Origin of the sequence: Sphingobium sp. UBA5915 (genome assembly GCF_002431195.1) — a bacterium.
GTDB classification, from domain to species: Bacteria; Pseudomonadota; Alphaproteobacteria; order Sphingomonadales; family Sphingomonadaceae; genus Sphingobium; species Sphingobium soli.
In genome coordinates this window covers 1-57,671 of the sequence record NZ_DJDV01000121.1, presented here as the reverse complement: position 1 = coordinate 57,671, position 57,671 = coordinate 1, and the positions used below count along the sequence as shown (strand labels likewise).

36 protein-coding genes (1 of these 36 running past the window's edge) are annotated in these 57,671 nt (G+C 62.7%); 16 read left to right on the top strand and 20 right to left on the bottom strand.

The genetic code is table 11. The features are described 5' to 3' along the window. The 3 genes from ligD to B2V90_RS21420 all read left to right on the top strand — a co-directional run. Positions 1-2,466, top strand: partial view of a DNA ligase D gene (ligD, locus tag B2V90_RS21430; RefSeq protein WP_228222856.1) — the 3' portion only. 42 nt of this gene lie to the left of the window's left edge; the window shows 2,466 of its 2,508 coding nt (coding positions 43-2,508); its start codon lies off the left edge, out of view; its stop codon occupies positions 2,464-2,466. A gap of 108 nt (positions 2,467-2,574) precedes the next feature. Next, complete coding sequence (locus B2V90_RS21425; RefSeq protein WP_228222857.1) at positions 2,575-3,663, top strand: glycosyltransferase family 4 protein; 1,089 nt, start codon at positions 2,575-2,577, stop codon at positions 3,661-3,663. Positions 3,664-3,673: 10 nt separating this feature from the next. Further along, positions 3,674-5,890 carry an amylo-alpha-1,6-glucosidase gene (locus tag B2V90_RS21420; RefSeq protein ID WP_037543837.1) on the top strand — a complete coding sequence of 739 codons (2,217 nt, stop codon included), beginning with the start codon at positions 3,674-3,676 and terminating at the stop codon, positions 5,888-5,890. A 24-nt stretch (positions 5,891-5,914) separates the two neighbouring features. Here B2V90_RS21420 and B2V90_RS21415 read toward each other — a convergent pair whose 3' ends face one another. The 6 genes from B2V90_RS21415 to B2V90_RS21390 form a co-directional block, all read right to left on the bottom strand. Next, the gene (locus tag B2V90_RS21415; protein WP_348656844.1) at positions 5,915-6,298 is read right to left on the bottom strand and encodes a VOC family protein; all 384 of its coding nucleotides are present in this window, start codon (positions 6,296-6,298) and stop codon (positions 5,915-5,917) included. A 4-nt stretch (positions 6,299-6,302) separates the two neighbouring features. Further along, complete coding sequence (gene ilvD, locus B2V90_RS21410; RefSeq protein WP_228222858.1) at positions 6,303-8,153, bottom strand: dihydroxy-acid dehydratase; 1,851 nt, start codon at positions 8,151-8,153, stop codon at positions 6,303-6,305. Between the two features lie 196 nt (positions 8,154-8,349). After that, positions 8,350-10,404, bottom strand: coding sequence for a glycoside hydrolase family 97 protein (locus B2V90_RS21405; RefSeq protein ID WP_414711632.1), 2,055 nt, complete (start codon positions 10,402-10,404; stop codon positions 8,350-8,352). Between the two features lie 11 nt (positions 10,405-10,415). Beyond that, the gene (locus B2V90_RS21400; RefSeq protein WP_228222859.1) at positions 10,416-12,023 is read right to left on the bottom strand and encodes an alpha-glucosidase; all 1,608 of its coding nucleotides are present in this window, start codon (positions 12,021-12,023) and stop codon (positions 10,416-10,418) included. Positions 12,024-12,039: 16 nt separating this feature from the next. Further along, positions 12,040-13,866 (bottom strand): alpha-amylase family glycosyl hydrolase, encoded by a 1,827-nt coding sequence (locus B2V90_RS21395; protein ID WP_414711631.1) that lies wholly within the window; start codon positions 13,864-13,866, stop codon positions 12,040-12,042. A 72-nt stretch (positions 13,867-13,938) separates the two neighbouring features. Continuing rightward, on the bottom strand, positions 13,939-16,647 hold the full coding sequence (locus tag B2V90_RS21390; RefSeq protein ID WP_228222860.1) for a TonB-dependent receptor: 2,709 nt from the start codon (positions 16,645-16,647) through the stop codon (positions 13,939-13,941). Positions 16,648-16,916: 269 nt separating this feature from the next. Here B2V90_RS21390 and B2V90_RS21385 point away from each other — a divergent pair, with 269 nt between their 5' ends. After that, complete coding sequence (locus B2V90_RS21385) at positions 16,917-17,951, top strand: LacI family DNA-binding transcriptional regulator (RefSeq protein ID WP_228222861.1); 1,035 nt, start codon at positions 16,917-16,919, stop codon at positions 17,949-17,951. Between the two features lie 32 nt (positions 17,952-17,983). Here B2V90_RS21385 and B2V90_RS21380 read toward each other — a convergent pair whose 3' ends face one another. The 3 genes from B2V90_RS21380 to cysD all read right to left on the bottom strand — a co-directional run bounded on the left by B2V90_RS21380 (position 17,984) and on the right by cysD (position 21,720). Then, a complete protein-coding gene (locus tag B2V90_RS21380) occupies positions 17,984-18,727 on the bottom strand; it encodes a 3'(2'),5'-bisphosphate nucleotidase CysQ (protein WP_414711634.1) in 744 nt (247 codons plus the stop codon). Between the two features lie 23 nt (positions 18,728-18,750). Then, entirely contained in the window at positions 18,751-20,664 is a 1,914-nt protein-coding gene (gene cysN / locus B2V90_RS21375; RefSeq protein ID WP_228222863.1) for a sulfate adenylyltransferase subunit CysN, read from the bottom strand. 144 nt (positions 20,665-20,808) lie between these two features. Beyond that, positions 20,809-21,720 (bottom strand): sulfate adenylyltransferase subunit CysD, encoded by a 912-nt coding sequence (cysD, locus tag B2V90_RS21370; protein WP_228222864.1) that lies wholly within the window; start codon positions 21,718-21,720, stop codon positions 20,809-20,811. A gap of 94 nt (positions 21,721-21,814) precedes the next feature. Between cysD and B2V90_RS21365 the strand changes: the two genes are divergently transcribed. Together B2V90_RS21365 and B2V90_RS21360 are read left to right on the top strand one after the other, a co-directional pair. Beyond that, positions 21,815-22,879 carry a helix-turn-helix transcriptional regulator gene (locus tag B2V90_RS21365; RefSeq protein ID WP_414711633.1) on the top strand — a complete coding sequence of 355 codons (1,065 nt, stop codon included), beginning with the start codon at positions 21,815-21,817 and terminating at the stop codon, positions 22,877-22,879. 37 nt (positions 22,880-22,916) lie between these two features. After that, entirely contained in the window at positions 22,917-23,786 is an 870-nt protein-coding gene (locus B2V90_RS21360; RefSeq protein WP_228222866.1) for a Rossmann-like and DUF2520 domain-containing protein, read from the top strand. Between the two features lie 20 nt (positions 23,787-23,806). Here the strand turns inward: B2V90_RS21360 and B2V90_RS21355 are convergent, their stop codons facing one another. From B2V90_RS21355 to B2V90_RS21340, 4 genes are all read right to left on the bottom strand, one after another. After that, positions 23,807-25,270 carry a GH1 family beta-glucosidase gene (locus tag B2V90_RS21355; protein ID WP_228222867.1) on the bottom strand — a complete coding sequence of 488 codons (1,464 nt, stop codon included), beginning with the start codon at positions 25,268-25,270 and terminating at the stop codon, positions 23,807-23,809. Between the two features lie 14 nt (positions 25,271-25,284). Further along, on the bottom strand, positions 25,285-27,621 hold the full coding sequence (locus B2V90_RS21350) for a TIM-barrel domain-containing protein (RefSeq protein ID WP_228222868.1): 2,337 nt from the start codon (positions 27,619-27,621) through the stop codon (positions 25,285-25,287). A 551-nt stretch (positions 27,622-28,172) separates the two neighbouring features. After that, the gene (locus B2V90_RS21345) at positions 28,173-29,498 is read right to left on the bottom strand and encodes a sigma-54-dependent transcriptional regulator (protein WP_228222869.1); all 1,326 of its coding nucleotides are present in this window, start codon (positions 29,496-29,498) and stop codon (positions 28,173-28,175) included. After that, positions 29,495-31,144: a sensor histidine kinase gene (locus tag B2V90_RS21340; protein WP_293923072.1), complete on the bottom strand. Its 1,650-nt coding sequence runs from the start codon at positions 31,142-31,144 to the stop codon at positions 29,495-29,497. The genes B2V90_RS21345 and B2V90_RS21340 overlap by 4 nt, the downstream gene beginning before the upstream one ends. Positions 31,145-31,452: 308 nt before the next feature. Between B2V90_RS21340 and B2V90_RS21335 the strand changes: the two genes are divergently transcribed. The 10 genes from B2V90_RS21335 to B2V90_RS21290 all read left to right on the top strand — a co-directional run bounded on the left by B2V90_RS21335 (position 31,453) and on the right by B2V90_RS21290 (position 40,938). After that, positions 31,453-31,845: a hypothetical protein gene (locus B2V90_RS21335; protein WP_228222871.1), complete on the top strand. Its 393-nt coding sequence runs from the start codon at positions 31,453-31,455 to the stop codon at positions 31,843-31,845. Between the two features lie 32 nt (positions 31,846-31,877). Further along, complete coding sequence (locus B2V90_RS21330; protein ID WP_293923070.1) at positions 31,878-32,195, top strand: TonB-dependent receptor; 318 nt, start codon at positions 31,878-31,880, stop codon at positions 32,193-32,195. A gap of 14 nt (positions 32,196-32,209) precedes the next feature. After that, positions 32,210-32,410, top strand: coding sequence for a hypothetical protein (locus B2V90_RS21325; RefSeq protein ID WP_228222872.1), 201 nt, complete (start codon positions 32,210-32,212; stop codon positions 32,408-32,410). A gap of 98 nt (positions 32,411-32,508) precedes the next feature. Next, positions 32,509-33,822 carry a dicarboxylate/amino acid:cation symporter gene (locus B2V90_RS21320; protein ID WP_228222887.1) on the top strand — a complete coding sequence of 438 codons (1,314 nt, stop codon included), beginning with the start codon at positions 32,509-32,511 and terminating at the stop codon, positions 33,820-33,822. Positions 33,823-33,831: 9 nt separating this feature from the next. Continuing rightward, positions 33,832-35,328 carry an alginate export family protein gene (locus tag B2V90_RS21315; protein WP_228222873.1) on the top strand — a complete coding sequence of 499 codons (1,497 nt, stop codon included), beginning with the start codon at positions 33,832-33,834 and terminating at the stop codon, positions 35,326-35,328. A 512-nt stretch (positions 35,329-35,840) separates the two neighbouring features. Further along, complete coding sequence (locus B2V90_RS21310) at positions 35,841-36,272, top strand: MarR family winged helix-turn-helix transcriptional regulator (protein WP_228222874.1); 432 nt, start codon at positions 35,841-35,843, stop codon at positions 36,270-36,272. 72 nt (positions 36,273-36,344) lie between these two features. Further along, positions 36,345-36,854 carry a 2Fe-2S iron-sulfur cluster-binding protein gene (locus B2V90_RS21305; RefSeq protein ID WP_228222875.1) on the top strand — a complete coding sequence of 170 codons (510 nt, stop codon included), beginning with the start codon at positions 36,345-36,347 and terminating at the stop codon, positions 36,852-36,854. Then, entirely contained in the window at positions 36,851-37,837 is a 987-nt protein-coding gene (locus B2V90_RS21300; RefSeq protein ID WP_228222876.1) for an FAD binding domain-containing protein, read from the top strand. Before B2V90_RS21305 ends, B2V90_RS21300 begins: the two co-directional genes overlap by 4 nt. Next, positions 37,834-40,146, top strand: coding sequence for a xanthine dehydrogenase family protein molybdopterin-binding subunit (locus tag B2V90_RS21295; protein WP_228222877.1), 2,313 nt, complete (start codon positions 37,834-37,836; stop codon positions 40,144-40,146). The genes B2V90_RS21300 and B2V90_RS21295 overlap by 4 nt, the downstream gene beginning before the upstream one ends. 216 nt (positions 40,147-40,362) lie before the next feature. Then, positions 40,363-40,938: a hypothetical protein gene (locus tag B2V90_RS21290; RefSeq protein ID WP_228222878.1), complete on the top strand. Its 576-nt coding sequence runs from the start codon at positions 40,363-40,365 to the stop codon at positions 40,936-40,938. 55 nt (positions 40,939-40,993) lie between these two features. Here the strand turns inward: B2V90_RS21290 and B2V90_RS21285 are convergent, their stop codons facing one another. The 7 genes from B2V90_RS21285 to B2V90_RS21255 all read right to left on the bottom strand — a co-directional run. After that, entirely contained in the window at positions 40,994-41,473 is a 480-nt protein-coding gene (locus B2V90_RS21285) for a MarR family transcriptional regulator (RefSeq protein WP_009823615.1), read from the bottom strand. A gap of 90 nt (positions 41,474-41,563) precedes the next feature. Further along, positions 41,564-44,641 carry a UDP-N-acetylmuramoyl-tripeptide--D-alanyl-D-alanine ligase gene (locus B2V90_RS21280; RefSeq protein WP_293923069.1) on the bottom strand — a complete coding sequence of 1,026 codons (3,078 nt, stop codon included), beginning with the start codon at positions 44,639-44,641 and terminating at the stop codon, positions 41,564-41,566. Beyond that, positions 44,638-45,825 (bottom strand): HlyD family efflux transporter periplasmic adaptor subunit, encoded by a 1,188-nt coding sequence (locus B2V90_RS21275; protein WP_228222880.1) that lies wholly within the window; start codon positions 45,823-45,825, stop codon positions 44,638-44,640. The genes B2V90_RS21280 and B2V90_RS21275 overlap by 4 nt, the downstream gene beginning before the upstream one ends. Beyond that, entirely contained in the window at positions 45,822-47,969 is a 2,148-nt protein-coding gene (locus tag B2V90_RS21270) for a type I secretion system permease/ATPase (protein ID WP_228222888.1), read from the bottom strand. The genes B2V90_RS21275 and B2V90_RS21270 overlap by 4 nt, the downstream gene beginning before the upstream one ends. A 2-nt stretch (positions 47,970-47,971) precedes the next feature. Then, the gene (locus B2V90_RS21265; protein WP_228222889.1) at positions 47,972-49,294 is read right to left on the bottom strand and encodes a TolC family protein; all 1,323 of its coding nucleotides are present in this window, start codon (positions 49,292-49,294) and stop codon (positions 47,972-47,974) included. Between the two features lie 113 nt (positions 49,295-49,407). Then, complete coding sequence (locus B2V90_RS21260) at positions 49,408-57,192, bottom strand: BapA/Bap/LapF family large adhesin (protein ID WP_293923068.1); 7,785 nt, start codon at positions 57,190-57,192, stop codon at positions 49,408-49,410. A 26-nt stretch (positions 57,193-57,218) separates the two neighbouring features. Next, positions 57,219-57,671: hypothetical protein (locus B2V90_RS21255; protein WP_293923066.1), on the bottom strand; the 453-nt coding region annotated here is incomplete at its 5' end.

The following is a 57,671-nucleotide window of genomic DNA, read 5'->3' as shown; positions in this document are numbered from 1 at the left end:
CGCGATTTCAGGCGCACGCGCGAGCCCAAAGGTGCTGTCGGTAAAAAATCCGGAAACAGCTTCGTGGTTCAGAAGCATGCCGCTACACGGCTTCATTGGGACTTCCGGCTGGAAATAGACGGTGTCCTGAAAAGCTGGGCTGTCACCAAGGGGCCGAGCCTCGACCCTGCCGACAAACGGCTTGCCGTGCGGACCGAGGATCATCCGCTGGACTATGGCGATTTTGAAGGCGTCATTCCCAAGGGTGAATATGGCGGCGGAACAGTGATGCTTTGGGACCGGGGAAATTGGGAAGCCGTCCCGGGCAAGAGTGCGAAAGATCTGGACGAGGGGCATCTGCATTTCATCCTTCATGGCGAACGGATGAAAGGGGAATGGCTGCTCGTTCGGATGAAGGGGCGTCCCGGCGAAAAGCGCGAAAACTGGCTGCTGCGCAAGATTGATGATGACGCGGCCGATCCGTCCGGCTCGCTGGTGGACCAGGCGCTGACAAGCGTCCTCACGGGCCGGTCCATGGCCCAAATCGCGGCGGACAGGCAGGCCAGCCACTCACTGTCCGGCGCAAAGAGCGATGACTTTGCAAAGTCGATGCAGTCGGCGCGGGATCATAACGCCGATGTCCGGCGCAAGAACAGGCGAAAGAGCGCGCAACCCCCGGCCTTTGTCGACCCGCAACTTGCTACGCTGGTCGATGACGTGCCGACCGGCAATGACTGGCTGCACGAAATCAAGTTTGACGGCTATCGCGCGATGATCTCTGTCGCGGAGGACAAGGTGCGTGTCTTCACGCGCAATGGGCTCGACTGGACGGAAAAATTCCCTGCGCTGGTGGGCAGCCTTGCTGCGCTGGACTTGCCACCGGCGCTGATAGACGGCGAAATCGTCGCCTTTGGCCCGGACGGCAATCCCAGCTTTTCCGCGCTGCAAACGGTGCTCAAGCGTGGCCATGGCGCGGAGCGGGAAGATGCCCCGCTCAACCTCTTCGCCTTCGACCTGCTGTCGCTCGATGGTATGGATCTGCGGCCATTGTCGACGATCGAGCGGAAGGAAAGGCTTGAAGCCTTGCTGCGCGACGCCGCGCCACCTGTCCATGTTGCTGACCACGTCATCGGCGCCGGCGAAAAACTCTATCGTTCCATGTGCGATGCCCACCAGGAAGGCATCATCGCCAAACGGGCGGATGCCCCCTACCGATCGGGGCGCACACGCGCTTGGGTCAAGGTCAAGTGCACGCGCCGGCAGGAATTCGTCGTCGTCGGCTGGGTCAAGAGTAGTGCAAAGGGCCGGCCGTTCCGTTCGCTTCTGCTGGCCCAGAAGGAAGGGCGCACCCTCATTTACAAGGGCAAGGTCGGCACCGGTTTCGACGCCGACACGATGGGCGATTTGGCTGAAACCATGGCGCCTCTCGCCGTGGATAAGCCGCCACTCGACGTGCCGAAGGGCGATGCGCGCGGCGCATGCTGGATCAAACCGACGCTGGTTGCGGAAATTGCCTTTGCTCAATTCACCGGGGAAGGGCGCGTCCGCCATGCCAGCTTCCTCGGGCTGCGGGCGGACAAGAAGGCGAAGGACGTGACGCCGGAAAAACCCGCGCGCCCCCCAAAGGCGCATATCGATGTGAAGATCAGCAACGCTGATCGCGTCATTTTCCCGGACAGCGGACAGACCAAGGGAGAATTGGCCGATTATTACGCACGCGTTGCACCCCTGATGCTGCCCTTTGCCGCCAATCGCCCCATCAGTCTGGTCCGCTGCCCCCAGGGCCGGGCACGCAAATGCTTTTTCCAGAAACATGACAGCGGCGCATTCGGCAAGGCGGTGCATCAGGTCCCCATCGCTGAAAAAGACGGCGGTACGGAGGATTATCTCTTTGTCGAAGATGCTGAAGGCCTGCTGACCTGCGTGCAGATGGGGACGATTGAATTTCATGCCTGGGGGAGCCGCGCTGATGCCGTGGAGCAGCCCGATCGCATGATCTTCGACCTTGATCCTGATGAAGGGATGGATTTTGGCCGGGTTCGCGACGCCGCACAGCATATTCGCGGCGCGCTCGAGGATCTTGGGCTCGTGTCCTTTGCCATGCTGTCGGGGGGAAAGGGGGTTCATGTCGTTGTGCCCCTTACGCCCGGGCATGACTGGACAGTGCACAAGGATTTTTCCTCCCGCTTTGCTCAGGCGCTCAGCACGGCCAACCCCGATACATTTGTAGCGACCATGAGCAAGGCCAAGCGGAAGAACCGCATCTTCATCGACTGGCTGCGCAACCAGCGGGGTAGCACGGCCGTACTGCCATTTTCCGCCCGCGCGCGCGCAGGAGCGCCTATTGCGGTGCCAATCGCATGGGATGAACTGGATCGGTTCAAGGACGCGCACCCATTTGACATTGGTGATGCCGACCAACTGCTGAAGCGTGCCACGCACCTTAAGGGCTGGGGGTTTGCAGCGCAATCACTGCCGGACATTTAAGGCTTTTTGCGACCAGCCGCTGGACGCTCATGCAACTTCCCGATCCGGTAGGATTTTTACCCCCGCAGGCGCGTCGGGGGCGGCGCTTCGTCGAAAAAGGATCATCGCATGAAGATTGCCCAAATCGCGCCTTTGGCCGAAAGCGTCCCTCCCAAACTTTATGGCGGGACGGAGCGTATCGTATCCTACCTTACCGAAGAGCTTGTGCAGCAGGGGCATGACGTCACGCTCTTCGCTAGCGGGGATTCCATCACTTCGGCCAAGCTCGTCCCCGTCACGAAAATGGCCCTGCGTCTTAACCCGCATGTCCGGGACACGATACCGCATCATATGATTTTGCTAGATGAGGTGCGCCGCCGGGCCGACGAATTCGATATCCTGCATTTCCATATCGACGTGCTGCACATGCCCATGGTGCGGAATATGCTGGACCGTGCGGTGACGACGCTGCACGGTCGGCTTGACCTTCCCGACCTTGTACCCCTGTACCGCGCCTTTTCCGACAGCTGCCTTGTCTCGATTTCGGATCACCAACGATTGCCGATGCCGCCAGTGAACTGGGGCGGCACCATCTATCATGGCCTACCTGCCGACCTATTGCCGCCAAGGACATCAACGAAGGATGGCTATCTCGCCTTCATCGGTAGAATATCGCCGGAAAAGCGCCCCGACCGCGCGATCCGGATCGCGGTGGAGGCCGGAATGCCGCTCAAGATGGCGGCAAAGATCGACGCGGTCGATCGCGCCTATTGGGAGCAGGAGATTGAGCCGCTGGTTCGGGCGCACGACAATGTCGATTATATCGGGGAAATCAACGAGCAGCAGAAGGCTGAATTTCTGGGTAATGCCACCGCACTTCTGTTCCCGATCGATTGGCCTGAGCCATTTGGCCTGGTTATGATCGAAGCCATGGCCTGCGCCACGCCGGTCATCGCCTTCCGCTGCGGGTCGGTTCCCGAAGTGATCGATCATGGCGTATCCGGCTTCATCGTCGACAGCGAAGCGGACGCCATCGCCGCCGTACACGCAGTGCGTTCACTCGACCGCGCGGGCGTACGCGCCGTGTTCGACGCACGCTTCACGGCGGCCCGGATGGCGCAAGACTATGTCAGTCTTTACGAGGATGTCATTACCGGCCGGGCATCGCCAGGTCTTGCCGCCATGGCGGGCGAAGGGCCGGACCTGACGATAGCTTGAGGGATCCCGCATGACGCCAGTCCAGCCCAATTCCCCTATGGCAGAACTCGATCCGGGGCAGATGCTTTCACAGGGCCAAACGCAATTCTTCATCCCGGCCACCGCATCGCTGGCCGAACGACGTCCCCGCACGCTCAAACATGGTGAAAGTTTCGCTGTCTTTGACCATAGCGGCGACGCGATCGCCGGGCCCGGCAGTCCCGAAGGCCTTTATTATCGTGATACCCGGCACCTGTCGCACCTGTATCTGACCATCAACGGTCTTCGTCCGATCTTGCTCAGCTCCGCTGTGCGCGATGACAATACCATGCTGACGTGCGACCTGACCAATCCGGATTTTTTCGATGAAGACGGTCGTCTCGCGGTTGAGCATGACCTGATCCATTTGCGGCGCACCCGCTTCTTGTGGCGAGGCGCCGTCTATGAGCGGGTAACAGTGCGCAATTTCGACGCAAAGGACCGCGCCATTCAGATCGACGTCGGCTTTGCGGCGGATTTTGCCGACCTTTTCGAAATTCGCGGTATGACCCGCAAGCATAAGGGGACAGTGCGCGCACCGGAAATTTCGCAAGCGCAGGTGCGACTATCCTATGTGGGGCTGGATGACGTGGAGCGCTTCACGCATATCCAATTCGACCCGGTCCCGGATAAGCTGACCGAAGGCAGCGCCCATTTTGATATGACCGTTCCGGCGGGCAAGCGGTGCACCCTGTTCATGCGCATATGCAGCAACGCGGCTGAACCGGCCCAAAGCCTGCCGTTCGAATATCTCGCAACCTTGCGGGAAGCGATGCAGGGCGCCAAACAGGCACGAAAGCGCGGCGGGACCCTGCGCTCGTCCAACGCCTTGTTCAACGAAGTTGCGGGCCGCTCTGTTTCCGACATCGCCATGCTATCGACGGACACGGACTATGGTCCCTATCCCTATGCCGGTATCCCCTGGTTCAGCACGGTGTTCGGCCGCGACGCGATCATCACAGCGCTGCAAATGCTGTGGCTCGACCCAACGCTGTCGCGTGGCGTGCTGGGGTATCTTGCCGCGCATCAGGCCACCAGTTTCGACCCGGCGGCCGATGCCGAGCCAGGCAAGATCCTGCACGAAGTGCGTCGAGGTGAAATGGCTGAACTGGGCGAAGTGCCGTTCCGCCATTATTATGGCAGCATCGATTCAACCCCGCTCTTCGTCATGCTGGCCGGTGCCTATCTGGACCGTACGGGCGACATCGGCTTTTTGCGGGGTATTCTGCCGCAGATCGAAGCGGCGTTGGCGTGGATCGATGACCATGGCGACAGGGACGGGGACGGCTTCGTCGAATATGGCCGGCTGACAGATCAGGGTCTGCAAAATCAAGGCTGGAAGGACAGCCACGATTCTGTCTTCCATGCCGATGGTGAGATCGCGCGCGGGCCAATCGCGCTCGCTGAGGTTCAGGCCTATGTCTATGGCGCTTGGCGGGCAGCAGCCGATCTGTTCGAAGCGACCGGCGACATGGTCCGCGCCACGGGCTATCGCGCCCGCGCAGAGGATCTTCGCCATCGGTTCGACGCCGCCTTTTTCGACGCGAAGCTTAACAGCTATGTGCTGGCGCTGGACGGGGACAAGCGGCCCTGCCGCGTCCGTGCGTCCAATGCGGGCCATGTTCTCTATACCGGCCTGGCGCTTGACGCGCGCGCGGCAAGCGTCGTTTCGACCCTGATGGCGCCGGCGTCCTTCTCCGGCTGGGGCGTTCGAACGATCGCGTCCACCGAGGCACGATATAATCCCATGAGCTATCATAACGGGTCGATCTGGCCGCATGACAATGCACTGATCGCGGCCGGATTTTCGCGTTACGGTTTTCGCCGCGAGGCGGCGCGCATTTTCGAAGGGTTGTTCAGCGCGGCGACCTATGTCGATCTCATGCGGCTGCCGGAACTCTTTTGCGGTTTCCCCCGTCGTCGTTCGCAGGGGCCGACCTTTTATCCGGTCGCATGCAGCCCGCAAGCCTGGTCGGCGGCGACGCCGCTGTCGCTGGTTCAGTCCTGCCTCGGCCTGGGGTTCGACGTCCAGAAGGAGGAAATTTGCCTACGCGAACCGATCATGCCTGCTTTCCTGCAAAATCTGACAGTAAGCGATTTGCAAATCGGAGCGGGCGCGGTCGATATCGGTTTCGACCGAATGGACGACAAGGTCGTCGTTCGTCCGCTGGGACGTTCGGGTAGCGCGCGGATCGTGACGATCGCCTGACGGTAGCTAGTCGCCAACCGGCGCTCAATTCTCGTAAAGCTCCAACGGCAATCCGTCCGGATCGCGGAAGAAGGTGAAGCGCTGCCCGGTATATTCGTCCACACGAACCGGTTCGCACGCAACGCCTCGTTCGAGAAGCCGAGCAATTTCGGCGTTCAGATCATCGACGGAAAAGGACAGATGGCGCAATCCGCACGCTTCGGGCCGCGTCGGCCTTTCAGGCGGCGAGGGGAAGGAAAACAACTCGATCTGCGCGTTGCCCGCGTCAAGATCACATTTCCAGCTGTCGCGCGCCTCCCGATAGACTTCGCGCAGGATCGGCAAACCCAGCACCTCGTGGTAGAAGGCGCGGGAGCGCGCATAGTCCGACGCGATGATCGCGATATGATGGACGCCGCGCAGAGACATTGGTTCAGTGCTCGATCTGGCTGACGTCCCGCACAGCACCCTTTGCCGCATTGGTGGTCATCGCGGCATAGGCGCGCAGCGCTGGTGACACGTCGCGCTTGCGGCCGAACGGCTTCCAAGCCTTCGCGCCGCGCGCTTCCATCTCGGCGCGTCGCTCTGCCAGGACGGCGTCGTCCAGATCCACCTTGATGACGCGTGCGGGGATGTCGATGACGATAGGATCGCCCGTCTGCACCAGCGCGATGAGGCCGCCTTCGGCCGCCTCCGGTGAGACATGGCCGATCGACAGGCCCGATGTGCCGCCCGAAAAACGCCCGTCGGTGATGAGCGCGCAGGCCTTACCCAGGCCTTTCGACTTCAGATAGCTGGTGGGATAGAGCATTTCCTGCATGCCCGGTCCGCCCTTTGGCCCTTCATAGCGAATGACGACCACATCGCCTTCCTTGACTTCATTGCCCAGGATGCCGGCGACCGCCGCGTCCTGGCTTTCATAGACCCGTGCGGTGCCGTGAAAGACCAGGATGCTCTCGTCCACGCCCGCCGTTTTGACGATACAGCCTTCGGGCGCGAGGTTGCCGAACAGCACGGCAAGGCCGCCATCCTTCGAAAAGGCGTGCTCGGCGGATCGGATCACCCCCTGTTCACGGTCGGTGTCCAGCTCTTCCCAGCGTTCCGATTGGCTGAAGGCCACTTGCGTCGGCACGCCGCCGGGCGCGGCGCGATAGAAGTTGCGCACTTCTTCGCTGTTGGTGCGGCCAACGTCCCATCGGGCGAGCGCATCGGCCATCGTGCGGCTATGGACCGTGGGAAGCGATGCGTCGATCAGGCCGGCACGTTCCAGTTCGCCCAGGATCGCCATGATCCCGCCGGCGCGATGGACATCTTCCATATGGACGTCATTCTTGGCAGGCGCGACCTTGCACAGGCACGGCACGCGGCGCGACAATCGGTCGATATCCGCCATGGTGAAATCCACGCCGCCTTCGAAGGCGGCCGCAAGCAGATGCAGCACCGTGTTGGACGATCCCCCCATGGCGATGTCCAGGCTCATGGCATTTTCGAATGCGGCGTAGCTGGCGATGCTGCGGGGCAGGACGCTTTCGTCGTCCTGCTCATAATAGCGTTTGGTGATGTCTACGATCAGATGCCCTGCCTCGCGAAACAGCCGCTCCCGGTCGGCATGCGTGGCGAGCGTCGATCCATTGCCGGGCAGCGAAAGGCCCAGCGCCTCGGTCAGGCAGTTCATCGAATTGGCGGTGAACATGCCCGAACAGCTGCCGCATGTGGGACAGGCGGAGCGCTCGATGGTCTGCACTTCTTCGTCGGTGTAGCTTTCATCGGCAGCGACGACCATGGCGTCGACCAGATCCAGCGCGACCTTCTTGCCGCGCATGACCGTCTTACCGGCTTCCATCGGCCCACCCGATACGAACACGACGGGTATATTGAGCCGCATCGCGGCCATCAGCATGCCCGGCGTGATCTTGTCGCAATTGGAAATGCACACGATCGCGTCCGCACAATGGGCGTTGACCATATATTCGACGCTGTCGGCGATCAGATCACGGCTGGGCAGCGAATAGAGCATGCCGCCATGACCCATGGCGATGCCGTCATCCACCGCGATCGTGTTGAATTCCTTGGCGACGCCACCGGCGGCCTCGATCTCGCGCGCGACCAGCTGCCCCAGGTCCTTCAGGTGCACATGGCCTGGCACAAATTGCGTAAAACTGTTGGCGATCGCGATGATAGGCTTGCCGAAATCCCCATCCTTCATGCCCGTCGCGCGCCAAAGGCCACGCGCGCCCGCCATGTTGCGGCCATGGGTGGTGGTGCGGGAACGATAGGCAGGCATGACTCTGGGTCCTTCAAAGGGGAGAGGCGGCTCCTCTACCGGCTGAACCCGGATATTGAAACAAATTATTCCTTTTCGCGCGCGCAGGCGTCATTTTCTTACGCTTGCCCTGCCACTTTGCGAGAGAGGGTGCCGCCGGGCCAGCGTGCAGTCCAGCCCGGCGGCGGGGGAACCGACCTTCAAGGCCGGAAGCCGTTTATCGTTGTGGGGTCAGGCGGATTGCCGCGCCGCCGCCGGGAGCCAGCCACAGGTCATAGCGGTCGCCCTTGCGGATCGTCCTCGTTTCATAGGCGATGCGATGGCGCGTCTCCGTCAGATAGGTTGCGCCGTCTCCGTCCTTGTAGATGGTGGCGGTATAGGCTCTGCCCGGTTCGAGTTGATCGAAGGTCAGCGGCACGGTTCGCGCGGTCGCGTCGTTGACGCCGCCGACATACCAGTCGTCACTGTTGCGGTCCTTGCGGGCGAAGATCGCATAATCGCCGACTTCGCCTGCGACCAGATGGCTTTCCGACCAGTCCGCCGGAACAAGGCGGATGAAAGCCAGCTCCCTGGGATATTTCGCCAATGTCTCGATGAAGTCGGCCGCCATCTGGATTGGCGAATAAAGAGCGAGGTACAGGCCCAGTTGCTTGGCCAAAGTGGAGGCGAGCGGCGCCTTCTGCGCGCCCTCCAGGCTCAGAACGCCCGGCGTGAAGTCCATCGGTCCCGACAGCATCCGGGTATAGACCAGGGTGGGTTCATGGTCCGGCCCGTTGGCGAAGGCGCCCCAGGCATTATATTCCATCCCGCGCGCGCCTTCGCGTCCGACCCAATTGGGATAGGTGCGACGCAGGCCTGTATCCTTGATGGGTTCATGCGCATTGACCGCGACATGATTGCGCGCGGCGGTTTCGACGACTTTTAAGTGATGCTGCGCCATGCGCTGGCCGTCATGCCATTCCATGCGTGTTTCGCCCGGAGCATTGCCCGGCGCAATGATGCCGCCTGCGTCCGCGACATAGCCGGTCTTGACGACATCGACGCCCAATCGTCCATATAGCGCCATCGCATTATCCAACTGCGCCTCGTAATTGGTGATATTGCCCCCGGTTTCATGATGCCCGATCAACCGGACGCCTTTCTGCTTGGCATAGGCGGCGAGGGCGGGGAGGTCGAAATCGGGCGTCGCCTGCGTATAGCTGAAATCATCGCCATGGCCGAACCAGTCGCCATTCCAGCCCTTGTCCCATCCTTCGACCAGTACGCCGCGGAACCCGTTCTTTGCGGCGAAGTCTATATACTGCTTCGTCCTCTCATTGGTCGCCCCGTGCTTGGGACCTTCCGCCCATGACCAGTCGCCCCGGATCATTCCCCACCAGATGCCGATATATTTGGCCGGGGTGAACCAGCTGACATCGCCCAGCTTGTTGGGTTCGTTGAGGTTGAGTTCCAGGTCATTCTCGACCAGCCCCGCTGCATCGTCGGCAATCCGGATGGTTCGCCAGGGCGTGTTGAAGGGCAGGTCGCGCGTCACGCGCGCCGCCAGGGAAGACGGCGCGAGCGTGGTGCGGAATTTTCGGCCGTCCGCGCGTTTCAGCCAATAGCCCGCATAATCGACCAGAGCCGCCTCATGAAAACTCAGATGCGTGCCGTCGGCCAACCGCATGGTGATCGGCGTATGCGCCGTGGAAACCGCATCAATCGGGGTCTTTTGATACACCTGTTCGTAGCGGTTCCATTCGCCGCCGGGTATCCACCAAGCCGTGCCTTCCGGCGCGATGTCGAACTCCGTCGTCTCGTCGGTGATGCGCATCGTCTTGAGGCCGGGCTGCTCGGGCAATTCGTAGCGAAAGCCCACGCCGTCATCGAACAGGCGAAACCGCACATTCATCAGCCGTGCGCCCTGCACGTCGGACTGCTTGAAGCGGACCAGCAGTTCATTGTGATTGTCGGTGACGAAGCGCCGCTCGCCCCAGGGCTGTTCCCAGCGATCCTTGCCGCTGCCTTTTTCAGACCCTGCAATGGCAAAGCCGCGCACCATGTTGAGGCCGTCGGTCAGGATGAAACCCAGCTTGGAGGGCGCGATCAGCAGCTTGCCCTTGCGCGACAGCGACCAGACGGGCCTGCTGTCATTGTCGGTGGACACTGTCAGCGCAATGCTGCCATCGGGCGAGGTTGCCGTCACCGCAGGTCGGCTGTCCTGGGCCGCTACCGGAAATGCGACCACCATAGGCAGGGAAAGCGCGCAGGCGCGCAAAGTCACGTTCAGCATGGGGGTCCTTTTCATTCCTCGATCAGCAAGGCGCCATAGGCGGGCAGGGCGCCGGGCGCGGCGTCGTTGATGGTGCACAGCACATGATTGGAAGCAGCGATCTCATCCGGCCACTGCACTGGCTGGTTCGACAGGTTGAACAAACACAGCATAGATTGTCCATCTGCCGTTCGACGAAACGCCAGAGTGCGCTCATCGGCGATGAGGATGTCCAGCGCGCCATGATGCAGCGCCGGATTGGCCTTGCGCAGCGCCAGTAAGTGGCGGGTTAGGTTCATCAGCGACGCAGGATCGGCATCCTGCGCATCCACGGCCAGCGCCAGATGATCGTCGCCATGGGGGAGCCAGGGCTCGGCGCTTGAAAAGCCAGCCTGCGCGGCCTCTGCGGTCCACGGCAGCGGTGTGCGCGCGCCATCGCGGGACAGGGTCAGCGGCCAGTTGGCGATCGCTTCAGGATCTTGCAGCCGCTCGAACGGAATATCGACCTGGGTGAGGCCCAATTCCTCGCCCTGATAGAGGATCGGATTGCCACGCAGCGCGATCAGCAGCGCCATCTTCACCCGGGCGAAGGCGGTGCGATCCTCCGGCGCGCACCAGCGCGACAGGGCGCGGGGCGCATCATGATTTTCGAACGCCCAACTCGGCCAGCCCATGCCGGCCGCATCGGGCCAGCGTTCGATCGTGTCCTTGACAAGGGCAGGCGTCAGCCGGTCAGCATAAAGGAAATTAAACCCATAGGCGCTGTTCAGGCGATTGTCGCCTGCGGTATAGGCCTTCATTTCCTTTTCCGCGAGATCGCCGCCGACCTCCGCCATGGTGAAGACCGCCCCATAGTCATCGCACAGGGCACGGATGCGCTCGACAAAGCCTACGACGTCGGGATGCGACTGGTTATACCGCCGGATCTGGAAATCGAATGGCCGGGTGCGGGGTTTGCCATCCTCTGGTGCCGGCGGATTGTCGCGCAACTGCGGATCGTGCATCGAATGGTTGAGCGCATCGAGGCGGAAGCCGTCGACGCCCCGGTCGAGCCAGAAGCGCATGGCGTCCAGCAGCGCATCCTGCACGGCCCGGTGGTGCACGTTGAGCTGGGGCTGGCTGGCGAGGAACTGGTGCATATAATATTGCCCGCGCCGCGCGTCCCATGTCCATGCGGGACCGCCAAAGACCGACTGCCAGTTATTGGGCGGCGTGCCATCGGCCTTGGGGTCGGCCCAGACATACCAGTCGGCCTTGTCATCGGACTGGCCAGCGCGACTGTTCACGAACCAGTCGTGCAGATCGGACGTGTGCGCGTAAACCTGATCGATCGTGACCTTGAGGCCCAGCTCATGCGCCCGCGCCACCAGCGCATCGAAATCGGCTAGCGTGCCGAAGATAGGATCGACCCCGCAATAATCGGCAATGTCGTAGCCGAAATCGCGCATGGGCGATGTGAAGAAGGGTGAAATCCAGATGGCGTCCGCGCCCAGGCTGGCGACATGGTCCAATCGCTGGGTGATGCCGGCTAGGTCACCAATGCCGTCGCCATTGCTGTCCTGAAAACTGCGCGGATAAATTTGATAGATGACGGCGCCCTTCCACCAGGGCAGATCGGTCGAACGCGGGTCAGGGGTCATGGCATATTCCAAAGGGTCAAGGTTGGGCGGCGCAAACGGCATAGCCGAAGGCAGGCAGGCGTAGGGTCAGGCTTCCCGGCGCGGTGACTGTGGCCTGGCAATCACCTGAAAGGCTTGAAAAAGTCCGGCTTGCGGGATCGATGGCGACTTGCGTCGTGACAGGGGCATCGCTGGTGTTGAAGGCAACAAGAATTTCACGGCCATTGTCAGGGTCGAACCGGGACACTGCGAACAAGCCCGGCTTGTCCGAACTGGCCCGTACCAGAGTAGCACCCCGCGATAGGGCTGCGGTAGCGACGCGTAGGCGGGCCAGCCGCGCAATTTCCATATAAAGCGGATGGTCGGTTGCGAAATTGTCGGCGGCTGTGGTCGCGCTCGTCCCGACCAGCCGGTCCCGATTATATTCGGCAACCTGTGACGGAAACATATCCTGCCGCGCCTGCTGGTCATTGCCGGTGCCGGCAAAGCCCTGCTCGTCGCCATAATAGATGGTCGGCACGCCGCGCAGCGTCAGCAGCATCGCATGGCCCAGCATCATGCGGGCCAACTCCTCCTGGGGCGACATGGCAGGTTTCGCTGCGCGCAGGAAATAGGCGAAGCGGCCCGCATCGTGGTTGCCAAGGAATGTCGGCAATTGCAGAGCTGCCGCCTTGCCGCCTTCGTACAGAGCATCGTCATCGGTCAGCCGCGCCAGCAAATCGGTTCCGCTTTTACCGCTTGCCGCGTCGACCGCCGCGCGCATGAACGCGAAATCCAGGACAGCGGGGAAACCGGCATTGCGGGTCCAACTCGCCAGCAAGGCCGGGTCATAATCGCCGGTGGCGACTTCACCGAAGATATGGAAATTGGGAATGCCCCTGGCGGCCGCGTGGGCGCGGATGGCGGGGATGAAGGCGCGCCAGAACTCCGGGTTCACATGCTTGGCTGTGTCGATGCGATACCCATCGATACCGAACCGGTCGATCCAGCCTTTGTAAATGTCGATGAAGCCCGCGACGACGCGCGGATTTTCAGTGGCAAGATCATCGAGACCGACGAAATCGCCATATTGCGCGCTCTCGCCGCGCCAGTCGGTATCGCCCCGGTTATGATAATATATCGGGTCGTTGAGCCAGGCGGGAAGCTTGACCGTTTCCTCGCTCTTGGCGATGACCGGCGTATAGGCAAAGGATGGGTCGTTCAGCTTTGCCCAATTGCCGGCATTTGCATCCTGATCCCCGGCAAATCCTACGTTGATCGCCGCTCCTGTCACGCCGCCTTTGCGCGAAAAGGGATAGTCCGCCTTGTTGCGATAAACGGGCGCGGCGTCGCGGCTTTCCTTATATTGGATCACATCGGCTGTATGATTGGCGATGATGTCCATATAGACCTTCATGCCGCGTGCATGCGCCGCCTCGACCAAGGCCTTGAAATCGGCGTCGGTCCCAAAATGCGGGTCCACGCGCGTGAAGTCCGTCACCCAATAGCCATGATAGCCGGCGCTTTCCTGTCCGGGGCCGCCCTGTACCGGCTTGTTCTTGAAAATCGGCGCCAGCCAGATGGCGGTCGCGCCCAGCCTCTGGATATAGTCCAGCTGGGCGGTCAGGCCCTTGAGATCCCCGCCATGATAGAAAGCGCGTGATGTCGGATCATAGCCGGTCTGGAGCGGGCCGCCACGCAAGCCCCCTTTGTCATTGCGCGGATTCCCATTGGCGAACCGGTCGGGCAGGACGAAATAGACGATTTCCCGGTCTGGCGTGCGCGCCCTTAATTCGGTGAGGGGGTCCGCGATGGCCGCCCCGCCGGCAAGGGCCGCGATCATGGTGGCGGCTGTCACGTAAAGCGCCGTGGCCGTTCGTCCCATCGGGAAATCTCCCTGCTGCAAAAGGCGCCAAACGGCCCGGCGGCGCGAACACCGCCAGGCCAAGTCTACACATCAGAAGCGGTAGTTGAAGCCCGCCATGTAACGCGCGCCGTAGCTTTGATAATTGCGGATTTGGATCGACGCCCCGGTGTCGACCGACACGAACGGTTCATCGGTCAGATTCTGGCCCTGGAGGAAGAAGGACAGGCCTTCCAGTGCGCTGCCCTTCTGGAATTCATAGCCGATCTGGGCATCGACGATGGTTTCACTAAGCGCCCGGCGCAATTCCCGCTCACCGCCGAAACCGACAAACTGGCCCACGAAGGACGACCGATAGCGCACCGATCCACGCGCCGAAAAGCCCCATTTTTCAAAGAAGAGCGTCCCGTTGGCGACCCAGCGCGAATAATCGGGCAGGTCTTCGGCTGACGCCCCGACCCCCGGGCGGATGCTGGTCTTGGTATAGCCTGCGCCTCCGGTCAGACCGAAGCCTTCCAGCGCCGGCGTGATCACTTCGAACGGCACCGTGCCCGCAACTTCAAAGCCATAGAGCTTGCCACCTGAACCATTGACCGGGCGCGTGATGGTGCCTTCCAGGTCGGTGACGCCGGGCGGCAGGATGACCGGCAGGCCGGTATAGTCGAACGGCACTGTCTCCCGGTAGACGTAGCTTTGCAGCTTCTTGTAGAATAGCTGAAGGCCCACATAGCCCTTGGTCCCGAAATATTTTTCGAAATTCATGTCCGCCGCCCAGGCGCGATAGGGGCGCAGCGTGGGCGATCCGCCGGTGCCGGTTATGACACCGCTATTGGTGTTATAGCCGTAATCCAAACTGACCTTCATGTCTTCGAAGCGAGGACGCTGGATTTCGCGCGCGCCCGACAGGCGGATGACGAAGTCGCTGGGGAAGCGCAGCGACAGGTTGGCGCTGGGCAGTACGTCCCAATAGGTCGCGCCCCGCGTGGTCGGCACCAGATCGGCCGCCGCCAGATTCTGGAACCCACGCGATTTCTGCTCGGTATTCTGGGCGAGCACGCCGACATTGCCGGTCAGTTCGGCCGATCCCACGTCGGCCCGAATGTCTGCCATCAGATAGGCCGACATGACCCGCTCCGTCACCGAATAGGCCTTGGCAGGGACATCCTTGCTGGGGTTGGTCGTCAGCACATAAACGCCATCTTCCAGCAGCTTGAAGGGGTCATAGGACAGGATCGGCCCCACGCCGATGAAGCTCAGGTCCGTGCCGTCCATGCGATATTGTTCGGGCAGCACGAGCGACGTCGCGCCATTGGCCAGGTTCAGGAAATATTCTTCCGGCGTCTTGGACTTGGTGCGATCAGTATAGCCGAGGCCCGCCGTGATCTTCGACAGGAAACTGCTTTCTATCTCCTTGCCGAATTCGATCTGGTAGCTTTTCAGCTCATCGTCGATAATCCGGTCATTATAATAGCCTTCCTGATGGCCCAGCGGCGCGCCCGCGCCCCAGCCCAGCGGATCGGTCAGCACCATCAGATTGGGGTCGCTATAGTCCAACTGGCTGCTGGTGAAGCGCGTGCCGGTCTTAGTGCTGACGAAGTCCAGCGTGTCGGTTGCGCCAACGCCCGGACCATAGCCCGTGCCCGCGTTCGTCTCCAGCGACAATTCGCTGCGGTCGGTGCGCGAATAGCCAAAGTCGAAGCTGGCCGACCAGCCATCATCGCCGGTATATTTGGCGTTGAAACCGCCGGAAAAAATCTTCGACGTGCGCTCATAGCCATGATTGTTCACCACGGCTTCGACATTGGTGAACGTGCCCTTGTTGATGAAATTGCCGTCGCTCATCGTGCTGCCGGGAACCAGCGATGCGCTCGACCAGTAGAGCGGGAATTCGACGCCGCGCTTGATCTGCTTGTCTTTGAAATCACCGTAGAAGCCGTCGAAGGTCAGCATCAGCGTATCGGTCGCCTGCATCTGGACGCTGCCCTGGATACCCAGGCGCTTGAGCTGCGTTGACACGCCGAACGGTTTGATGCCGCCAATGACCTTCTGGCCATCGGGCGTGTCGGCATAGCCCCAGGCTTCAAACTCTTTCGACTGATAGGGTTCGTCGCTATAGGCCACCGACAGGGCAACGCCGATCCGGTCGCCGGCAAACTGGTCGACATAGGTGCCGGTCAGGCGATAGCCCATGTCGTTGCTGTCGGCGTTGACCTTGCCCAGGTCCGCATAGACACCGCGGGCGCCGACGGCGATCAGTTGCTTGCCATAATCGAGCGGACGGATGGTGCGAATATCGACGGTGCCGACCAGACCTTGATGGATTAGATTGGCCTGCGGCGTCTTGTAGACGTCGACGCGGCTGACGACTTCGGCAGGATATTGATCGAATTCGACATTGCGCTGTTCGCCGGTCGATGTTTGCGGCCGTCCGTTCAGCGTCGTGGAGGACAGGTCGGCACTGGCGCCGCGGATCGCGATCGAATTGGCGCGGCCGAACAGGCGCTGCGACGTCAGGCCGGGCAGGCGGGCGATGGATTCGCCGATCGACGCGTCGGGCAGCTTGCCGATATCTTCGGCTGACACGGATTCGACGATGGTCTGCGCATTCTTCTTGACGTTGACGGCGTTCTCAAGCGCGGCGCGGAAACCGGTGACGACGATGGTGCTGGCGGGATCATCCTGCGGCGCGCTGTCAGCCTGCGGAATCGCGTCCTGTGCCATGGCCGGAACGGCCGTCGCCGCGACGATGATCGCCAGCATCGAAGCGCCCAGCCAGTGGGCGCGGTCTGTGTGATTAGCCATTATCCTCTCCCCTTGTCACCGTCGGCTCTTGTCCCGGCCGGTGCAAACCCTTCTCGAATGCAGCGTGGCGATGCGGCGCCACCTGTATGCGTTGGCCGTTTCCTTACGCTGTGGCTGGCCAGGGTCGCCAGATGGCATACGTATACGCATATTATGCGGCCGCGGTGGGACGTGACTCACTGTGGCCATCATGCAACGCTGCCTAATTGCCTAATCCGCATGACGGTCCTACCAAGAAAAAAGCCCTTTCGTCGGGGCGGGAGGGGAATGTGGGACGTCAGCCAAGCAGCAAGCCGACAAGCTTCGATATCGCCTATCTGGCGGGCGTGTCGCAGCCGACCGTCAGCCGTGCGCTGCGCGGCTCGCGCTCGGTCAGCCTCGAGACGCGCCAGCGGATCGAGGCGATCGCCCGCGAACTTAACTATTCCGTCGACAAGAACGCGTCATCGCTCCGATCGCAGCGGTCGAATACGATCGCGCTGCTGTTTTTCGAGGACCCGACCCCGGACGAATCCAATATCAATCCCTTTTTTCTGTCGATGCTGGGTTCGATCACGCGCCAGTGCGCCGCGCGCGGGCTTGACCTGCTGATCTCCTTCCAGAAGATGGAGGATGACTGGCACGTCCGCTATCAGGACAGTCACCGCGCCGATGGCCTTATCCTGCTCGGCTACGGCGATTATACGCTCTACACGCAGCGGCTGGAGCAGTTGGTCGGCCATGGTACGCATTTCGTGCGCTGGGGTTCGGTCAGCGACGATAATATCGGCGCGACGGTCGGGTCGGACAATGTCGGCGCCGGGCGTCTGGCGGGCGATCATCTGTTTTCAATGGGCCGGCGGCGCATTGCCTTTCTGGGTCATGCCGACGAACATTATCCCGAATTTGCCGATCGCTATCGTGGTCTTTGTGCCGCAGCGGAAGAGCGCGGCATCATGCTCGATCCGCAGTTGCAGGTCGATGCGCTCACGGCCGAGGATGCAGGCTATGCCGCGGCGCGGACGCTGATCGCGCGCGACACGCCTTTCGACGCCATCTTCGCGGCCAGTGATCTGATCGCGATCGGCGCCATGCGCGCCCTTGGGGAGGCCGGCCTTTCCATCCCGCAGGACGTTGCGATCGTCGGTTTCGACGACATTCCGGCCGCCAATCTGACCAGCCCACCACTCACAACCATCATGCAGGACATGAAGGGGGCAGGGGCATTGCTGGTCGACACGATATTGGCGCAGGTGGAGGATCGGCCGCCGCCGCCAATGGTGCTGCCGACCCGCCTTGTCGTGCGGCGTACCAGCGGCGGTTGAAGCTGGCGGCTCGCCTTGCTTGATGGAACCGCTCAGGCTTTTGGTAGTGATGCGACAAGGCTTAGCACCCTGTCCGCATGCTCCTTACGGCAGATCAGCAGATCGGGCAGATAGACGTCGCGCTGATTGTAGAGGAGGGGACTGCCGTCGATCCGGCTGGCGTGCAGTCCATGGGCGATGGCGACGGCGGCGGGGGCCATGCTGTCCCATTCATATTGGCCACCGCTATGCAGGTAGATATCGGCCTGACCCAGGATCACGGCCATGGCCTTGGCGCCCGCGCTCCCCATGGGCACCAGATCAGCGTCCAACGCTTGCGCGACCGCGACCGCTTCGGCGGCCGGGCGAGTGCGGCTGACCACCACGCGCAGCTTTTCGGGGGCACGGGGCACCACTATGGGCTGGTCGGATCGCAGCACCGTGCCGCCATCCAGGCCAGGCAGTGCCACCGCCCCCAGAGCGGGCGCGCCATCAACGGCCATGCCGACATGCACCGCCCAATCCGACCGCGCCTCGCCATATTCGCGCGTGCCATCGACGGGATCGACAATCCAGACGCGGCTCTTGCCCAGTCGTGCCTCATTGTCCTTTTCCTCTTCGGACAGCAGGCCGTCATCGGGCCGGGCTTCACGCAAGGCGTGACACAGGAACTGGTTGGCGGTCTGATCGCCCGCCTTGCCCAGCGCCTTGGGGCTGAACAGGCCGGACGATCGAACCTCGACCAATATGCGCCCGGCCACCTGCGCCAGATGCGCGGCCAGATCGCCGTCGCTCATCGCCCTGGGATCGGGAGCCGGGCTCATGGGATCAGCCTTGCAACAATCGCCTCGGCGGCTTCGTCGGCAGTCATGGCGGTGGTGTCGATCCGCATTTCCGGGTCGTGCGGCGGCTCATAGGGGCTGTCGATCCCAGTGAAATTTTTGAGCTCGCCCGCCCGCGCCTTCTTGTAGAGACCCTTGACGTCGCGGGCCTCCGCCTCGGCGAGTGGCGTGTCGATATGCACCTCGAAAAACTCGCCAGGCTGCATCATCTGCCGCACCATGTCGCGTTCCGACCGGAAGGGGGAGATGAAGGCGGTGATGACGATCAGGCCCGCGTCCGTCATCAGCTTGGCCACCTCACCCACCCGGCGGATATTTTCCACCCGGTCGGCATCGGTAAAGCCCAGATCCTTGTTCAGGCCATGGCGCACATTGTCGCCATCCAGCAGGAAGGTGTGGCGGTTCATTCGCGCCAGCTTCTTTTCCACAAGATTGGCGATGGTCGATTTGCCCGCGCCCGACAGGCCGGTGAACCACAGCACGGCGGGGCGCTGGTTCTTAAGCCGCGCGTGGAAGTCGCGGCTGACATCAGTGGCCTGCCAATGAACATTCTGCGCGCGGCGCAGGCTGAAATGCAGCATGCCGGCGGCAACTGTCGCATTGCTGATCTTGTCGATCAGGATGAAACCGCCCAGCGTCCGGTTGTCGGCATAGGGTTCGAAAACGATCTGCTTGTCGGTCGACAGATTGGCGACGCCGATGGCGTTCAAATCCAGCGTCTTGGCCGCCAGATGCTCCATCGTGTTGACGTTGACCTGATATTTGGGTTGCTGGATCGTCGCCGTCACGGTCTGCGTGCCGATCTTGAGCCAATAGGCCCGGCCGGGCAGCATTTCCTCGTCCGCCATCCACACGATGGTCGCTTCGAACTGATCGGCCACCTGGGGAGGGCTGTCGGCCAGCGCGATCACATCGCCGCGCGAACAGTCGATTTCATCGGCAAAGCACAGCGTTACCGATTGTCCGGCCACCGCTTCGTCCAAATCGCCGTCCAACGTCACGATCCGCGTAACGCTGCTGGTCTTACCCGATGGCAGCACCCGCACGCTGTCACCGGGCCGCACCGTCCCGGTGGCGATCAGGCCGGAAAAGCCGCGAAAATCCAGATTGGGACGATTGACCCATTGCACGGGCATACGGAACGGCTTGTCCGCGTCCGTCGCGCTGTTGACCTCGACCGTTTCCAGATGCTCGATCAGGCTTGGTCCCTGATACCAGGGGGTGTTGGGGGACAGTGTCGTGATATTATCGCCTTTGAACCCCGAAATCGGCATGGCAGTGAACGCCGCGATGCCGATCGACTTGGCGAATGCGGTATAGTCCTCGACAATGGCGTCGAATGTCGCCTGGTCATAGCCGACCAGGTCCATCTTGTTGACCGCCAGCACGATGTTCCGAATGCCAATCAGATGCGCCAGATAACTGTGGCGGCGCGTCTGGGTCAGCACGCCCTTGCGCGCATCGATTAGGATCACTGCCAAGTCAGCCGTCGACGCGCCCGTCACCATGTTGCGGGTATATTGTTCGTGCCCCGGCGTATCGGCGACGATGAACTTGCGCTTCTCAGTGTTGAAGAAGCGGTAGGCGACGTCGATCGTGATGCCTTGTTCGCGCTCTGCGGCCAGACCATCGACGAGAAGGGCGAAGTCGATCTCCGCACCCTGGGTGCCGACCTTCTTGCTGTCCGATTGGAGGGCTTCCAGCTGATCCTCGAAGATCATCTTGCTGTCATAGAGCAGCCGCCCGATCAGCGTCGACTTGCCATCATCCACCGACCCGCAGGTGATGAAGCGCAGCATGGTCTTATGCTGGTGCGTTTCAAGATAGGCGTCGATATCCTGCGCGATCAGGGCGTCGGTCTGGTAGATGGGTTCTGCAACGGTGTCGGTCATGTCGTCTGTCCCGTCATTCTATTCCGTCGTGCCGGCAGGCGCTGGCATCTCGGGGTTCGGGGGGAAAGGTTTGCCTGAGGCGTAAGGCACCGGCCTGCGCCGGATTAGCCGTGCCGTCATCCGCGTTGCGGATGACGGGTCGCATCAGAAATATCCTTCCTGCTTCTTTTTCTCCATGCCCGCGCCGCCGGCATCCTTGTCGATGGCGCGACCCTGGCGTTCGGATGTCGTGGTGAGCAGCGTTTCCTGGATCACCTCCGGCAGCGTCTTTGCCTGGCTCTCCACCGCGCCGGTCAGGGGATAGCAGCCCAGCGTGCGGAACCGGATGGAGCGCATGACCGGTTCCTCGCCCGGCTGCAGGGGAAAGCGGTCATCATCCACCATCAGCAACATGCCATCGCGTTCTACCGTTGGGCGCTTATCGGCAAAATAGAGCGGCACGATCGGCACGTCGTTCAGGTGGATATATTGCCAAATGTCGAGTTCGGTCCAGTTACTGATCGGAAAAACCCGGATGCTCTCGCCCTTGTTCTTGCGCGCATTGTAGAGGTTCCACAATTCCGGTCGCTGGTTCTTGGGGTCCCATCCATGGCTGGCCGTTCGGAACGAGAAAATACGTTCCTTGGCGCGGCTCTTTTCCTCGTCGCGTCGTGCGCCGCCAAAGGCCGCGTCGAAGCCATACAGATTGAGCGCCTGCTTCAACCCTTCCGTCTTCCACATGTCGGTGTGCAGCGGTCCATGATCGAAGGGGTTGATCCCCCGGTCCTTGGCCTCGGGGTTCTGGTAAACCAGCAGTTCCATCCCGCTTTCACGCGCCATCCGATCGCGCAGATCGTACATCGCGCGGAATTTCCACGTGGTGTCGACATGCAGCAGGGGGAAGGGAGGCGGCGAGGGGTAAAAGGCCTTGCGCGCAAGATGCAGCATCACCGCGCTGTCCTTGCCTACTGAATAGAGCATCACCGGCTTTTCCGCCTCCGACACCACTTCGCGCAGGATGTGGATGCTCTCTGCTTCGAGGCGTTCCAGATGGGTTAGGGTCTTCTTATCAAGCATGGTGTCTCCACGGCAAGGACGGCCCCCTGTCGCATCATCCTGCACCTATTTGACCTCCCATATGGGAGTGTGGCAGAAAATGCCGATGCGGATGATGAATACTGGTGAAGCGGACCTTTTGGCCGCACTGCATGACGGCCTGTGGGATCAGCCGCTATGGAGCCGTTTTCTTGGCCTGCTGCAAGGCGCTACGGGCGCTGCGACGGCCAGCCTGATTATGCGCCCCAAGGAAGGACCCGCGGTGCACTTCCATGCCGGAGATAGCCTGCCGCTGGCGCTGCAAGAGTATTTTACAAGGGATGATGATGCCGCCCGGCTTTTGCGGGAAGGGCGCGTCTATGCCTGGGACGAGTTGACCGCCGCCGATCAGGGCGTGCGAACTTTCGCAACGCCGGAAGGATTTGGCTTTCGCCATTTGCGGACCCTGCGGCTGACGGATGCAAATGATGCGCACGCCTGGCTGACGATCGCCGGCCCCCGCGACATGGGCGCGGCAAGCGCAGCCCTGCTCAGCCGCCTGGGACCACATCTTAAGATTGCCCTCAATAATCTGGCGGCGCTGGAGCGGGAAAGACGGCGGGCCTCCATCTCGTCCGAAATGATCGGACGCCTGAATTTCGGATGGCTCACCATCGACGCGCGTTGCCGCATCATCGACCAGTCGGCCAATGTCCAGGACATACTGCGCCGCACCGCCCTGCTGCGTCATGGACGCTATGACCGGCTGACCTTTGCGTCGGCCGCGATCGACAGGGACGTGGCCGCGTTGGCCAAGGCCTTTGCGCAAGACCCCCACATCCGCCCCCGCGCCTTTCGCTTGAGTCAGGACCCCTGGATGGACATGTTCGTGACCGCCATACCCGATCGCCAGCCTTCGGAAGCGTCGCCAGCGGTGGCGATGCTGTATCTGAGCGGCGATCGCTGGTCCCGTGATGATCGGTGCGAGCAGTTGATCGACCTTTTCGGTCTCCTGCCAAGCGAGGCCCGTCTAGCCTGGGCCATGGCGCAAGGGCGCAGCATCGCGGAGGCTGCGCATGATCTTGGCCTCACCACCGAAACCGCCCGCAACTATTCAAAGAAAATCTATGCCAAGACGGGGGCGGGGGGGCAGGCTGACCTCGTGCGCATCATCTTCACCAGCGTGCTGGCAATCATCTGACATCGCGCCGCGCGGGTGCTGTGATAATGATAGCGCCATGACAAGTCATATCTATCAGCGCATTGGGATCGTCGGCAACGGCAGGGTCGCGTGCGCCATGGGGTTCGCGCTCGCCGTCCATAGCGCCCATCCGCCTTGCATCTGGGGCCGCGATGAAATGCGGGCGCGCAATGCTGCTGCGATTGTCGGCGGTCATGTGGTCAGCAACGCTGCCGAACTGATGCAACGCTGCGATCTGGTGCTGTTGGCGGTTTCGGACGATGCGATCGCCTCGGTAGCGCAGACTTTGTCATTTTCGCCATGTCCTTCACCTGCACCCTTTTGCATTCATTTAAGCGGTGGGAGCGGCGTGTCGGTGCTTGACCCACTGCGCGCGGCAGGCGCGTTGACCGCAGCGATCCACCCGGTGATGACCTTCACCGGCGATGCTGCGGCGGAAGTCACGCTCATGACAGGCGCGAGCTTCGCAATCACGGCATCGGAACCCGCCGCGATTGCACAGGGCCGCGCGCTTGTGACATTGCTTGGCGGCGTCGTCGAGATTGTCGAGGAAGATCACCGTCCCCTCTATCATGCCGCGCTGTCGCATGCCGCCAATCATATGGTGACCCTGCTGGTTGGCGCGACTGACGCGCTGGCTGCGGCCGGGGTCCAGGATCCCGCCGCATTGCTTGCGCCGCTCGTCCGCGCGACGCTGGATAACAGCTTGTCAAAAGGGTCTGACGCCCTGTCGGGTCCCCTGTTGCGTGGCGATGCTCAAACCATCCATCATCATCTGACTGCGCTGGCGCGGGCCTGCCCCGATTTGCTGCCCGCCTATCGCGCCATGGCCCAGGCAACGCTGGCGCAGATGGAACGGCGCGGCGACCGTCCCGTCAACCATGCCTTGTACGACCTGCTGGACTAAGGCTGCCCGACTTCGCATGGTCAGACCAGCCGGTTGGTCCGCACCAGTTCGCGATACCAGTCGGCCGACAGCTTCGGGGTCCTTTTCTGCGTCTTGAAATCGACATGGTGGATGCCGAACAGCTTGGTATAGCCATCCTCCCACTCGAAATTGTCCATCAAGCTCCAGACGAAATAGCCCCTGATCGGCAGGCCCTCACGCGCTGCGCGTTGAAGATGCGTGATGTAGTTGCGCAGATACATGACCCGATCCGCATCATAGACGCGCCCGTCCGAAGACAGCCGGTCGTCGGTCGAGCAACCATTTTCCGAGATATACATCGCCTTGGGCCGCCACATTTCATGGATGGCGCGAATGCCCCAGTAAAGGACTTCGGGGCTGACATAGAGCCAGGGTGAAGCCATGCGCGGCGACTGCGGCAGCCGGGCAAGGATGTCATAACCGCCCGGCTTCGAGCCGTCGGCGCGAACGGTGTTGCCGGTATAGACGTTGATCGACAGGAAATCGAGCGCACTGCCGATCGCCTGCATGTCGCCGGCCCTGACCACCGGCGCGTCCTCGCCTTGGGCTTCCAGATAGGTGTCGCGATAGGCGCCTTCCAAGATCGCGGTCAGGAACATCGCATTCTCTTCCCGCATCGCTCGCTTGGCCGCCTCGATATGCTCGTCTGTTTCGATCGCGGGCACATAGATATTTGGGTTGTCGGCGATGCCGACCTGTACGCCCGACCTAGTTGCCGCGCGAATCGCCTGAACACCAAGCCCGTGGGCGAGAACGCCGTGGTGGCGGACCTGGTTGACCTCCTTCATCGGCAGCTTGAGGCCGGGCGCCTTTCCGCCGGTCATATAGCTCAGGTCCGTGAAACAACGCAGTTCGTTGACCGTCATGATATGCTTCACGCGGTCGCTCAGCCGTGCCGTGATGTAGCTGGCATAGTCGGCAAACGCGTAGGCGGTGTCGCGGTTCTGCCATCCGCCGGGCAGCGCATGGGGCAGGTCCCAGTGAAACAGGGTGACATGCGGCGTTATGCCAGCGGCCAGCAATCCGTCGACCAGCCGATCATAATAAGCGAAGCCTTTGGGATTGGGCTGTCCCCGGCCATCAGGAAAGATGCGGGACCAGGCGATCGAGAAGCGATAGGCCTTGACGCCCAGCGCCTGCAAAAGGGCGATATCCTCCTGATAGCGATGATAGCTGTTGCAGGCGACGTCACCCGTGTCGCCATTGGCGACCTTTCCAGGCGTGTGCGAGAAAACGTCCCAGTTGGTCAGCCCGCGACCATCCTCCTTGGCCGCGCCCTCGATCTGATAGGCGGCCGTTGCCGCGCCCCACAGGAAGCCGTCCGGGAAATGCAGCGGGTCCACCGCGCCGTTCGGGACGGCCGCGCTGGTCTGGGTGCCGGCGCTGACGCTGCCTGTGAGCGATACGCCCAGCGCGGCCGCGCCCAGACCCAGCCCCAGATCGCGGCGATTGATGCCAGTCATGCCGATAAAGCTCCTTATTGGCCCATAATCTGTACCAGGCCGTCGATCGCCTGACCGCTGGGCAATTTCGTCTTGCTGCTGAGCGACCGGCTCTGGTCGTCCCAAGCCAGGTCCGCCTTCATGCCGCCCTTGCGATAGGCATTGGTCTGGCCGTCGTCATCATACAGGGTGAAGCGCGCGTCGGCCCCCGGATAGACCCGGATCGCTTCGAGCAGCTGCCGTTCCGCCGTGCTTTTCACCTGAACGCCCATTGGGATGATCGACCCTGCCTTGACGAACAGCGGCATGCGATGGATCGGGGCCTCGACCTCGATCGTCTGCCCACCATCGTAGCGCTGGTTGGTCCAATAATCATACCAGGCCACGCCCGCCGGCAGGTAGACGGGGCGCTTGGTCTGGCCCTGCTCGGTAACTGGCGCGACCAGGAAGGCGGGACCGAACATATATTGGTCGCCGATCGTCGCGACCTTGAGATCATTGGGGAAATCCATGAAGAGGGCGCGCATGAAGGGCGCGCCGCTATCGTAGGTATGGCGGCCCAGCGAATAGATGTAGGGCATCAGTGCGTAGCGCAGGCGAAGCCAGTCGGCCAGGATCGGCTCGGCCGCCTTGCCATAGGTCCATATTTCAGTGTCAGGCCGCTGGCCGTGGATGCGCAGGGTGGGCGTGAAGACGCTATATTGAAACCAGCGCACGAACAGTTCGGGATAGTCGATATAGTCCATGCCGGCGGCGGTCATGCCCGCAGGGTCGAGCAGCACGGGGGCCTGCGGCGGCGGACCCTTGGGCCATTGCCAGCCGCCAATGTCGCTGCCCCAATAAGCGATACCAGACGCAGTGTAGTTGAGCCCGGCCGGCACCTGGCGCCGCAACGCTTCCCAGGTCGACTTGACGTCCGAGGACCAGAATAGTCCGCCATGTCGCTGGGCGCCTAGATAGGCGGCGCGCGCCAGGATCATGTTGCGGAAATCGGGACGATCGCGCGCCGATCCTTCGGCTATGCCGCCGATATGCACGAGCGGGAAGAGATTGCGAAAGCGATCGCCCGACCCGATTGAAAAGACATAGCCCTCCGGGATCACGTCGGGTTCGGTTTCGTCCAGCCACAGCCAATCGAATCCTTCTGAGAGGATATTGTCGTGGATCTTGCTCCAGAACCAGGCGCGTGCCTCAGGGTTCGTGCTGTCGATCAGCGCGCCGGCCCGATCATAGCGGACGGGCAGGCCATCGACGGGGTTGCCATCCTTGTCCTTGAGCAGCCAGCCTTTAGTCGCCAGCATGTCGAAATAGCGCGACTCCCGCTCGAAGCGCGGCCATACGCTAATGATGGAGCGCATGCCCATCGCTTTGAGCTGGTCGTTCATCCCCTTGGGGTCTGGAAAATAGGTGCGGTCGATGTCCAACTGCCCCATGCGGGTCCAGTAGAACCAGTCGAGTACCATCACGTCGAGCGGATAGCCTCGGTCGCGATAGCCTTTGGCGACACCAAGCAATTCCTGCTCGCTTTCGTATCGCGCCTTGCTCTGGATGAGGCCGAATCCCGCTTTGGGTGGCAGGGGTGTTTCTCCGGTCAGCTTTGCATAGCCGGCGTAGATTTCGTCCGTTGTAGCGCCGGAAATGACGAAGAAGGACACTCGCTCGCCCACTTGGCTTTGCCAATGGGTGCTGCTGTGCAGACCAGGCCAGACCAGCGTACGGGCCGGATTGTCCCAGACAATGCCATAACCCTTGTTCGTCACCATGAAGGGCACGCAGACCGTTTCACCCGCCGGCGCATCATAATAATGTTTGCAGTCAATCTCCCGACCCTTGAGGTCGAGAATGCCATCCTGATTCTGCCCGAGGCCATAATAATGCTCGTCGGATGGCGCATCGAAGCGGGCGCCGACCTTGAAGGTCTGCTCGCCATTCACGCTGTGCGGCGCCATTTCCCAGCCCGTCATTCGCGTTAGCAGCTTGCCTTGCGCGGTGCGGATTGTAAGGGTGACTGGCGGTAGCGACGGCGCGAAATAGCGGTCCATCTGCGATGGCGCCCTAGGCCATGGCTGGGGATCGACGGTCAAGGCAAGCGCGGAAGACCGGAAAATATCCGCGCCCCCGTCCTTACTGTGCGTCCAGCCAACGGCGTTCGGCGGCGCAATCGGTCCGGGTCCGGGCGGTGCTTGTGCCAGTCCCTTGTCGAGCGCGATTGTTACCCGCACGATATTGGGCGCATAGGGTTCGATCGCGATACGGCTGCCATGCCGGTCGAGCAGCGCCATTGGTTGGGCGATCGCGGGCGTGGGGAAACCCATGCCGGACACCCCCAGCACGATCGTCACCAGCGCTGTCTTGAAACCTCGTGCCTTCATGCCTTTTTGATCCCGTTCCCTCCGTCCAATCAGGCCAACGCCTTCTTGACGACCCATGACGCTTGGCCGGCCTCGAGCGTCCTGCCGACTGAACAGAATGCCGCCGGGCCATGGCGTCTCTTGCATGTGACGGACTGCGATCGTTCGCGAAAGTGAGCGGATAGTCGTAGGGTCTCCAGCCGGGCTTGCGGAATGACGGATCGTGGGAGAAGCGCGAATCCGCCCGGGCGGGAGTGGCGCTTGCTTTGAGGTACAGGCGCGCAGCAGAGGTCTTCGTTAAAGTTGAGCTCGGGCCCGAGTAGGCAGACGATTGAGGCTCCTTTCATCCAAGGGGCTGATAATGGCCGATGTTCAACTCAATGCGCGCTCATTCCCTGCGCCAGCACATGATCGAAGATATGAACATGCGCGGGCTCGCGCGGAGGCCCCAGTTCGACTATGTGCGGCATGTCGCGCGGTTCGCGCGAAGAGTTGCCGAGGCCAAGCCGACGGCTTGGCTTGATGGCGCGCCCAAGCGTCAACTATGCTGCGTGACATCTTTTGCTCGGGCGTCAATTGCGGAATTTAGCGAGATCGATGCCGAGTTTCTGTAGACGGTAGTAGAAGGTCTTCCGTGGCACCCCGAGCGCGGCGCAAGCCCGAGTGACGTCGCCTGCAGCTTCGCTGAGCGCCTCCTCGATCAATTCAGCTTCGAATGCGTCAAGCCTTCCTTTAAGATCTGGGGGGCCGGGGCGGGCGTCCGCGTCCAGATCATGATCGCTCAGGCCTAACACGAAGTTCTCCGAGAAACGCATCAATTCACGTACGTTGCCCGGCCAATCGTGCTTTTCCAAATGGCGGAACGTGCGCGCCTCCAGCTTGGGCGGGCTCACTCCCAAACGCACTGCCGCCTGGAGGACGAAGCGCCGGAAAAGAGGGGCGATGTCCTCTCGACGTTCCCGCAGGGGCGGCAGACGAAGGATCACGCTGTTGAGCCTATAAAAGAGCGACAGGCGAAAGCGGCCTGACTTGGCGAGCATCTCGAGATCGACGCTGCTTGCAGATATTACTCGCAGGTCGACCGAGCGCCCGGCGATCGCGCCGACCGGCGTCACCTCGCGGCGTTCCAGGACGCGCTGGATTGCAAGTTGTGTGGAATCGCCGAGCGCATCGATGTCGTCCAGGAATATGGTGCCGCGATTGCCTTGTTCGAGGCGACCGGTGCGGGGCATGCGGCTGCCCGGTACGGCGTCTGCGACATTGCCAAACAGCTCTGCTTCAACGAGACCTGCGGGCATTGCGCCGCAGTCGATCGCCATGAGCGGTCCGCGACGCCGCGACGCCCTGTGCAGCATTTCCGCGACCAAACCCTTGCCTGTGCCGGTTTCGCCTTGGATCAATACATCGACACCTATCGGTGCGATCTGCGCGATAGTCCGCCGGAGTTGCACGATTGCGGGCGAATGACCGATCAGCGGCTCTGCGTCATCAGCCGGAGCTGCTTGTCGAAGTTGGCGGTTTTCCACGATCAGCCGGCGACGTTCTAAGGCGCGTTCGACCGCAGCGATCAGCTGTTCGGTAGAATAGGGTTTTTCCAGCACATCATAGGCGCCCGTGCGCAGCGCACCCATCGCGGTCGGCACGTCAATATGTCCGGAGATCAGGATGACGGGCATGTCGGGATCGTGCGCGACTACCTGGCGCAGCAATTCCACCCCGTCCATCCCCGGCATACGGATGTCCGAGACGATGACGCCGTCGAAACCGCCATGCACTTCGCGCATCGCAGCCGCGCCGCCCTCCGTGACCTGAACCTCGTAACCGGCAAGCGACAATGTTTGCGCGGAGGCCCGGCGCAAATCCTCGTCATCGTCTACGAAGAGGACCGTGTTCGTCATGCGCGCTCCAGATCAATCACGAAGGCCGCCCCCGCCGGCGGGCTGGCCGCTATCAACGTTCCGCCAAAGCCGGTCACGATATCGCGGCAGATTACCAGACCCAAGCCAAGACCGTTCCGTTTCGAGGTCTTGAACGGCATGAACAGGGACGCCCTGACCTCGTCCGTCAGTCCGGTGCCATCGTCCGAAACGGTAATCGCGACCCGGTCCTTATAAGGCGTGACCAGAATCCGGATCGTCAATGCTCCGGCGTCCAGCGCATTCTGGATCAGGTTGACCAATACCTGTTCTAGGCCAACACGCTCGGCGCGGACCGACAGCATCGCGCCTTCGACTTCTAGTCGGGCGTCGAGCATTCGCATCCGGTCGCGCAGCAGCAGCGCCGTGCCAGCCATCACCTCCTCCACTGCGACCGGTTCGGCGTCGCCGGAAGACCGTTTGGCAAAGCCGCGCAATTCACGCGTGATAATGCCGATCCGTTCGGTCAGCGTTCCGACCTGCTCCATCGCCTCGGATGCGTGCTCATGGTCGCCCCGTCGGTTGAGTACCAGCGCGTTGCCGGCATAGGCGGAAATCGCTGCAAGCGGCTGGTTGATCTCATGCGCCACGCCCGCAGTGATCTGGCCGAGGGTGGCAAGCTTGTTTGCTTGGACAAGCTGCTCACGCATCCCTGCCAGCCGTGCGGACGTCTCCCGCTCTATACGCGCTGCTTCCGTCCGTCGTCGCATTCGCCACAACAGCACCGCGCCGGCAACAACCAGCGCCAATATCGCCACGGCGAGGCGAGAGAAGGTCACTGCGCTGCCCAACGGCTGCTCGGTGGATTCGAGCACATGCATCCGCCATCCAGCGCCCACATTCTCGTTCGCTTCGACATAGGCAAATTTGGGCGTGGCACGATTGCGCGGTGCGACTTCACCTGCGGCGTACAGCGCATTTTGCACCAGCGGCACCGCGCCAAAATCGAGTGCGCGGCGCGCGCGTGATCGCTCTACGCCGGACAATGGCCGCGTCGTCTGGAACTGCCATTGCGGGTTGGACGATATGAGGATGATCCCGCGACCATCGGTGACGAAAGCATTCGTCGCCGTCTCCTGCCACTCACGCTCGAGCGACGAAAAATCGACCTTCACCACAAACACGCCGAGCAGGTGGCCATCTGCCTCCACCCGCCGAGAGATGTAGAGGCCCGGTCGGCGGCTGCGCTGACCAAGGGCGAACTGCTGTGCGCTACCGGATCGCGCGGCATCGCGATAATAGGCGCGATAAGCATAGCTGTCGCCCAGGAAGCTGTCGGCACGCCGCCAGTTGCTTGCCGCGACCGTCACGCCATCCGCGTCTAGCAGGTAGACATTCCCCGCCCGCGTCTCGTCGCTCAATGCCTCCAGCTTCTGGTTCAACCGCAGCAGCAGCGCGGGATCACGCGTCGTCAGGGCGTTGCGCGCCTCCTGATCGTCCGCCAGTACGACAGGAACCAGCCTGAACTTGTCGAGCTCCCGCCGGAAACTGGCCCCAAGAAGGATGGCGGAGGATTGCGCGCGATTGGAAACGTCGGCGATGGCTTGCCGCGTCGCCAAGCGTTCGGAGATGACGAAGGCAAGCACCAGCGAAAGCGCGATAGCTATCGTCAGGGCTGATCGCACCACAAGCGTAAGCGTTCGAGTCCGCATCAGACACTTGTGGTGAATAATGGCCCATCTGGCAACAAGGTATGGGCAAATTCTTGCACACGCCGTTGGTCAAAATACGACTATACCACTGTTTTCTATAGATATTTATATGAGGCCATTTTGGTTGTGTCACTTTGATATTTGCGGGATTTTACAGCCATGTTCCGGTGAGAACAGGCCGGAGAAGCAGGCATCGCCGGGGGGCAACCCCGCGAAACGACTGCTGCTCCTGCAAAAGAAAAGCCGCAGCGTGAACGGCGGCGGCATATGGAGAGGCGAAAAACATGACCAAGGGGCAACTGTTTAAAGCATTGATGATGGGCACAGCATGCGCGGCCGCGGCGCCGGTTTGGGCACAGGACGTGCCTGGGCTTCGCCCCGCGCCTGACAGTCCATCGGCTCCAGCGGAGGCGACCACGCCCGAAACCCAGTTGGAGCCGCCTGCACCCGACGCCCCGCAAGAGATGGCCGAACGTCAGTTGAACGATATCGTTGTCATCGGTTCGCGCGGTAAACCGCGCACGGACGTGGACCGGCCGGTCGCAGTGGACGTTGTGAGCAATATCGAGCTGCGCGCCACTGGCCAGACCGATCTGGGCCAGCAAATCCAGTTCACGTCGCCCTCGTTCAACTCGGCCAAATATGGCGTCAACGGCGCGATACCTGGGACAAGCTGACCCTGGGCCTGCGCGGCTCTTATTTCGGAAATGTGAAAGCCTTTTCCACCGGGCTCTCGTCGCAGGACAAGAATGTGAAATGCGACGCGACCAACCGCTGCGTACAGACCTTCCGGGGAAAAGCGCTGTTCGATGCGACGCTCAGCTACGCGTTCACCGAATCCTTCTCGCTGACGATGGGCGCGAACAACATCTTCAACACCTATCCCGACAAATGGAAGAACACGCGCGACGGCGATGTAGGCCAGGCGGCATCCTATTCGGACGGCCAGACGCCCTACACGCGCAACGCCAACCAGTTCGGTTTCAACGGGTCCTATTATTTCATCACTGCCGGCGTGAAGTTCTAGAAAGGAGCAGGGGCATGGCGCGCATTCTTCCAATGGATACGATCAGCAAGGAAGAGTTCGACCGGCTTCGCCGGCACATTCCAGCCGTCACCAAAGAAGGGGTCATGGCGACCTACGGCATCAGCCAGCACAGCTGGTACAAATTGCGGGACGGCAAGCCCGTGAAAATCAAGGTCATCCAGAGAATGCGCGAGCGGTTCGCGGCAATGGGGTGACCGCGCCCGCCCGGATCAATCCCTTTCCCCAATCGATCCGGGCGCAGGCGGTCGTCTGATCGGATAACTATAAGGTCGTACGCGTGACAAAGTTGACAATGGATATGAATAGCGGCGTGGCGAAGACTGCGCGACGCCCATGGTATGCCAGCCTCTATGTGCAGGTGCTGACGGCGATCCTCGCAGGCGTCCTTCTAGGGCATTTCGCGCCGGCAACAGGTGAGGCCCTCAAGCCCATTGGCGACGGCTTCATCAAGCTCGTTAAGATGATCATCGCGCCGGTCATATTCCTGACCATCGTGACCGGCATCGCAGGGATGCGCGATCTTGCTTCGGTTGCACGGGTCGCTGGCAAGGCCTTCGCCTATTTCCTGTTCTTCTCAACGCTGGCGCTGATCGTCGGCCTTATCGTCGCCAACATCGTCCAGCCCGGCGCAGGGCTCGATATCGACCCCGCCTCGCTCGACGCCTCCAAGGTCGCGGGCTATGCGGCCAAGGCGCATGAAACGACATTGATCGGCTTCCTGCTCGCCATCATCCCCGACACGTTCCTGTCGGCGCTGACTGCGGGCAACATCATCCAGACGCTGTTCGTCGCCATCCTCTTCGGCGTGGGCCTGGCCTTGATTGGCGATCGCGGCGACCGTATCCTGGCCGCGCTCGACGATCTGTCGCTGGCCGTGTTCAAGGTCGTTTCACTCGTCATGAAAGCGGCCCCTATCGGCGCTTTCGGCGCTATGGCGTTCACTATCGGTAAATATGGCGTTGGCACACTCGCCAATCTGGCGACGCTCGTCGCCGCCTTTTATCTAACGTCCCTGTTGTTTGTCATCGTCGTTCTCGGCACCGTGTCCTGGATCGCCGGATTTTCGATCTTCCGCCTGATCGCCTATCTCAAGGCCGAGTTGCTGCTCGTACTCGGCACATCCTCGTCGGAAAGCGCACTGCCGAGCCTGATCGAAAAGATGGAACGCGCAGGCTGCCCCAAGTCGATCGTAGGCCTTGTGGTGCCGACCGGCTATTCCTTCAACCTCGACGGCACCAACATCTACATGACCCTCGCTGCGCTGTTCATTGCGCAGGCGACCAACGTCCATTTGTCGATCGGCGAGCAATTGCTGTTGCTGGGGGTCGCGATGCTGTCGTCCAAGGGAGCAGCCGGCGTCACCGGCGCGGGCTTCATTACCCTTGCCGCGACGCTCTCGATCGTGCCATCGGTGCCGGTCGCCGGCATGGCGCTGATCCTGGGCGTCGACCGCTTCATGAGCGAGTGCCGCAGCCTCACCAATTTCATCGGAAACGCTGTGGCTACCGTCGTCGTTTCGCGCTGGGAGGGGCGGCTAGACCGCGATCGTTTCAAAGACGCGATGGCCGGCCGGGTGTTTACCCCTGACACAGTCCCGGCCGAGTAAGTCGCAATCATGCCTTACACCGGCGCCCAGATCGCCAGCGGCCTCGTCGCTACACTCGCCAGCGGGGCTTTCCCAGCCGCGCTGGCCCAGCAGACCCAAAGCGGGGGGGCGTCGATCCCGGATACCGTATCACCTGCCGTCACCGGCTACCCCAGCAACGCCATCGGGGAAGGCGCCAGTCCAGGCGGCTACAACCTGTCGCGGTGGGCCGAGGACTGGCGCGTGATGCGCGATCCGGCAGAGCGCGACGATCTTTTCGATCGTCTTAAGTTTTTGCCGCTCAGCGCCGGCAAGGAGGTGTATCTCACGTTATCAGGCGAGGCGCGGCTGCGCATCAACCACACCACCAATCCCAACCTGCGGGAGGCGCGCGCCCAGCGGCAGGACATCCGCCGCTTCGTCGGCGGCGCCGATCTGCATCTGGGATCGCACCTGCGCGTCTATGGCGAACTGGCGCATGGGGGCATCTCGGGCGTGGAACTAGGCGCTCCTCCGGCGACGCTACGCAACGACATCGTGGTGCAGCAGGCGTTCGTGGAGGGGAATGCGACCGTGGGCGACGTGGCGCTGGGTGTCCGCTATGGTCGGCAGGAGTTCACCGATGGGCCGAACCTTCTGGTGTCTCAACGCGACAACAACACGATCCGCTACACATTGAATGGCTGGCGGGCATGGGGGCGTGGACCGAAGATGCGGATCGACGCCTTCGACCTTCGCCCGACGCAATATGGCGACCTTGGAACGGACGACGACGTGATCGACCCCGAACGGCGCTTTTCGGGCCTGACGATGGGGTTCGCGCTGCCCACCCGCTGGCTTGGTGGATCGAAACTTTATCTCGATCCCTTTCTCTGGCGCCGCCGCAATCGCGTCGGCACCTGGGGCGGACGGGTCGGCCCCGCCACACGCCATTATTTCGGTGCACGCCTGTGGGGCGAAGTCGGGCGGATGACGATCGACTGGTCGGCCAACCATCAATGGGGCCATTTCATCGATCAGCGGACGGACGCCTGGCAGATATTCCTGGCCCAGACCTATCGCCTCGGGTCGTCCCGCTCCGCACCGCGCATGGGCTTCCATGCCGACTATGCGAGCGGCGGGGGCGGCTATGGCGATGGCAAGCTGCGCAATGCCTACGCGCCGTTCGGCAACAACATCTATTATAGCTATGCGCTGTTCCTGACGCCATCGAACCTGATCACAATCGCTCCCAACCTCACGGTCTCGCTGACACGCCGGCTTCGCGTCACAGCTGAATATCAGCTTGCCTGGCGGGACAGCGTAACCGACGCCGTCTATCGCGCCAGCGGTCAGCCCTTCGCGGGTACCCAGAATGTCCGCTCAGCCAAGATCGGTGATGTGGCCCGGCTCCAACTCGTCTGGTCGATTACGCCGCGGCTGTCCTTCACAGGGCGCTACGAACATTTCGCAGCCGGCCCGGCGCTCACCAAAGCGGGCTATAGCAGCTCCGATTTCCTTGCTGGCTGGATATCGATCCGCTTTTGAAACATACCGCGCCGCATGGAGTAGGGGCTTCTCCGGGATCGCATTCTCTCCAGGAGCCTCAGCTGTAATTCGGTTTTTCGAACAGGCATAAGCCGCTAAGCGCACCAAAAGAAAACCGATAATATATCTTATGTTAAATAGTCAGCTGTTTTGCCATTTCTGTTTTGCCAGCGAATAACCGCGGTATCTCGGGAGCTTCCGGCATATGCCGACCCATACCAGCCGGTCAGCGCCGTATTGTCACTTACCAAATACGGACCGTTCCCAATTCCTGTGGGTACTCACTAGCAGCCTATGGCGACCTGCCATCAGGCCAATGCAGCGACCGGCCGCGCATCGGATGAAGAACCATCCATGAGGCCATGCATGCACACCACAGCCCAGACATGGAGACCGGACGATTTTGAAAGCGCTAAACGGCTCACACATAGCCGATAACGGCTCTGCGGTCCTGACCTGCCATCGACGTCGGATCATTGCCCAAAGCGGCCCTAACGGGATATGCGGAATGAATGACTGATCCGACTGAAGACCAGCTTGCCACGCTCGGCAATGCGTTTGAAACCTTTACGCGCCGCTATAAGCTGGCCGAGGCGCGGCGCGCCGAGCGGCCGCTTGCCGAACTGGATAAGGCAGTGTTGCTTTATATTGCCGAGCACGCTGGTTGCGGCCCGACTGATGTTGCTCGCTTTCTCGGCGTGCCCCAGACAACATTGTCCTCGGCGACGGACCGGCTTGTCAGGCGCGGCTTTCTTAAGCGGGAACGGATCGAAGTCGATCGCCGCGCCGTGGCGCTCACGCTCACCAAGGACGGCGAAGCCTATGCCAAGGCGCAGGTCGAGGCCTATCGACAGATATATATGCTCATGCTCTCGCGGCTGTCGCCCGATGAAAGGGACCGGTTCATCGCAATGATTACCAAAATCGTCTACAACGATAGTTGAATAGTCCGACCGTCGTTGTATCTTCGTATGCGGTGCGGCATGGTTGGCAAACCGTCAGGAATGGAGCGACGTATGATGATATGCGTGAACGGCATCGAGATTTCACCGCCGGACGACGCCAGGGTCTCGCTGCTCGATCTCTTGCGGGAGCATCTGCATCTTACCGGCACGAAGAAGGGGTGCGATCAGGGTGCCTGTGGCGCCTGCACGGTTCTTCTCGATGGTGATCGCGTCCTGTCCTGTCTTACGCTGGCCGCGCAGGCGGAAGGCCGCGACGTTCGGACGATCGAGGGCCTCTCAGGCGAAAGTGACGATCTTCACCCGTTGCAGCGCGCCTTTGTCGAGCATGATGGGCTACAATGCGGCTATTGCACGCCCGGCCAGATCTGCTCGGCAATCGCCATGGCCGAGGAATTGCGCCGCGGCGATCCCAGCTATGTGACCCATGATCTCGCCGCCGGGCCACCGGTCGCGACGCGCGCGGAGATACGCGAGCGCATGAGTGGCAATCTTTGCCGCTGTGGTGCGCACAATGGTATCGTCGAAGCCATCGAGGCGATGCTGGCGGAGACCGCGGCATGACCCCCCTGACCTACATCCGAGCGTCGGACGGGGCGGACGCCCTTGCGCGTGTCGGCACCGATGGTCGATTTCTGGGTGGCGGGACCAATCTGGTCGACCTCCTGCGCCAGAATGTCGAACAAGCAAGCGCTTTGGTCGACATCAGCCGCCTGGACGGTGCCATCCGCGAAATCGAAGGCGGCGGATTGTTCATCGACGCATCGGTCAAGAATGCCGCACTTGCAGCCCATCCGATCGTCCGCAGTCGCTATCCCGTACTCGCGCGTGCTTTGCTCGCCGGCGCCTCGGCGCAAATCCGCAACATGGCGACGGTCGGGGGCAATATCCTCCAGCGCACACGCTGCATGTATTTCTACGATGTCGATGGCGCGCGCTGTAACAAGCGGCAGTCTGGGGCCGGATGCGATGCGCTCGACGGCTTCAATCGCTATCACGCGATACTGGGCGCGTCGGACCAATGTGTCGCGACGCACCCCTCCGACATGTGCGTCGCCCTCGCCATGCTTGACGCCGTGGTTCATCTATCCGGGCCGGCCGGCGAACGGCAGGTGCCGCTGATGGATTTCCATGTCTTGCCGGGGGATATGCCGCAAATAGAGACAGTGCTGAAGCCCGGCGAGCTGATTACCGGCATCGAACTGCCGCCGCCATCGGATGCGATCGCGAACTCCGAATATCGCAAGGTGCGCGACCGTTCCAGCTACGCCTTCGCGTTGATCTCCGTCGCGGGCGGCCTGTCGCTCGCCAACGGGCAGGTCACGCAAATCCGCATCGCGCTGGGCGGCGTCGCCGCCAAGCCCTGGCGGGCAAGCCGGGCCGAGCACGCTCTGCTCGGCCGGGCGCCGACGCCCGACGCTTTCCTGGCTGCGATCCGCGAAGAACTCGTCGATGCCCAGCCGCTGTCCGGCAACGCCTTCAAGATCGGCCTCGTAGAACGAACGACGGTCGCCGTCCTGACCGCCCTTGCAGGAGCGAACGCATGACCAAGCTTCAAAACGCCATCGTCGGCGGCGTGCGCGCCGTGATCGGCCATGTGCCCGCAAGCTGGCTGCCGGGGGGCACGCCCGATCCGCTGATCGACAAGCGGGTGGCGCTTGGCGGGCAGCAGTCGCGCGTTGACGGACCCGACAAGGTGCGCGGCGCTGCTCGGTTTGCCGCCGAAGTACCAATGGAAAATCTGCTTTACGCCGCCTTTGTTCATTCCACGATCGCGCGCGGCCGCATTGCTGATTTGGATGTGTCCGCAGCCGAGGCGGCGCCGGGCGTCGCGCTGGTAATGACCCATCGCAACGCGCCTAAAATGGCGGTCCCGCCGCCAATCGGCATGACGAACCTGAAGGCCGCGGGCAATCACACATTGCCGATCATGCAGGATGCCGAAATACGCTGGAATGGCGAGGTCGTGGCGGTGGTTCTGGCCGGAACCCGTGAACAGGCCGACCATGCGGCGACACTGATCCGCGTGGGTTACGACACCGCGCCGGCGCGCACACGGTTCGAGGAAGGCAAGGCCAGCGCCTATACGCCGGAATCGATGCTTGTCGAAAAGAACAGGCTCGACAAGGGCAACGCCGCCAAGAAGCTCGCGGAAGCGGCGTTCAAGATCGACGCCGTCTACACGACGCCATGGGAAAACCATAATCCGATCGAGCCGCACGCCACCACGATCGTCTGGCAAGACGGCAAGCTGATCGTTCACGACGCGACCCAGATGATCCACGGCACTGCCGGTTCGCTCGCGAAGATATTCGGACTGAAGGAAGGCGATGTTCAGGTCAGCTCGCCCTATGTGGGCGGCGGCTTTGGCGCCAAGGGCCTGTGGGACCACCAGATTCTCGGCGTGGCTGCTGCGAAGCTCGCCGATCGTCCCGTGCGCGTCGCTCTCACGCGCGCCAATATGCAAAGGTTGATCGGCGGGCGAACGCAGACGGAGCAGCGGGTGGCGCTGGCTGCGGATGCGGACGGCAAGCTCAAGGCGCTGCTTCACCATGGCTACGGCGTCAAACCGCTGCACAGCATCTGCGATGAAGGGTTCACCCTTACCGGGCGATCCCTCTACGCTTGCGAAAGCTTCGACATCGTCCAGCATTATGTCGATCTTGATCTGCTGGCGAACAGCTTCATGCGCGGGCCGGGAGAGACGCCAGGCACATTCGCGATCGAATGCGCGATGGACGAGCTGGCATATGCCATCGGCATGGACCCCATCGAACTGCGCCGCCGCAACGTTGCGACCCGCGATCCGGTCAGTGGCGCGCCACATTCGCAAAGCGCGATGATGGAGGCCTATGATATGGGCGCCGCGCGCTTCGGCTGGCACCGGCGCATAGCCCAGCCGGGAATGCGGCGCGAGGGTGAGTGGCTGATCGGCATGGGCTGCGCCAGCGGCACCTTTCCTTTCATGCGGATGCCCGGCACCTCGGTGCGGATCACCATCGACACCGGCGGGGACGCTTATGTCGCCAGCGCCGCGCATGAAATGGGCATGGGCACGGCGACGGTGCAACGTCAGCACGCTGCCGATCGCCTTGGCCTTCCGCTTGATCGTGTTACGGTGACGATCGGGGACTCAAGCCTCCCCTTCGCCAGCTTTGCCGGCGGATCCTCGCAGACTGCATCGCTAGCCGCCGCGATCAGCGCGGCGAGCGGGAAGCTCGTCGCCGAATTGCTGCGGCTCTCGGGTAATGATACCCCCCTCGCCGGCCTCAAGCCCGCTGAGGCCGAGTTCGCCGACGGGGGCTTGCGCAGTGTCGAGGATCCCTCCCGCAGTGAGAGCTTCGCTTCCATCCTCCGCCGGTCAGGGCGGGAGGAATTAAGCGTCGTGGGCGAAAGCGGAGCGCCGCTTGAGATCATGAAATATGCGATGCACAGCACCTCGGCGAATTTCTGCGAATTGCGCGTCAGCGACGTGACCGGAGAAATTCGCGTGGACCGGCTCGTGGGTGCCTTCGACTGTGGCCACATTCTCAATGCCAAGACGGCGACCAGCCAGTTTAAAGGCGGCATGGTCATGGGTCTTGGCATGGCCCTCACTGAGGAAGCGCTGCTCGACGAACGGACCGGCCGCATCATGAGCACGTCCTTGGCTGACTATCATGTCCCGGTGCATCTGGACGTGCCCGATATAGATGTCCTGTGGACCGGCATCCCCGACCCCCGTACCCCACTCGGCGCGCGCGGCATTGGAGAGATCGGCACCACAGGTGTAGCCGCCGCCATCGCCAACGCGGTGTTCAACGCTACGGGAAAACGAATCCGCGCCCTGCCCCTCACACTCGACAAGCTGCGCTAGCGCGCATTTCGACCGGGACCATTTTGGTCACGCCAACCAGCGGGTGTCCGTTTACGCCGGGCCGCAATTACTGGCCCACATTTAGGTTCTGGTTAATCCGCTTATGATGTTTCAGCTGTGACACTTTGCCGGTGGGTAAAGTGTCACAGCCGACAAAGCGCGACTCGGCTGAAAAACGGGATTCCCATCTGCAAAGCTTTGTGCTTGATTCACGATATGTTTCACGCATCCGTTCCGTCCCGCATGGTGGGCGGCAGCGACATTTCGCTGTTGCTCGACCAATTGGCTCATTGCTGCTCACGCCCGCGTTATGCCTTCATGCTGCTGACGCTGATCGCCGATGTGGCGCGGCCCGATGGCAGCGCAGGACCGGTGGTGCGGGTCGAAGACGGCCTCGTGCCTTTGCGCGACTGGTTGTGTGACGCACTGACGCCAATGGGCCAGCGTGATCCGCGCCGGTTGGCATTGATCGAACGCGTGCGGGAAGAGTTGCGGGCCAACGGTCAGATCCTCGGAGACACAGAGGCGGACGCAAAATTGGTTCACGATGAAGTACAGGTGCGCGTGCGCGCTTCAGGAAAGACCAATTTGAGTCGGGCAGCATCGGAACTGGTAAAGGCCGGATTGCTCAAGCGACACTATCAGGGCTATCGCGTGGACCATCTCAATCGCGGCGCCCAGCGTCAGGCGGTCTACACATTGACCGGACGCGCCAGAGCACTGGTCTCCAGCCGGCCTGCCCCACCCAGGACGAACGCGCCCGCCCGCCAGGGGGATCTCTTCGCATCCTGACGCGCCGCGGCCAGACGGCGTAACGATATAGGGCGATGTCGAAGTGTTTGCTTTCTTACTCCATCTCGCCAAGCCCTCTCTGTCGATTGTTCGCCATCGGGATGAACGATACAGGTTTCGTCGTCCCTCCCTGCTCGGATGCCGCCTCGCCTGCTTCGAACAAATGCACGAGGAAGGCGATCATCGCTTGACGCCCATTCTCGCTCAGTTCGACGATGACGCGGCGATGATCAATCGGGTCGTAGCGTCGCGCAACAAGTCGGGCCTCCTCCAGCCCCTCGATACGGCGCATGGTGCTGGTCGCGCTTTCTCCGGATACGGCCATGGTTTCCTTGACGCACATATTGCGTCCTTCCTCGGCGACGATGAACAATTCCAGCATGATGTCCCAGGCTGCATCGCGGAACACATGCTTGGGAAAATGTTGCGAGCAATTGATCCGCGCTTGCTGGGTTTGCCGCGCCAGCGCCACCAAGGACCGGCTCGGCTTGGTGCCGTTCCCCCGCTTGGCCATGCTGTAATCACGCGAGCCCATGCAGAATTCCTTGCATCATGTTCTCGTGGAGCAGGGTCGAGCTTGAAGATGAGTAGTTAAGAATATGTCAATTCCTTGAAAAACTTGGTTTCATGACGCCAGCAATGCCGGCGAACGCGGCATCGCGGTCGTATCAGCCTCCGCCTGGATGGCTCGAACAATCTCATGAACGCCGCTGCCGTGGGATCCCTTGACAAGCACAATGTCTCCATCGCGGATCAGCTCTGGCCAACGGGCGTGCAGCGTCGCGAGATCCGGCGCATGGATGCCACGGTGGCGGGGCGGCAGGTCGGCGCAGAAGCGCGCGTAAAGCGGCCCCACGGCATGGACGACATCAATGGAAAGACCCGCGGCCAACGGAGCCAGATCGGCATGATAGCCCTCCGCCCCCGGGCCCAGTTCCAGCATCTCACCCAATATTGCCACGCGACGGCCGCCGGCCTGCGCGCCCAGCAATTCCAGCGCGGCGGCCATCGATGCCGGGTTGGCATTATACGCCTCGTCAATCAGCAGGATGCGCTTGCCTTGAACGCGCAGCGCCGCCACGTCTCCGCGGCCGGCGAGCGGCCGGAAACCTTCCAGCGCGCTCATTCCGCGATCGGGTTCGAGCGACAGCGCATGCAGCGTGGCCAGTACCGCCAGGCTGTTGACCGCCATGTGCCGGCCGGGTGTGGCCAGATGATAGCCCATGCGTCCCGAAGGCGTCTCGGCTTCCAGAAAGTCGCCCTTACGACTGATCAGGCGGATGTCGGCTCGGGGGGCCTCACCATAGCTCACTATGTTCAATCCGCGCGCCAGTGCCAGGGCGCGCACCCGCGCCAGTTCCGCCATGTCGGCATTGAGGATGGCCGTCGCGCCGGCAGCCATCCCTTCAAAAATCGCGCTCTTGCGGCGTGCCACCGTCGCGAGGTCATGATGAAATTCCAGATGCGCGGCTGCGATGTTGGTAAAGACGGCGACGTCCGGCCGCGCCAGCGCCGCATTCTGTTTCATGCGCCCGATCGCCAACTCCATGACGACATGCGGCGTATCCCAGGCGATCGAGGCCAGGTTCCAGCCGATGCCATGTGGCAGATTGGCGTTCAGCCGGCTTGTGCCGACCTTTCCCCATGGCCGCAGAGCCTGCGCCAGCATCGCGACCATCGTTGTCTTGCCGGCGCTCCCGGTGACGCCGATCAACTTGCCGCGCATCATCAACCGAGCGTAGCGACCTAGAGCCAGCACCGCGTCGCCATTGTTGCGCACCGACAAAACCGGCAATTCTGCATCGGCAAATGCCTGCGGCGCGCTGGTAATGATGCCCCGAGCCTGTGGTTTTACCCGGTTAACCTGGCGCGGCGGGATGCCACGCTCGGCGTCATCCTCTCCGCGCATCACGACCATATCGCCGTCCTGAAGGCTCGGACGATAGATGCTCAAGCCTGTCGCTCGCCAATCTTCGGGCGGAGACCGAACCCATGTCCCGCCCGTTGCGCGCGCTACATTGTGCGCGGTCCAGCCGATCTCGTTGGCATCTGCCGTGCGCTGGCGCAGCAGATGCTGGCGATAGGCGACCAGCCCCGACAGATAATGTTCGACATCGTCGATCCGCACGCGAAAGGCGTGATGGCGAATGAAAAAGCTGCCAACGATTCGGCGCGGGTTGGCGAAAAACATCGCCAGTTCCGGCCAGAAATGGCCGTTGAGCAGGTAATGGGCGCGCGCGTGTAGCGCCCTGTCGAACCGCTCGCGATCGAAATCGTCCAGCAGATGGCGATGTTCAGGATCCTGGCCCAATCGATCGATCATCCCCTGCGCCGCCATCATCAATTCCAGCAGCGTCGGGAAGGTCGTGATCCGATGTTCGACAAAATCCAGATAGTCCCGGACATTGTCCAGGCCAAAGCGGAACCATGCTTCTTCGGGGCAATGGCGGGTAAGTTCATTGGCGCAATAGCCGAGCCAATGATCGTGGGCCGCGGCATGACCGGCCGCGATGAAGTGCCTGACTGCACGGGTCGCCACCGCCAGCCAGCGCGGATCCTTGGTCAACCCGTAGAGCCGCATCAGCCCGAATGCCGCTTCGCCGTCATAATAGATGATGCGGAAGGGCTGCTTTACGCGCAAGGTTGGATATTGGAGGACATGGACGAAGCCGCCGCTGGCCGCATCCTGCATATATGCTATTCCTTGCGCCAGCCGATCGAGCAGCGGGCGATATCGGTCGGATGCGAACAACTCGCTATACTTCACGAGCGCCAGCACGCAGACCGCATTGCCGCCCAGCTTTATCTCTTCGCCCGCGTCGATCAGAAACGCGGCCGGTGAGCCGTCGGGCAGGGCGACCTCCCGGATCAGTGCGCGCTCAAGATAACCCAGTCCGCGCTCGATCGCTGCAAGCACTTTCGGCGCACGCGTCACCTCCCAGCTTTCCAGCATGGCGTAGAGCGTGCTGGCATGGCGCAGGCTGTTATAGGCGGCGATTGGCCTGTCAAAACAGGGATGCCAGCCATAATGGAAGCGCCCATCCTCTCTCACCTGCGACGCCAGATAGGCGCTGCCGTCGGCGATCATCTGCTGGAGCAGTTCGGGATCCAATTGCTCGACAGTCCGGCGCCCGGCATTGCGTCCCTGCTGCCGGATGGCATGAATGACGCCATTTTCTCCTTGAAACAGGCCGGCCGTCGAAAACAGCCATACCGGCGCGTCATCGCTGAAATCGAGCGCGTCGGCGTCATGGCGGATCCGTGCATAGCGCCGGAAATTCGCCTCGTTCAGGGTCGCGGTGGGATGCCCCTTGCCGCCATAGAGCATGGCATTGGCGTTAATCTCCGTCTCCAGGAAGGCGCGCTCCAAGCGTCCGTCCAGTGCGATGCCCAAGCGGAAATAATTGCGCTTCGTCCGCCCAAGGCGCGCGCGCAGGTCGCGCCAGTCGATCTGCTCTACCGCCCGCGCCCAGTCGACCCGCAGCCAGCAGCCTTCAGGCGCCGCCCGCTTCAGCGTGGTCTCAGCGGCGGCCCAGCAGCTTTGCGCGTTCGGGCCGGCGAAGCGGAGCGTGCGTGCACGCGTTTCGCCGTCGGTGTAGGACAGGAACAGCACGACGCCCGGCGTCCCGTCGATCATGATCGGGTCGATATGCGCCAGCCGATCGCCGATTGCCGCCAGCCTGTCCGTCAGCGTCGGCCTCATCGCTCGCGCAGCCCTTCGCGCGCCCGGTTGAGCGGTTTCATCAGATATTGCATCACGGTCTTGCTGCCAGTGTGGATGTCGACAGTCGCGATCATGCCCGGCACGATCGGGAAGCGCTTGCCCGCCTTGTTGACAAGCGCGACGGAATTGGTCCGCACGAATACGCGATAATAATATATGTCTGGATTGGCCTCGTCCCGTATCGTGTCGGGCGAAATGCTCGAAACGACGCCATTCAGCCCGCCATAGATGGAATAGTCATAGGCGGTGATCTTGACCGTCGCGCGCTGGTTCGGGTGGATGAACGCGATATCGCGCGGCGAAATGCGCGCTTCGATCAACAATTGGTCGTCCAGCGGCACGATCTGCATGATTTCGCCGTTGGGCGCGATCACGCCGCCGATGGTCGATACCTCGATGCTCTTCACGACTCCGCGCACGGGCGATCGGATGGTCAACCGCTCCAGCGTGTCGGACCGACCACGCACCACCGGCCCGAGCGCTTCCACTTCTTCGCTGACCTTGGCAAGTTCCTGCTGCGCCTCGACCAGATATTGCGATCGAAGGTCCGCCTTCTTGAGCGCCAACTCGGCGCGCTGACGCTTCAACCGCAGCACCTCGACATTGCTGGCCGCCCCCACCTCGATCAGGGATTCACCGATCTTGACCTCTTTGCTGATGAGGGCGAGCGATTCGTCGATTAGTCGTTCGGAACTGGCAAGGCTGCTACGCCGGTCATGATACAACCGGCTTTCCGACGATTTGAGGTCCGGATAGTCATCAAGTTCGGCTGGAAAGGCGATCGCCGAACCTGTCACCTCCGCCCGCAGCCGCGCCGCGCTAGCAAGCGCTGCGCGATATTTCGCGGCGCTTTCCTCCACTGTCGATCCCGCCTGGGTCGGATCGAGCTGCGCCACGATCTGGCCAGGGTGCACGATATCGTCCTGCCGGACCATCAGTTTGGCCAATATCCCGCCTTCCAGCGACTGGATCACCTGTTCGCGGCTGGTGGGCACGACACGTCCGCTGCCACTGGCCACCTCGTCCAGCCGCGCGAACCAGGCCCAGCAAAAGGCGACGAGGAACAGCGCCGCGAGCAGCCAGACCAGCCGCCGCGCACTCCTGATGCGGCCACGCCCGTCATCGTCGAACTGCCAGTCATCGTCCATCACCGTGCTGGTCATGCCACCCTCGCCCGGTTGGCCTGCATGGTGCGCAGCGCTGCATCGCGCGGCTGGTCCAGCAGGATGGCGCCATTGTCGATCACGATCACCCGGTCCACCAGTTCCAGCACGCGCATCCTGTGCGTCGCCACCACCAGTGTCCGCCCCTCGGCCCACCCCTTCAGGCCGTCGATGAAATTGCGCTCCGACACCTCGTCCATGGCGGCAGTCGGCTCATCCAGCAGGGCCACGCGCGGATGGCGCAGCAACATGCGGGCCAGGAGCAGCGACTGCACCTGCCCGCCTGAAAGCCCCTGCCCGCCTTCCAGAACGACATGCTCCAGACCGCTGCGCAGGCGGCGCACGAACTGGAGGGCGCCGGACATCGCCAGCATCGACACGATTTCCTCATTGGACGCATCGGGCGCCCCCAGCGTCAGATTTTCGCGGATGCTGCCGTGGAACAGGCGGCTGTTTTGCGACAGGAAGGCGACGTCCCGGCGCAGGTCCGCAGGGTCCACATGGTGCATCGCCAGATTGTCTATCAGCATTTCTCCCGACACTGGCGGCAACATGCCGGACAGGGCTTGCAGCAGCGTCGACTTGCCCGCGCCGTTGCGGCCCAGCAGCGCGATCTTATCCCCTGCGCCGATTTCCAGCGCATCGATGCTCAACGCCGGCGGGCTGTTGGGATCCGCGTAGGTGAAAACGCCGCTGCGGACACTGAAGCTGCCCTTTATCGCATCGACGGAGATGCGATGTTCGGCTTCGGGCCGATCCACCGGCAGGCGCATGATCTGGTTGAGGCTGCCCATTGCGACCCGCGACTGCTGAAACCGGCTGAGCAGCGCCGTCACTTGCGACATGGGCGCCATCATCCGCGATCCCAGGATGGAGGAAGCCACCAGGGCGCCCGTCGTGATGTCCCCGGCGATCACCATCGGTGCGCCCACGCACACGATGCCGGCGTAAACGCCATTTTGCACATTCTGCGTCCATACGGTCAGACTGTTGGTAAGGCCGCGCAGTTTCAGCTGCGCCTCTCCTGCTTCGGCATTGTACCGGTTCCAGTGCTGGCGAAACCGCTCCTCCGCCTGTAGCGACTTGATGTCTTCGATGCCCTGCACGGCTTCTACCAGCATGGCGTTGCGCAGCGACGATTCTCGCATCGATGCGGTGGCGTAGACCCGCAATTTCCGCTGGGCCAGCAAGCCGGGCAGGATCAGCAGGATCAGCGCGCCGATCGGCACCAGCACCAATGGCCCGCCGATCGACCAGAGGATCACCAGAAAAATCAGGAAGAAGGGCAGGTCAGCCATCGCCGCCACGGTGGTGGAGGTCAGCAGGTCGCGCACTTGGTCCAGGTCGCGCAATTGCGCTATGAAAGTGCCCGTCGATGTCGGCCGAGCGCGGTTGCGGACGTGAAGCGCATGGCCGAACACCCTGTCCGACATGCGCAGGTCCGCCCGCTTGCCGAGCACATCGACGATGTTCATCCGCAACCGCCGAAGCAGGAAATCGAACCCGATCGCCAGCGCGACGCCGAACGCCAGGATGTAGAGCGTGGGATAGGATTCGGCCGGGACCACGCGATCATAGACCTGCATAGAAAAAATGACGCCCGCCAACCCAAGCAGATTGGCGATGCACGATGCCACCATCACATGCACATAGGATCGGCTGTCCTGCCACAATATGCGGCGCAGCCAATTCTCCTCCTGCTTATGGATATAGGGGTCCACCCGCATGTCCGGAGCCGCGCGCGCCGGCCGGGCGATCACGACCATGGACGCTTCGCGCGCAATGTCGGCTATCGGGCGGTGCGCCATCAGTCCCGCTTCCCCCGACAGCGTCAGTGTCGCCTCGCCATCCTCTCCGATCGCCGTGACCAGGGCCAACGCGCCATCCGCCATCCGCACGATCATAGGCAGGCGCCACCCTGTCAGCGGCTCGCGTCCGCCCACCGGACGAAAACGCACCGACAGGCCCAGCGCCCGGGCCATGCCGCGTACCCGGGCCTGTTCTCCGTCCAGTCCCGCCCACAGGCCTGTGAGCTTGGCGACCTGTCCGCTGTTGGGCAGCCCATAATGGCGCGCGACCTGCTGCAGCATGTCCAGCCAGCTATCAACTGGCGTGGCGTCGGCCGGACTGATCGGCGGCGTCATCTTCACAACGTCACCCCGCGCACGACGGTGCCGCTCAGGTGAAAGGCTGCGCGGGTGCGTCCAGAGTTATAAAGGCAGTCCAGTTGCAGCCGACGCAGATCATGGGCGCTGTTGACCGCCTCGAACCGGACCTGCTGGAATTCCTGCTCGGCGTTTAGCAGGTCGACCAGCGTCCGAGTTCCCATCTGCAGATACTGCATGCGGTAGAGCTTGCCCGTTTCGTCCATATTGTCCTGGCGCGACGCCAGCGTCTGCAGGAGGGCGTTGAGGCTGTCGATCTGCTGCTGGGCCTCGGCCAGTCGCTGCTCGGCTTCGTTGCGCGCGCGCTCGGCGGCGGCGTCGGCAGCCTCCAAGGCAAAGGTCGCGCCGCGCACCCGCGCCTTGCTGATACCGCCGCCAAAGACATTGCCGGTCACGTTAAGGCCCAGCGAATAGGCACTGCGGCGATCGGAAAAGGGATCGGACACGTCGATCGTGCCAGTTCCGCCGATCGATACGGTTGGCATCTGGTCCGCGCGGCGGCGCTTAAGGTCGGCCGACGCCTCTTCCCGTTGCGCCTCTGCCACCATCACGGCGGGCACCTGTCCCCAATCGGGGGGCGGCTGCCGACACGCCGACATCAACCAGCCAGGCGCATTTTCCGCTACCTCGTCGGGCGGTTTGGTACGTCCCAACAGATAGGCCAGATTGCTAGACCAGCGGCGGCGCGCTGCCTCCACCTGCGATAATGTCGCGACCGCCGCTTCGACGCGCGCAAGCGCTTGCAACCGGTCCGACTTGGTGGCGGCGCCCATGGCGACGCGATTTCCGACCAGCTCGCTGATCGCCCGCACCCGTTCCAGCTGCTCGAGCGCGACGGCGTGCAGCGCCTCGCCGCGCTGCACCTCGATCAGCGCATAGCCGGTGTCGCGGACCAGCTGGTCGATCGCCAGCAGCATTTGCGCCTCGCCCACGCGCGTTCCCGCCCGCGCCAGATCCACCGCGCTTGACACCTTCCCGAAATCGAAAAGCATCTGCGATGCGTTGATCTGCGGACGGGGCCGCCAGTCTGCCGTCAACCGGCTGTCCAGCCCGGTCGCCAGCCCTGCGCTGATTTGCGGCGAATAGCCTGCGCGCGCGACATCCACTTCTGTTTCACGCGCGTTGAGTTCACCAGCGGCCTGGGTCAACGCGGGATGCCAGGCGATGGCCTCGCGCGCCGCCGCTTCCAGCGTCAGGGGGGCGGCCTGGGGCGCTGCCGGGCCGACGGGCGCAGCAGCGGTGAAGAACATCCAGCTGCCCGCCGCTACGAGACAGGCTTTGCCGCTATGGAACCAAGTTCCCATGTCGGTCACATCCTCATCCAGTGATGAACAGCATGCCCGACACAGATTACCGATAAGCTAATGATTTGCCACCATTGTCATCCAAATTCTATGATTTATGTTATCAAACACTGTCATATTTGGGAGGTGCTATTGGCTGTATGCTTCTCCAAATCTTCCGGTTGCGCCAGATAGGCGAGCGGATCCTGCGGCACATCTATCGACGTTAGATCGTCTGGATGAGGCGACCCTTCACCGACTGGCGCGGCCAGTGCGACCTGTTCCGGCATCGGCTGACGGTCAAGATAGGCAGTCAGCACATCTTCAAGCTGGCCTTGTCCCTCAAACATTTCATAGGCGAGTTCGCCCAGTATGTCATCGGATGGCATGGATGCGGCCGCGTCGGCATCGGACGGGAGGGGCCGATCGCCCGGATCGATCTCGCCAGTTTCCGTCTGGGTCGCCGCCATGATGAGGTCCGCGCTAGACAGGCACGCCATCGCGTCGTCCTCCATCGACGCCTCGGCTTCGGGCGAAGCGCTCCGCACGACCATGCTTTCGTCACTGGCCAGCACCGCCTCTTCCATCATCAGGCTGCTCGGTTCGGCCAATATCGCGCCCCCGGCCACGCCCGTGCCGACATCGATGGTGACGTTCAGCGTCGCGGTCGATGTGACGCCGTTGGGCTGGACGATCTGGTAGGTGAAGCTGTCGACCAGATCGACCGTTGAATAAGGGATGGTGCCGCGCGGCGTGTAGCTGTAATCGCCGGTTTCCGTCACCGTCAACGTGCCGTAACTACCCTGAACCGTGACGGGGGTATCGCCGACTTCGACGAAACCGCTGCCGGTGCCCACCTTCACCACCGGGAAGTCGGTGCCTGTGACATCGTTGGCAAGCAGGTCGCCCTGCGTGCCGGTGACGCCTGCGACCTCGAACTGGTCCAGATGCGTGATCGACTGGCTGATATACACCGTCGAGCTATAGGCCGTGCCCAGAAGATTGGTGCTCGACACCGTGTAGGTATAGTTGCCAGATGGCAGATCCTCGAATGTGTGGCTGATGCCCGATCCAAGCGGCAGCCCGGCGACCGTGGTTCCCGTATAGCTGTCGACCACCTGCCCGGCGCCGTTGCGAACCGTGATGGTGTAGGTCGGTAGCAAGGCGATCGTGCCGCCGCGGATCACCGTGACGGTAATGTCCGCTTCGCTGTTCGCCGCCACAGAGAAACTGTCATTGCCCGACCTCGTGCTCAGGATAGGCGTATTGAATGCAAATTCCTGACTGGTCGGCACCGTTTCCACGACATTGCGATATTGGGCCTCGGCCGTGGCGCTGTCGTCATTGGCGATTGGCGCGGCGGTGATGTCGTCGCTGCCGATCGCGATTGACAGGTTGGCCGTTTCCGTCTCCCCGTCGCTGCGATCGATCAGCGTATATTGGAACACATCCGTCTTGCCGATCGCGGCTGCACTGGCCGATGGCGTGTAGCTATAGCTTCCGTCCAGATCGATGGTCAGCCGGCCGAACGCTCCGTTCACCACCGTGCCATCGGCGGTCACCGCCGTGGTCACGCCGTTCACGGTGACGCTCTGTATTTCCGTTTGGGGGCTGACGATATCGACCTGGCCGCTCGGGCCGGCATCGGTAATGACATTGCCTTCGATCTGCTGCGGAACAATGCTGCCCACGTCGGTGAAATCCGCATCGGTCCCCGATACGTTCAGCGACCCTAGCAAGCCCACGCCCAGAACGTCATTGAACGTCACGAAAGCGCGATATTGCCCTGGCCCAAGCGCCTCTGTGCTGACCAGATTGCCGTTCAGCAACGTCAGCTCAAGCAGGGAAGCACCGCCGCCGCCGTCGACCGCGACCCATTGCGACCCGTTCCACTGCTGCACGGCAACGCTGTACCCGCTCAGAACGCCGATGCTCAGCGTGGCGTCATAGGTGAAGACCGCGTTCAGGCTGTGGCCGTCCGCTACGGTAAAGCCGACGCTGGGCGTACCCAGGACCTGCGCATCCAGATCGAGAATACCCAGCGACACCAGCGCCACATAGCTGGCATTGCCATGATTGACCGGGGTCGTCACCGGCAGCAGATCGACCAGCGCGATAGTGCTGTTGTCGAAAGCCGCAATGTCGAATGGCGCGCCCACCAGTCCGGGGTCGGACTGGTTACCGGCCAGGTCGGTCTGCGTCACCGTCAGATCCTCGCCGCCGATTTGCGGGTTCGACAGGGTGACGAGGAAAGACCCGTTGGCCGCGACCACACCCGTCCCGATCAGCGTCCCGGTGCCGTCGCGCACCTCCACAGTCGCGCCGGCTTCGCCGACACCGGTCACCACGGTGCCGCTGTCGTCGATTGCCAGATTGGCTGGCGCCGGCGGTGCCGTGATGTCGGGCGCGTCGACGCTGATTTCGGGCGACACATTGCCGGCCGCATCCGTCTGGATGACGTCGAGGGTCTGGCCGTTGGCCTGCGGCGTGGTCAGGATGACGGTGTAGCTGCCATTGGCCGCCACCAGCGCAGTGCCGATGATGACGCCGGCCTCGTTGGTGATGGTGATGGTCGCGCCCGCTTCGCCCGTTCCCGTGACGGTCGCGCCATTTGCCGACACGATCGCGGTCGGGGTGTCAGGCGCGGTCAGGTCAGGCGCGGTCAGCGGCACGTCGCCGGATTCGTTACCCGCGCCATCCGTCTGCGTGACCGATAGCGCCTCGCCATTGCGCTGCGCCGGGCTGAGCGTGACGGTATAGCTACCGCCCGCAGCAACAATGCCAGTGCCCAGGATCATGCCCTCAGCGTCGCGGACCGTGACCGTTGCGCCCGCTTCGCCCGTGCCAGTGACGGAGCCGCCATTGGCGGCGATCGCCGCTGTCGGCGCGTCGGGCGCAGTGATATCGGGCGCGGTCAACGGCACCGGTGGCGAAATATTGCCCGCCGCGTCTGCCTGCACCAGGGTCAGGCTCTCGCCATCGACCTGCGGCGTCGACAGCGTGGCGCTGTAGCTGCCATTGGCCGCGACAATGGCGGTCGCCAGCAACTGGCCGGTTGCGCTGGTGATGCGGATCGTCGCGCCCGCCTCGCCTGTGCCGGTGACGATCACGCCGGTCGCCGATACACTGCCCGTCGGCACGGCTGGCGCCGTGATGTCGGGTGCGACTGCCGTCGTCGGAAGCGAGACATTGCCGGCATCATCCGCCTGGGTAATGCCCAGCATCTCGCCATTGACCTGCGGCGTCGTCAGCGCGGCGCTGTAGGTGCCGTTCGCCGCCACCGTGGCTGTGCCGATCACCATGCCTTCGGGATCGGTAATGCGGATGGTAGCGCCCGCCTCCCCGGTGCCGGTCACGACCGTGCCGTCGGATGTGACGGTCCCGGTGGGCGCAGCCGGCGCCGTCAGATCCGGTGCGATGGTCGAAACGGATGGCGACGCATTCCCGCTCGCGTCCGCTTGCACGACGCCCAGTGTCTCGCCATTGATCTGCGGCGGCGTCAACGTCGCGCTATAGGTGCCGTTGGCCGCGACCGTGGCCGTGCCGATCACGACGCCTTCGGGGTCGGTAATGCGGATGGTAGCGCCAGGCTCGCCCGTGCCATCCACCACTGTGCCGTCACCATTGACCACGCCCGTCGGCGCATCGGGTGCGGTTATGTCAGGGGCGATGACATCGACATCGTCGGACATGTTGCCGGCCGCATCGGTCTGAACGATCCCTAGCGTTTCGCCGTTGACCTGGGGGCTCGCCAGCGCGGCAATATAGGTACCATTGGCGCCGACCGTCGCGGTGCCGATGACAGCGCCGTCCGGGTCCGTAACCTCGATCGTCGCGCCCGCCTCGCCTGTGCCGGTGACGACCATGCCGTCGGAAGAAACGGTCCCGGTCGGGGCGTCGGGCGCGGTGATGTCGGGCGCCGTGATCGGCACCTGCGGCGAATCATTGCCCGCCCCATCGGTCTGCACCAGCGTCAACGCCTCGCCATTGGTCTGCGGAACGTCCAGCGTCACGCTGAAGCTGCCATTGCCGGCGACCGTCGCCGTTCCAAGCACCGTGCCGGCGGCATCGGTGATCTGGATGATGGCGCCCGGCTCGCCGCTGCCGTTTACCACTGCGCCATCGGGTGTAATGGTGCCGGCCGGCGCCGCAGGTGGTGTGATGTCGGGCGCGAACAAATTGACCGCGATCGACGCGTTGCCCGCCCCGTCAGTCTGGACCAGGTTCAGCGTCTCGCCGTTCACTTGCGCGGTGCTCAGCATGACCACGAAGGCGCCATTTACGCCGACCGTAGCGGTGCCCACCACCAATCCTTCGGCATCGGTAACGCTGATCGTCGCACCGGCCTCGCCCATGCCCGTCACCGCGCTGCCATCGGGCGTGACGGTTCCGGTCGGGGCATCAGGCGCGGTAAGATCGGGCGCGACCAGACCGATGGAGGGCGAAGCGTTGCCGGCTGCATCGGTCTGCGCCACTGTCAACGGCTCGCCATCGATCAGCGGGGGCGTGATTGCGACGCTGTAGTTGCCATTGCCATCCACTATATCCGTGCCCAGCACATTGCCGGCGGCGTCGGTAACGCTGATCGTCGCGCCCCCTTCACCGCTGCCCGTCACCGCGCTGCCATCCGCTGATACCATCCCTGTTGGCGCGTCAGGCGCGACCAGGTCGGGCGTGGGCACCATCATCGCGTCGGATTCATTGCCTGCGGCGTCTGTCTGCGTGACGCTCAGCGTCGATCCGTCATTTTGCGCGGGGTTCAAAGTGACGGCGTAATTGCCCTGGCCATCCACCATGGCGGTGCCGATAATGGTTCCGCCAGCGTCCCGGACGGTGACATCTGCGCCCGCCTCGCCCGTTCCGGTTACAACAGACCCGCTATCGTCGATGATCGCTATTGGCGCTTCGGGAGCAGTCAAGTCCGGCGCGGTGACAAGCGTCGGGACAGAGCTGTTGCCTTCCGCGTCCGTCTGCACCACGACCAGCGTTTCCCCATCCCGCTGCGGGGTGTCGAGGGTGATGCTATAATTGCCATCACCATCCGCCTGCGCCGTGCCCAGCGGAATACCGCCCGGGCCTGCGACCGTTACGGTCGCAAGCGGCTCGCCCGAACCGGACACGACCACACCGTCGGCGGAGATGGTCGCCGTTACCGGATCGGGCGCATCCGGGCCGTTAAGGTCGGGCGCTACTACGGTCACGTCCGTCGACTCATTGCCGGCGGCATCGCTCTGCACCACCGTCAGCGGTTCGCCATGCACTTGCGCGGGTGTAAGCGTTGCCGTCCAGTCGCCATCCGCATTGACGGTCGCAGTGCCGATCACGACATCGGTAGGGTCCGTGATGGTGATTGTCGCGCCGACCTCACCCGTGCCGCTCATGCTTGCGCCATCACCAGCGATGTCGGCGGTCGGCGGGGCCGGCGGCGTGAGGTCCGGGGCGATCAGGTCGACAGCATCGGAGACATTGCCCGCGCCGTCCACCTGCGTGACGGTCAGCGGCTCGCTGTCCACTTGCGGCGGTGACAGGGTCACTGCGTAATTGCCCTGGGCGTTGACTGTCGCGGTGCCCAGCAAAGTGCCATCTTGCGATCGCACTTCAATGTCGGCGCCCGCGACACCCGTTCCGGTCACGACCGCGCCCAACGCGCCGATGGTCGCTGTAGGCGGCGGAGGCGCAGTCAAGTCGGGTGCGATCAGGTCGATATCGGGCGACACATTGCCGGCCGCGTCGCTCTGGGTGACACTCAGCGCTTCGCCATCGGTCAGCGCGGGATCGAAATCGACGCGATAATTGCCGTCGCTATCGACCGTAGCCGTGCCGATCACCGCGCCGCTTGCGTCGCGGACCAGGATGGTCGCGCCGATTTCGCCGGTCCCGCTGATCGATCCGCCATCGGCCGCGATCAGGCCCGTCGGCGCTTCCGGCGCGGTCAGGTCGGGCGCGACGATGGGGGTGGGATCGGACACATTGCCCGCGCCATCCACCTGCGTCACCGCAAGCGCTTCGCCATCCACCTGCGGCGTGGCGAGCATCACCGTGTAATTGCCCTGCGCGTCAACCGTCGCGGTGCCAAGCAGCGTGCCGTCCGCATCGCGAACCTCGATGATTGATCCGGCGACGCCCTCACCCGTCACCACTGTGCCCGTCACCACCGATCCGGTGCCGTCGATCGTCGCGGACGGCGCAGGCGGCGGGGTGAAGTCTGGCGCGATCAGGTCTATATCGGGCGACACATTGCCGGCCGCGTCGCTCTGGGTGACGCTCAGCGCTTCCCCATCGGTCAGCGCAGGATCGAAATCGACGCGATAATTGCCGTCGCTATCGACCGTAGTCGTGCCGATCACCGCGCCGCTCGCGTCGCGCACCCGGATGGTCGCGCCGATTTCGCCGGTCCCGCTGATCGATCCACCATCGGCCGCGATCAGGCCCGTCGGCGCTTCCGGCGCGGTCAGGTCGGGCGCGACGATGGGGGTAGGATCGGACACATTGCCCGCGCCATCCACCTGCGTCACCGCAAGCGCTTCGCCATCCACCTGCGGCGTGTCGAGCATCACCGTGTAATTGCCCTGCGCGTCAACCGTCGCGGTGCCAAGCAGCGTGCCGTCCGCATCGCGAACCTCGATGATCGATCCGGCGACGCCCTCACCCGTCACCACCGTGCCCGTCACCACTGATCCAGTGCCGTCGATCGTCGCGGACGGCGCAGGTGGCGGGGTGAAGTCTGGCGCGATCAGGTCGATGTCGGGCGACACATTGCCGGCCGCGTCGCTTTGGGTGACGCTCAGCGCTTCCCCATCGGTCAGCGCGGGATCGAAATCGACGCGATAATTGCCGTCGCTATCGACCGTAGCCGTACCGATCACCGCGCCGCTCGCGTCGCGCACCCGGATGGTCGCGCCGATTTCGCCGGTCCCGTTGATCGATCCACCATCGGCCGCGATCAGGCCCGTCGGCGCTTCCGGCGCGGTCAGGTCGGGCGCAACGATAGGGGTGGGATCGGACCCATTGCCGGCCGCGTCGATCTGGATGACGGTCACGCTTTCGCCGTCGATGAGGGGCGGCGTCAGGGTGATGCTGTAGCTGCCATTCGGCTGAACCGTATCGGTGCCGATCAGCGTCCCGTCCGTATCGCGCACTTCGATGGTGGCGCCGATCTCGCCCGTGCCCGACAGGATCGCGCCATCCGGCGTGATCGCCGCCACCGGCGCCAGGGGCGCATCCAGATCGGGCGCGGTCAGCCCGACCGGGTCGGATGCATTGCCCGCATTATCTGTCTGGATCGCCGTCAACATCTGCCCATTGGTCTGCGCTTCGTCGAGGACAATCGTGTAGCTGCCATCGCCCAGCACCGTGGCAGAGCCGATGAGGGCGCCGCCCGGTCCAAAGACGCGGACGGTCGCGCCCGGTTCGCCTGCCCCGGTGACGGTCAACCCGTCACCCGCGATTGTGGCGGTCGGCGCTTCGGGCGCAGTGGTGTCAGGGGCGACCAGCAGCGCTGGATCGGATTCGTTGCCTGCAGCGTCGCGCTGGGTGACGCTCAGCGTCTCGCCATCGGTCTGCGGGGCGCTCAGCGCCACAGTGAAGTTGCCATCGGTTCCGACTTGCGCGGTGCCCAGCACCGTTCCATCGCGGTCCGACACCGTGACCGTCGCTCCTGGTTCGCCTGTGCCGGACACACTGGTTGGACTGTCCAGCGTCGCATCGGGGGTCATCGGCGCAGTCAGATCGGGCGCGATCGCGAGGGCCGGCGCGGATACATTGCCTGCGGCGTCTATCTGCGTGACCTGCACCGTCTCGCCATCGTCGAGCGGCGGGTCGAGCGTGATCGCATAGCTGCCATCGGCATCAGCCATCCCGCTGCCGATCAGTACGCCGTTTACCGAGCGGATCTCGATCCGGGCGTTCGGTTCGCCCACCCCCGCACACACCGTCCCAGACGCATTCACCGCAGCCGAAGGCGGCGCAGGCTCATCAACATCGGCGTCTGCATCCGCGTCCGCATCGGCGTCAGCATCAGCGTCAGCATCGGCGTCAGCGTCAGCATCCGCGTCCGCATCGGCATCCGCGTCGGCGTCCGCGTCGGCATCAGCGTCAGCGTCAGCGTCGGCATCAGCATCCGCATCTGCATCTGCATCAGCGTCTGCGTCGGCATCAGCGTCTGCATCCGCATCCGCATCCGCATCAGCGTCGGCATCAGCGTCTGCATCCGCATCAGCATCGGCATCCGCATCGGCATCCGCATCGGCGTCTGCGTCAGCATCGGCATCGGCATCGGCATCCGCGTCAGCGTCAGCGTCAGCGTATGCATCCGCGTCGGCCTCGGCATCGGCATCCGCGTCCGCATCTGCATCAGCGTCCGCATCAGCGTCTGCGTCGGCATCAGCGTCTGCATCCG

Bases quoted from the DNA above. Each gene is read 5' to 3' on its own strand.
- B2V90_RS21425 (WP_228222857.1), top strand. From the start codon at position 2,575: ATGAAGATTGCCCAAATCGCGCCTTTGGCCGAAAGCGTCCCTCCCAAA.
- B2V90_RS21420 (WP_037543837.1), top strand. From the start codon at position 3,674: ATGACGCCAGTCCAGCCCAATTCCCCTATGGCAGAACTCGATCCGGGG.
- B2V90_RS21415 (WP_348656844.1), bottom strand. From the start codon at position 6,298: ATGTCTCTGCGCGGCGTCCATCATATCGCGATCATCGCGTCGGACTAT.
- ilvD (WP_228222858.1), bottom strand. From the start codon at position 8,153: ATGCCTGCCTATCGTTCCCGCACCACCACCCATGGCCGCAACATGGCG.
- B2V90_RS21405 (WP_414711632.1), bottom strand. From the start codon at position 10,404: ATGCTGAACGTGACTTTGCGCGCCTGCGCGCTTTCCCTGCCTATGGTG.
- B2V90_RS21400 (WP_228222859.1), bottom strand. From the start codon at position 12,023: ATGACCCCTGACCCGCGTTCGACCGATCTGCCCTGGTGGAAGGGCGCC.
- B2V90_RS21395 (WP_414711631.1), bottom strand. From the start codon at position 13,866: ATGGGACGAACGGCCACGGCGCTTTACGTGACAGCCGCCACCATGATC.
- B2V90_RS21390 (WP_228222860.1), bottom strand. From the start codon at position 16,647: ATGGCTAATCACACAGACCGCGCCCACTGGCTGGGCGCTTCGATGCTG.
- B2V90_RS21380 (WP_414711634.1), bottom strand. From the start codon at position 18,727: ATGAGCGACGGCGATCTGGCCGCGCATCTGGCGCAGGTGGCCGGGCGC.
- cysN (WP_228222863.1), bottom strand. From the start codon at position 20,664: ATGACCGACACCGTTGCAGAACCCATCTACCAGACCGACGCCCTGATC.
- cysD (WP_228222864.1), bottom strand. From the start codon at position 21,720: ATGCTTGATAAGAAGACCCTAACCCATCTGGAACGCCTCGAAGCAGAG.
- B2V90_RS21365 (WP_414711633.1), top strand. From the start codon at position 21,815: ATGAATACTGGTGAAGCGGACCTTTTGGCCGCACTGCATGACGGCCTG.
- B2V90_RS21360 (WP_228222866.1), top strand. From the start codon at position 22,917: ATGACAAGTCATATCTATCAGCGCATTGGGATCGTCGGCAACGGCAGG.
- B2V90_RS21355 (WP_228222867.1), bottom strand. From the start codon at position 25,270: ATGACTGGCATCAATCGCCGCGATCTGGGGCTGGGTCTGGGCGCGGCC.
- B2V90_RS21350 (WP_228222868.1), bottom strand. From the start codon at position 27,621: ATGAAGGCACGAGGTTTCAAGACAGCGCTGGTGACGATCGTGCTGGGG.
- B2V90_RS21345 (WP_228222869.1), bottom strand. From the start codon at position 29,498: ATGACGAACACGGTCCTCTTCGTAGACGATGACGAGGATTTGCGCCGG.
- B2V90_RS21335 (WP_228222871.1), top strand. From the start codon at position 31,453: ATGACCAAGGGGCAACTGTTTAAAGCATTGATGATGGGCACAGCATGC.
- B2V90_RS21325 (WP_228222872.1), top strand. From the start codon at position 32,210: ATGGCGCGCATTCTTCCAATGGATACGATCAGCAAGGAAGAGTTCGAC.
- B2V90_RS21320 (WP_228222887.1), top strand. From the start codon at position 32,509: ATGGATATGAATAGCGGCGTGGCGAAGACTGCGCGACGCCCATGGTAT.
- B2V90_RS21315 (WP_228222873.1), top strand. From the start codon at position 33,832: ATGCCTTACACCGGCGCCCAGATCGCCAGCGGCCTCGTCGCTACACTC.
- B2V90_RS21310 (WP_228222874.1), top strand. From the start codon at position 35,841: ATGACTGATCCGACTGAAGACCAGCTTGCCACGCTCGGCAATGCGTTT.
- B2V90_RS21305 (WP_228222875.1), top strand. From the start codon at position 36,345: ATGATGATATGCGTGAACGGCATCGAGATTTCACCGCCGGACGACGCC.
- B2V90_RS21300 (WP_228222876.1), top strand. From the start codon at position 36,851: ATGACCCCCCTGACCTACATCCGAGCGTCGGACGGGGCGGACGCCCTT.
- B2V90_RS21295 (WP_228222877.1), top strand. From the start codon at position 37,834: ATGACCAAGCTTCAAAACGCCATCGTCGGCGGCGTGCGCGCCGTGATC.
- B2V90_RS21290 (WP_228222878.1), top strand. From the start codon at position 40,363: ATGTTTCACGCATCCGTTCCGTCCCGCATGGTGGGCGGCAGCGACATT.
- B2V90_RS21285 (WP_009823615.1), bottom strand. From the start codon at position 41,473: ATGGGCTCGCGTGATTACAGCATGGCCAAGCGGGGGAACGGCACCAAG.
- B2V90_RS21280 (WP_293923069.1), bottom strand. From the start codon at position 44,641: ATGAGGCCGACGCTGACGGACAGGCTGGCGGCAATCGGCGATCGGCTG.
- B2V90_RS21275 (WP_228222880.1), bottom strand. From the start codon at position 45,825: ATGACCAGCACGGTGATGGACGATGACTGGCAGTTCGACGATGACGGG.
- B2V90_RS21270 (WP_228222888.1), bottom strand. From the start codon at position 47,969: ATGACGCCGCCGATCAGTCCGGCCGACGCCACGCCAGTTGATAGCTGG.
- B2V90_RS21265 (WP_228222889.1), bottom strand. From the start codon at position 49,294: ATGGGAACTTGGTTCCATAGCGGCAAAGCCTGTCTCGTAGCGGCGGGC.